The organism is Marinobacterium sp. xm-g-59, assembly GCF_013283315.1.
In the GTDB taxonomy this organism is placed as follows: Bacteria; Pseudomonadota; Gammaproteobacteria; order Pseudomonadales; family Balneatricaceae; genus Marinobacterium_E.
In genome coordinates, this window is sequence record NZ_WBYR01000008.1 from 1 (window position 1) to 57,671 (window position 57,671).

The 57,671-nt window shown below is 47.7% G+C and carries 56 protein-coding genes and 1 pseudogene (1 of these 57 running past the window's edge); 13 read left to right on the forward strand and 44 right to left on the reverse strand.

Annotated features, from left to right (window positions below; translation table 11 throughout):
• Window positions 1-358: 358 nt before the first annotated feature.
• From XMG59_RS09030 to XMG59_RS09040, 3 genes and pseudogenes are all read right to left on the reverse strand, one after another.
• A pseudogene (locus XMG59_RS09030) lies at window positions 359-1,279 on the reverse strand (GAF domain-containing protein); the annotation flags it as partial.
• Window positions 1,251-2,864 (reverse strand): ATP-binding protein, encoded by a 1,614-nt coding sequence (locus XMG59_RS09035; protein WP_173484027.1) that lies wholly within the window; start codon window positions 2,862-2,864, stop codon window positions 1,251-1,253. The gene XMG59_RS09035 and the pseudogene XMG59_RS09030, both read right to left, overlap by 29 nt.
• A complete protein-coding gene (locus tag XMG59_RS09040; RefSeq protein WP_173484028.1) occupies window positions 2,857-3,465 on the reverse strand; it encodes a biliverdin-producing heme oxygenase in 609 nt (202 codons plus the stop codon). The genes XMG59_RS09035 and XMG59_RS09040 overlap by 8 nt, the downstream gene beginning before the upstream one ends.
• 202 nt (window positions 3,466-3,667) lie before the next feature.
• On the opposite strand from XMG59_RS09040, the gene XMG59_RS09045 reads away from it, so the two are divergent.
• Entirely contained in the window at window positions 3,668-4,480 is an 813-nt protein-coding gene (locus XMG59_RS09045; RefSeq protein WP_173498570.1) for an amidohydrolase family protein, read from the forward strand.
• Window positions 4,461-6,155 carry a ShlB/FhaC/HecB family hemolysin secretion/activation protein gene (locus tag XMG59_RS09050; RefSeq protein ID WP_173494484.1) on the forward strand — a complete coding sequence of 565 codons (1,695 nt, stop codon included), beginning with the start codon at window positions 4,461-4,463 and terminating at the stop codon, window positions 6,153-6,155. The genes XMG59_RS09045 and XMG59_RS09050 overlap by 20 nt, the downstream gene beginning before the upstream one ends.
• A gap of 4 nt (window positions 6,156-6,159) precedes the next feature.
• On the opposite strand, the gene XMG59_RS09055 is transcribed toward XMG59_RS09050, so the two are convergent.
• Window positions 6,160-7,071: an MBL fold metallo-hydrolase gene (locus tag XMG59_RS09055; RefSeq protein WP_173484031.1), complete on the reverse strand. Its 912-nt coding sequence runs from the start codon at window positions 7,069-7,071 to the stop codon at window positions 6,160-6,162.
• 106 nt (window positions 7,072-7,177) lie between these two features.
• Window positions 7,178-7,933 (reverse strand): triose-phosphate isomerase, encoded by a 756-nt coding sequence (gene tpiA / locus XMG59_RS09060; RefSeq protein ID WP_173481066.1) that lies wholly within the window; start codon window positions 7,931-7,933, stop codon window positions 7,178-7,180.
• A gap of 198 nt (window positions 7,934-8,131) precedes the next feature.
• On the opposite strand from tpiA, the gene XMG59_RS09065 reads away from it, so the two are divergent.
• Window positions 8,132-9,112: a glutathione S-transferase family protein gene (locus XMG59_RS09065; RefSeq protein ID WP_173481067.1), complete on the forward strand. Its 981-nt coding sequence runs from the start codon at window positions 8,132-8,134 to the stop codon at window positions 9,110-9,112.
• Window positions 9,113-9,276: 164 nt separating this feature from the next.
• Here XMG59_RS09065 and pgl read toward each other — a convergent pair whose 3' ends face one another.
• Window positions 9,277-9,963, reverse strand: coding sequence for a 6-phosphogluconolactonase (gene pgl, locus XMG59_RS09070; RefSeq protein WP_217363723.1), 687 nt, complete (start codon window positions 9,961-9,963; stop codon window positions 9,277-9,279).
• Between the two features lie 18 nt (window positions 9,964-9,981).
• Window positions 9,982-11,451, reverse strand: coding sequence for a glucose-6-phosphate dehydrogenase (gene zwf / locus XMG59_RS09075; RefSeq protein WP_173489200.1), 1,470 nt, complete (start codon window positions 11,449-11,451; stop codon window positions 9,982-9,984).
• Window positions 11,452-11,675: 224 nt separating this feature from the next.
• On the opposite strand from zwf, the gene XMG59_RS09080 reads away from it, so the two are divergent.
• Window positions 11,676-12,521: a D-hexose-6-phosphate mutarotase gene (locus tag XMG59_RS09080; RefSeq protein WP_173498572.1), complete on the forward strand. Its 846-nt coding sequence runs from the start codon at window positions 11,676-11,678 to the stop codon at window positions 12,519-12,521.
• Between the two features lie 358 nt (window positions 12,522-12,879).
• Here XMG59_RS09080 and XMG59_RS09085 read toward each other — a convergent pair whose 3' ends face one another.
• The 11 genes from XMG59_RS09085 to XMG59_RS09135 all read right to left on the reverse strand — a co-directional run bounded on the left by XMG59_RS09085 (window position 12,880) and on the right by XMG59_RS09135 (window position 26,247).
• Complete coding sequence (locus XMG59_RS09085; RefSeq protein WP_173481071.1) at window positions 12,880-13,515, reverse strand: bifunctional 4-hydroxy-2-oxoglutarate aldolase/2-dehydro-3-deoxy-phosphogluconate aldolase; 636 nt, start codon at window positions 13,513-13,515, stop codon at window positions 12,880-12,882.
• A 14-nt stretch (window positions 13,516-13,529) separates the two neighbouring features.
• Entirely contained in the window at window positions 13,530-15,353 is a 1,824-nt protein-coding gene (edd, locus tag XMG59_RS09090) for a phosphogluconate dehydratase (protein WP_173481072.1), read from the reverse strand.
• A 150-nt stretch (window positions 15,354-15,503) separates the two neighbouring features.
• The gene (locus XMG59_RS09095) at window positions 15,504-16,907 is read right to left on the reverse strand and encodes a TRAP transporter large permease (protein ID WP_173489197.1); all 1,404 of its coding nucleotides are present in this window, start codon (window positions 16,905-16,907) and stop codon (window positions 15,504-15,506) included.
• 1 nt (window position 16,908) lies between these two features.
• The gene (locus XMG59_RS09100; RefSeq protein WP_173489196.1) at window positions 16,909-17,544 is read right to left on the reverse strand and encodes a TRAP transporter small permease subunit; all 636 of its coding nucleotides are present in this window, start codon (window positions 17,542-17,544) and stop codon (window positions 16,909-16,911) included.
• 51 nt (window positions 17,545-17,595) lie between these two features.
• Window positions 17,596-18,600 carry a TRAP transporter substrate-binding protein DctP gene (gene dctP, locus XMG59_RS09105; protein WP_173489195.1) on the reverse strand — a complete coding sequence of 335 codons (1,005 nt, stop codon included), beginning with the start codon at window positions 18,598-18,600 and terminating at the stop codon, window positions 17,596-17,598.
• A gap of 93 nt (window positions 18,601-18,693) precedes the next feature.
• Window positions 18,694-20,043 carry a sigma-54 dependent transcriptional regulator gene (locus XMG59_RS09110; RefSeq protein ID WP_173498573.1) on the reverse strand — a complete coding sequence of 450 codons (1,350 nt, stop codon included), beginning with the start codon at window positions 20,041-20,043 and terminating at the stop codon, window positions 18,694-18,696.
• An 11-nt stretch (window positions 20,044-20,054) separates the two neighbouring features.
• Window positions 20,055-21,788 (reverse strand): ATP-binding protein, encoded by a 1,734-nt coding sequence (locus XMG59_RS12300; protein WP_173498574.1) that lies wholly within the window; start codon window positions 21,786-21,788, stop codon window positions 20,055-20,057.
• 23 nt (window positions 21,789-21,811) lie between these two features.
• Window positions 21,812-22,102, reverse strand: a complete 291-nt coding sequence (locus XMG59_RS09120; protein ID WP_173498575.1) for a hypothetical protein — start codon at window positions 22,100-22,102, stop codon at window positions 21,812-21,814.
• Between the two features lie 8 nt (window positions 22,103-22,110).
• Window positions 22,111-22,725, reverse strand: a complete 615-nt coding sequence (locus XMG59_RS09125) for a YitT family protein (protein ID WP_254443755.1) — start codon at window positions 22,723-22,725, stop codon at window positions 22,111-22,113.
• 84 nt (window positions 22,726-22,809) lie between these two features.
• Window positions 22,810-23,985: a response regulator gene (locus XMG59_RS09130; RefSeq protein ID WP_173498576.1), complete on the reverse strand. Its 1,176-nt coding sequence runs from the start codon at window positions 23,983-23,985 to the stop codon at window positions 22,810-22,812.
• Window positions 23,986-24,000: 15 nt separating this feature from the next.
• Window positions 24,001-26,247, reverse strand: a complete 2,247-nt coding sequence (locus XMG59_RS09135) for an ATP-binding protein (protein WP_173498577.1) — start codon at window positions 26,245-26,247, stop codon at window positions 24,001-24,003.
• Between the two features lie 130 nt (window positions 26,248-26,377).
• Between XMG59_RS09135 and XMG59_RS09140 the strand changes: the two genes are divergently transcribed.
• Window positions 26,378-28,039, forward strand: coding sequence for a VRR-NUC domain-containing protein (locus XMG59_RS09140; protein WP_173498578.1), 1,662 nt, complete (start codon window positions 26,378-26,380; stop codon window positions 28,037-28,039).
• Window positions 28,036-30,273: an ATP-dependent DNA helicase gene (locus XMG59_RS09145; RefSeq protein WP_173483656.1), complete on the forward strand. Its 2,238-nt coding sequence runs from the start codon at window positions 28,036-28,038 to the stop codon at window positions 30,271-30,273. Before XMG59_RS09140 ends, XMG59_RS09145 begins: the two co-directional genes overlap by 4 nt.
• 104 nt (window positions 30,274-30,377) lie before the next feature.
• Here XMG59_RS09145 and ureG read toward each other — a convergent pair whose 3' ends face one another.
• From ureG to urtA, 13 genes are all read right to left on the reverse strand, one after another.
• Window positions 30,378-30,995: an urease accessory protein UreG gene (ureG, locus tag XMG59_RS09150; RefSeq protein ID WP_173483655.1), complete on the reverse strand. Its 618-nt coding sequence runs from the start codon at window positions 30,993-30,995 to the stop codon at window positions 30,378-30,380.
• A gap of 8 nt (window positions 30,996-31,003) precedes the next feature.
• Window positions 31,004-31,663, reverse strand: a complete 660-nt coding sequence (locus tag XMG59_RS09155) for an urease accessory UreF family protein (RefSeq protein ID WP_173489191.1) — start codon at window positions 31,661-31,663, stop codon at window positions 31,004-31,006.
• A complete protein-coding gene (locus XMG59_RS09160) occupies window positions 31,653-31,865 on the reverse strand; it encodes a hypothetical protein (protein ID WP_173498579.1) in 213 nt (70 codons plus the stop codon). Before XMG59_RS09160 ends, XMG59_RS09155 begins: the two co-directional genes overlap by 11 nt.
• Window positions 31,866-31,903: 38 nt before the next feature.
• Window positions 31,904-32,392: an urease accessory protein UreE gene (ureE, locus tag XMG59_RS09165; protein WP_173484039.1), complete on the reverse strand. Its 489-nt coding sequence runs from the start codon at window positions 32,390-32,392 to the stop codon at window positions 31,904-31,906.
• 16 nt (window positions 32,393-32,408) lie between these two features.
• Window positions 32,409-34,112 (reverse strand): urease subunit alpha, encoded by a 1,704-nt coding sequence (gene ureC, locus XMG59_RS09170; RefSeq protein ID WP_173483651.1) that lies wholly within the window; start codon window positions 34,110-34,112, stop codon window positions 32,409-32,411.
• A gap of 9 nt (window positions 34,113-34,121) precedes the next feature.
• Window positions 34,122-34,430 carry an urease subunit beta gene (locus tag XMG59_RS09175; RefSeq protein ID WP_173484040.1) on the reverse strand — a complete coding sequence of 103 codons (309 nt, stop codon included), beginning with the start codon at window positions 34,428-34,430 and terminating at the stop codon, window positions 34,122-34,124.
• A gap of 11 nt (window positions 34,431-34,441) precedes the next feature.
• Window positions 34,442-34,744 carry an urease subunit gamma gene (ureA, locus tag XMG59_RS09180; protein WP_173483649.1) on the reverse strand — a complete coding sequence of 101 codons (303 nt, stop codon included), beginning with the start codon at window positions 34,742-34,744 and terminating at the stop codon, window positions 34,442-34,444.
• 213 nt (window positions 34,745-34,957) lie between these two features.
• The gene (locus XMG59_RS09185) at window positions 34,958-35,782 is read right to left on the reverse strand and encodes an urease accessory protein UreD (protein WP_173498580.1); all 825 of its coding nucleotides are present in this window, start codon (window positions 35,780-35,782) and stop codon (window positions 34,958-34,960) included.
• 8 nt (window positions 35,783-35,790) lie between these two features.
• Window positions 35,791-36,486 (reverse strand): urea ABC transporter ATP-binding subunit UrtE, encoded by a 696-nt coding sequence (gene urtE / locus XMG59_RS09190; RefSeq protein WP_173483647.1) that lies wholly within the window; start codon window positions 36,484-36,486, stop codon window positions 35,791-35,793.
• A 4-nt stretch (window positions 36,487-36,490) separates the two neighbouring features.
• The gene (gene urtD, locus XMG59_RS09195) at window positions 36,491-37,327 is read right to left on the reverse strand and encodes an urea ABC transporter ATP-binding protein UrtD (RefSeq protein WP_173483646.1); all 837 of its coding nucleotides are present in this window, start codon (window positions 37,325-37,327) and stop codon (window positions 36,491-36,493) included.
• Window positions 37,327-38,409 (reverse strand): urea ABC transporter permease subunit UrtC, encoded by a 1,083-nt coding sequence (urtC, locus tag XMG59_RS09200; RefSeq protein WP_173498581.1) that lies wholly within the window; start codon window positions 38,407-38,409, stop codon window positions 37,327-37,329. The genes urtD and urtC overlap by 1 nt, the downstream gene beginning before the upstream one ends.
• A gap of 4 nt (window positions 38,410-38,413) precedes the next feature.
• A complete protein-coding gene (urtB, locus tag XMG59_RS09205) occupies window positions 38,414-40,027 on the reverse strand; it encodes an urea ABC transporter permease subunit UrtB (protein WP_254447099.1) in 1,614 nt (537 codons plus the stop codon).
• Between the two features lie 69 nt (window positions 40,028-40,096).
• Window positions 40,097-41,380, reverse strand: a complete 1,284-nt coding sequence (urtA, locus tag XMG59_RS09210; RefSeq protein ID WP_173483644.1) for an urea ABC transporter substrate-binding protein — start codon at window positions 41,378-41,380, stop codon at window positions 40,097-40,099.
• A gap of 304 nt (window positions 41,381-41,684) precedes the next feature.
• On the opposite strand from urtA, the gene XMG59_RS09215 reads away from it, so the two are divergent.
• Window positions 41,685-42,035 (forward strand): hypothetical protein, encoded by a 351-nt coding sequence (locus XMG59_RS09215; RefSeq protein WP_173498582.1) that lies wholly within the window; start codon window positions 41,685-41,687, stop codon window positions 42,033-42,035.
• A 36-nt stretch (window positions 42,036-42,071) separates the two neighbouring features.
• Here XMG59_RS09215 and XMG59_RS09220 read toward each other — a convergent pair whose 3' ends face one another.
• From XMG59_RS09220 to uraH, 3 genes are all read right to left on the reverse strand, one after another.
• Complete coding sequence (locus XMG59_RS09220; RefSeq protein WP_217363724.1) at window positions 42,072-43,370, reverse strand: uracil-xanthine permease family protein; 1,299 nt, start codon at window positions 43,368-43,370, stop codon at window positions 42,072-42,074.
• Between the two features lie 221 nt (window positions 43,371-43,591).
• Entirely contained in the window at window positions 43,592-44,314 is a 723-nt protein-coding gene (locus tag XMG59_RS12115) for a GntR family transcriptional regulator (protein ID WP_173483643.1), read from the reverse strand.
• 15 nt (window positions 44,315-44,329) lie between these two features.
• Window positions 44,330-44,686: a hydroxyisourate hydrolase gene (uraH, locus tag XMG59_RS09230; RefSeq protein WP_173481079.1), complete on the reverse strand. Its 357-nt coding sequence runs from the start codon at window positions 44,684-44,686 to the stop codon at window positions 44,330-44,332.
• Between the two features lie 194 nt (window positions 44,687-44,880).
• Here uraH and puuE point away from each other — a divergent pair, with 194 nt between their 5' ends.
• The 6 genes from puuE (at window position 44,881) to XMG59_RS09260 (ending at window position 50,183) form a co-directional block, all read left to right on the forward strand.
• Window positions 44,881-45,789, forward strand: coding sequence for an allantoinase PuuE (puuE, locus tag XMG59_RS09235; protein WP_173483641.1), 909 nt, complete (start codon window positions 44,881-44,883; stop codon window positions 45,787-45,789).
• Entirely contained in the window at window positions 45,789-46,310 is a 522-nt protein-coding gene (uraD, locus tag XMG59_RS09240) for a 2-oxo-4-hydroxy-4-carboxy-5-ureidoimidazoline decarboxylase (RefSeq protein ID WP_217363725.1), read from the forward strand. The genes puuE and uraD overlap by 1 nt, the downstream gene beginning before the upstream one ends.
• 10 nt (window positions 46,311-46,320) lie before the next feature.
• A complete protein-coding gene (alc, locus tag XMG59_RS09245; protein WP_173483640.1) occupies window positions 46,321-47,307 on the forward strand; it encodes an allantoicase in 987 nt (328 codons plus the stop codon).
• A gap of 12 nt (window positions 47,308-47,319) precedes the next feature.
• Entirely contained in the window at window positions 47,320-47,838 is a 519-nt protein-coding gene (locus XMG59_RS09250) for an ureidoglycolate lyase (protein ID WP_173498583.1), read from the forward strand.
• 8 nt (window positions 47,839-47,846) lie between these two features.
• Complete coding sequence (locus tag XMG59_RS09255) at window positions 47,847-49,025, forward strand: urate hydroxylase PuuD (RefSeq protein ID WP_173498584.1); 1,179 nt, start codon at window positions 47,847-47,849, stop codon at window positions 49,023-49,025.
• 261 nt (window positions 49,026-49,286) lie between these two features.
• Window positions 49,287-50,183, forward strand: coding sequence for a prenyltransferase (locus XMG59_RS09260; RefSeq protein ID WP_173483513.1), 897 nt, complete (start codon window positions 49,287-49,289; stop codon window positions 50,181-50,183).
• Between the two features lie 208 nt (window positions 50,184-50,391).
• Here XMG59_RS09260 and XMG59_RS09265 read toward each other — a convergent pair whose 3' ends face one another.
• From XMG59_RS09265 to XMG59_RS09310, 10 genes are all read right to left on the reverse strand, one after another.
• Window positions 50,392-50,823, reverse strand: coding sequence for a hypothetical protein (locus tag XMG59_RS09265; RefSeq protein ID WP_173481085.1), 432 nt, complete (start codon window positions 50,821-50,823; stop codon window positions 50,392-50,394).
• Between the two features lie 11 nt (window positions 50,824-50,834).
• Window positions 50,835-51,695, reverse strand: coding sequence for a sulfur oxidation c-type cytochrome SoxA (gene soxA / locus XMG59_RS09270; RefSeq protein WP_173481086.1), 861 nt, complete (start codon window positions 51,693-51,695; stop codon window positions 50,835-50,837).
• Between the two features lie 24 nt (window positions 51,696-51,719).
• Window positions 51,720-52,031: a thiosulfate oxidation carrier complex protein SoxZ gene (gene soxZ / locus XMG59_RS09275; RefSeq protein WP_173481087.1), complete on the reverse strand. Its 312-nt coding sequence runs from the start codon at window positions 52,029-52,031 to the stop codon at window positions 51,720-51,722.
• A gap of 27 nt (window positions 52,032-52,058) precedes the next feature.
• Window positions 52,059-52,511, reverse strand: a complete 453-nt coding sequence (soxY, locus tag XMG59_RS09280) for a thiosulfate oxidation carrier protein SoxY (protein ID WP_254442920.1) — start codon at window positions 52,509-52,511, stop codon at window positions 52,059-52,061.
• Between the two features lie 31 nt (window positions 52,512-52,542).
• The gene (soxX, locus tag XMG59_RS09285; protein ID WP_173481089.1) at window positions 52,543-52,899 is read right to left on the reverse strand and encodes a sulfur oxidation c-type cytochrome SoxX; all 357 of its coding nucleotides are present in this window, start codon (window positions 52,897-52,899) and stop codon (window positions 52,543-52,545) included.
• Between the two features lie 82 nt (window positions 52,900-52,981).
• A complete protein-coding gene (locus XMG59_RS09290) occupies window positions 52,982-54,010 on the reverse strand; it encodes a c-type cytochrome (RefSeq protein ID WP_173481090.1) in 1,029 nt (342 codons plus the stop codon).
• Window positions 53,994-55,334, reverse strand: coding sequence for a sulfite dehydrogenase (gene soxC / locus XMG59_RS09295; RefSeq protein ID WP_173481091.1), 1,341 nt, complete (start codon window positions 55,332-55,334; stop codon window positions 53,994-53,996). Before soxC ends, XMG59_RS09290 begins: the two co-directional genes overlap by 17 nt.
• A gap of 291 nt (window positions 55,335-55,625) precedes the next feature.
• Window positions 55,626-56,558 carry a tRNA 2-thiocytidine(32) synthetase TtcA gene (ttcA, locus tag XMG59_RS09300; protein WP_173481092.1) on the reverse strand — a complete coding sequence of 311 codons (933 nt, stop codon included), beginning with the start codon at window positions 56,556-56,558 and terminating at the stop codon, window positions 55,626-55,628.
• Window positions 56,559-56,637: 79 nt separating this feature from the next.
• Window positions 56,638-57,426 carry a hypothetical protein gene (locus XMG59_RS09305; RefSeq protein WP_173498585.1) on the reverse strand — a complete coding sequence of 263 codons (789 nt, stop codon included), beginning with the start codon at window positions 57,424-57,426 and terminating at the stop codon, window positions 56,638-56,640.
• Window positions 57,426-57,671 carry the 3' portion of a YqaA family protein gene (locus XMG59_RS09310; protein ID WP_173481094.1) on the reverse strand. 174 nt of this gene lie beyond the right edge of the window, so only the last 246 of its 420 coding nucleotides appear in the window; its start codon lies off the right edge, out of view; its stop codon occupies window positions 57,426-57,428. The genes XMG59_RS09305 and XMG59_RS09310 overlap by 1 nt, the downstream gene beginning before the upstream one ends.

The following is a 57,671-nucleotide window of genomic DNA, read 5'->3' on the forward strand; positions in this document are numbered from 1 at the left end:
CGGATAAGAGGATTTAATCTGCTGACCTTGGTGGTCAACAACGTACCGTTCAAGGACGGTGAGCAAGTACAGGATCAATCAGACAGGAATGCCGCCTGATGCCGTACACCAGATTTGACAATATCTCGATATCTTCAGAACTAATCGGATCTCCGGCCACTTGGTATTCACCTCCGACCACCAGCACCATGGAATCGGAGGGAATGAGTTTATGAATAAAATTGACATGCGATTTAAGGTTATCAAAGAGTGACAGATCATTGTTTAAGCTTGTCACCAATTTCATATGCAGCTGTCGGGAGAGCTCAGTATCACTGTGACTTTGGCTGTTAAGCTTTACTCTTAGCTCCAATGCCAAGGACTCAACATAGAGCTCTGCAATTGTTCTATCACACAGCGATACGTATTTATTTGAATAGTGGTGACACGCGAATAACCCCCAAAGTTCACCGTCAACAAGAATGCTAATAGACATAGACGCTGCAACACCCATGTTTTTTAGATACTCAAGGTGAACAGGCGATACAGAACGAGTTGAACTGATCGAAAGATCAATGGTGGCGTGTTGCGGATGGATCGGCACGCCCGTGTCATGTACATCAGCAATCAAACGGGTGAGGTTTCTTTTGTAAAGCGCTCTGGCTTGTCGTGGTATGTCCGATGCTGGGTATCTAAGACCCATAAAGGAATCGACGGATGCATTGCGATGCTCAGCGACAACCTCTCCGCTACCATCTCCATGGAATCGGTAGACCATGACTCTATCAAAGCCCGTTAACGTTGAGACGTGTTCGGCCGAAATTGAGAGCAAATCCTCTAAATTATCAGTGTCTGTTACTTTTCTGATCATCTGCTTGAGGACCTGAAGTTGATCTGAAGAACTATCAACACTCTTTTCAAGCTCAACCACTATGGTGCTGCCCGATAAATGGATCGCCAGATCGTATAGCTGACCTGTTTTAAACAGATCAATGTTTGTGAGTCTCTCAGAATGATCAGAGCCATTTATGCCGAGGAATGTGGCTTTAATCCTATTCACTTCAGTCTTATCGAATAGAGTCTCTAAATTTCGACCCAGCATCTTATCCACGGGTACCTTAAACAGCTCTGTGACATTTTCGGAAGCGGCAATGATGCCCCAATCTGAGTTGAACGCGATAAAATAACCAAAGCTCTGTACGCGTCCCAACAGGTGAATGGGTTCTTTTTCACAGGTACTCAAATCGTATTGTGTATTCAGTTTGACGACGTTAGACATAATGTTTTTGCTCGTTTTCATTAATCACGGGTTGGTATTGATTCAGGCGAACCTTATTAAGAACGGCTTCAATGGCAGTCATTCCCGCGGGTTTATTGAGTATCTCGTTAAATAGATGCGCCGTATTGGTGAGCTCAATAGATGAAGAATCCAGTGCCGTTAGACCAATAATGGGAAGGTCATACCCCTTATCCCTAAGTTGTTTAGTGGCTTCAGGTCCATCTAATATCGGCATATTGAAATCCATAAACACTAGGTGAAAGTCTTTCTCTGATTCCACTTTATCAACAGCCTCAGCACCATTTTTGGCCAAAACCACATCGACCTTTCCGATCTTTAATAACTGTGATTTAAGAAGGATTAGATTGGTCATGCTGTCGTCTACAACAAGCACCTTCAACATCAACTCTTGAGGGGGGCTCTCTGCTTTTAATTTAACCTGTTGAGCAACTGAATCACTTAAACCACTTTTTGCAAAAAAGTCGTGTAACAGGCTTGGCAAAATAGGCTCAAAAATTTCATCCGTTCGATCGACCAAGCCTGGTGGAAAAGCACTATTCTCAGATCGAATGATCGCTATTCGTCCCTCAAGGATTTTTAACGTCCAATCCCTACAGAGATGATTCTCTTGAATCGCAATTTTCTCTGAGACGACCAACGCATCAATGTTTGTCTTGGTTAGCTGTTTGAAAGACTGGACTCTGATGACCGAGGCACCCCAATCCCTTAAGAAGGTCTCAATGATTTCAAACTTAACTGATTTATCAGCAACAACCGCCACGATCGGGTCTGATCTAAATTTAAGGGGCGCTGAACCAGCTATTGACTGAGAGACAGGTAGCCTCAATTGAAAAGAGGCCTTAGTCCCCTTTCCTAAATCAGATCTCAGAACCAGGCTTCCACCCATTTTTTGGACTATGTCTAAACATATGCCCAAACCCAACCCTGAACCTAACGGCCTCCCCTTTTGAACATCAACCACTTGACCAAAGGGCGAAAGAATTTTTTGTATATCTTTTTGATCAATACCAATTCCGGTATCAATGACCGAGAAATGGATCTCTACTTCTGATCCAATCTGCCCCTTTAGTGCAGCCCAAAACTCAATCGAACCGCTATCGGTAAATTTGATCGCATTACCGATCAAATTGTTTAAAACTTGCTGAAGGTGAACACCATCGACCTCAACATTTTGTCTGAATAATTTCGGATCAATCATCAAACCGAGTTCAATTCCCTTACCCTCAGCAGCAATTGAGAAAGTCTTAACGGTCCTTTCAATAAGGTCCGTTATATCGGTTGTGACGGGATTGATGACAACAGCACCCGATTCACTTTTTGCCGCTTCGATCGCCTTGTTCAGTGAGTCAAGAAGCCCGTTCGACGCCACACTTATTTTATCAACATGCCGTTTCGCCATTGGAGACATCTGTTCCGATTGCAAGAGTTCAGCTAGGCCCATGATGGCATGCAGCGGCGTCCGTAGTTCATGACTTAATGTTGCTATGACTTTTAACTGTTCAGTACGTGATTGGCTTAGCTCTGATTCATTCAATTCTGTAGCAATTTCAGGCTCGACTTTAACGGTCTTTTTTTGACTAGCCATTTGCCACCTCATCCAATTTAAAATATGAGTGACTGACAATATCTAGAGAGTCACTCATGCTTAAAAATAGTTTTTTAGCTGATTCAACTGCCGTCTCAATTTGCTGGGGTTCAATGAGCTGAGAATCGAGTTCATATTGCGTCGCTTTCCAAAGCGCGAAGGTGTTATCTCTGTACCCGTTATAAAAGTGGGTCACATCATGTCTATTCATACTCCGCTCTATGAGCGGTGCTAACACCCTCCCCCCTAATGAAGCGCCTTCAAAGACATAAATCGCGCCTAGCACCTCAGATAGAGAGTTGTGATGAGTTTCAAAAGGTTCAGATTCAATAATGCAATCCAACGCATTCAGAGACTTAAGATCTTGAATTAACCAAGAGTAACGCTCAGAAACACGCTGTTTTAACGCTTCATTGGAATGATTCAAAAAGAGAGGTAGATGTTTTTTAATCCAATGTTCCAGTGCAACTAGAGCGAGAGTATATTCTCGCTCATTCAGAGTAGGTCGCACTAAAGATCTAAGGATAGGGTGAGCATCTAAGGATCTGTGAGATGCATTCGTAGACTGTTTCAAACATTCTGACGCATTAACATGGAGCATTGCTAAAGTCCTTCTGTTTTATATGTTACTTAAAGTTCCTGTACTGCTCGAAACTATTTTTATTGTCTGACTTAACCATAGATCAAAAATTTGCAAAGCCAGGTTTTTGTTGTTTATAAGCAAATTCGATGCCAAGTTTTCACATGCGGATTGATTTTTTAATAGAACAATCTGGCTAACAACTATCGACGTAAATGCTGAAATGAAATCTCTCTTTGCACCCTTACTGATGACTTTAAGCCTAACTAGCTGGGCTTCTAATATTCCTATTTTCGATACGCACGTTCACCACAACGATAAAACACAGGATGAATTTGATGATCGGAGAGTCGTCTCTCTTCTTCGTCAGTACGATATCCAGAAGGCCCTTGTTTCAAGCAGCGGTGATGACAACACTCAACGATTAAAGAGCTTGGCGCCTGATCTTGTGCTGCCAGCACTTCGCCCCTTTCGAAAAAGTGGTGAATTAAGAACCTGGATGCATGATGAGTCGGTCACTGAATATTTAGAGACACAGCTCAAACAGAACCATTACTTCGCCATTGGTGAGTTTCATGCGTTTGGCGATGAGATGCAGACACCCGTGTCAAAACGGTTAGTGGCTTTAGCCAAAGAGTACAACTTAGTGTTGCACCTGCATGGCGATCGTCAGGCGATGCAACAGATCTTTCTGCAGTGGCCCGAGGCTAAGGTACTCTGGGCACACGCTGGGTTTGAAGCCCCTAGTGATCTGGCTGGACTATTTGATCAATACCCAAACCTCTGGGCTGATCTATCCTTTAGACCAGAGATTGTTACCTGGGGAGGCTTCAACCCTGAGTGGGAAAAGGCTCTACTGGCTAACCCTAATCGATTCACCTTAGGAGCTGATACATTCAACCTGGATCAGTGGCAGAAGATGCCGCTTTACACTCTGGATACACGAGATTGGTTAAGTACACTGCCTTCAGAGGTGGCTAAAAAAATTGCTTACGAAAATGCGGAGAGGCTATTTGATGTTTCCATTTCAGATTAGACAACCGCGTTATCACTCACTGATACCTCTTATCACACTGGGACTAAGTTGCTCTTTATCTTCGCAAGCATTATTCGCCGATGTCACCACCGGTGTCATGTTGAATCAATTTCAGAGTCAATTTCCAACCATCTACCTACCCTCTGTCGGTGAGGTAGATCGTCGTCGTTTTAAGTTGCCAGATGCTACCTCAGGTGATCCCAGCTTGTACGTCAAAGGGTTTGAGTTTACCGGCGTAAGCAGCATCGATATCAAGTATCTGCATCAAGCATTCTCGCCCTTTGAGGAGAGAGCGTTCACCCCTAAGCAACTGCTTGAGCTGACGGATCTGATCACCGACACCTATCGTCAACATGACATTGCGGCTATGGCGCGCATCCCTCCACAGGATGCTAAAAACGGAACGATTGTTTTTGAGATACACGAGTCAAATTTTGTCGGGGCAATACTAGATCATGGTTTTGAAGATCATTTTAATGTCTCACTTGAGCGTGTCGAAGCAGTCGCCTCTCTTCCAGGGTCTGAAGGGGCACCGCTGATACTCTCTGAACGAGAGCGTCAGCAGTTACTGACCATAGATATGCATGGCATCAGCGTATCAGGCGGACTGCAAGCAAACGATGACGGGGATCAGGAGCTAGAACTCTGGATAGAAAACAGTGACAGATTCTCTGGATCCATTGATCTAAACAACCAGGGTCTGAATGGAACGGGTGAAGAGCAAGCCGTTTTAACATCGATGCTATCTAGCCCATTTCAACGGGGTGGTGCTGGCTACCTGAACGCCATTAATAGTACCCAGTCTCAATTTCTTAGTATGGCTTATAGAGGGCCCATTGGGCTTCGAGGAACGACGTTAGACCTGCAAGCAGGAAGGCTTTCGGCCGATACAGACAGCAAACGACATCAATCAATCTCCTACTCTTTAGGCGTTCGTCACCCACTGATTAGAACCCTTGGCAGCAATCTATTCCTATCAGGCATCGCAGAACAACGCTTGCTTGAGGAGAGCTCAATAATCAACAACTCTTCACTGACAGACAGCGATTACGAAGTAAACACATTGAGACTGACGCTCGATGGAAACCGCGCCTTACACAAAGATAGGCTCACGTATCGACTTCAAACCACCTTGGGTAACACTGACCTTGAGGGCTCACCCAACCGCGGTCATGACCTAGCAAATGCTAATACTGCGGGTGCATTCAAAACATTCAGTGGATTCTTAACCTATCGAAAACGGTTAGCCGATAACTGGCAAGTATTGACCCATTTACAAGGCCAAATGAGCCCTAACAACTTAGATGACAGTCAACGATTAATTGCAGGCGGGTCTCAGGGACTTCGGGGTTTCAGTGCTGACGAGTTGATTGTCGATCAAGGCGCGCTGGTTCGTGTAGATATTATTAAACGGCTGAACGATCAATGGCGATTTGGTGGTTTTATCGACTGGGCAAAACTGGAGAGACGCAGCAACAATACCGACATCAATGGTAGCCCATTGGAGTCCCATAACCGAATATCTGCTTATGATTGGGGCGTCGCCTCCAGCTATAGAGTCCATGAGTCACTTCAATTCGACTTATCTGTCGCTCAAGCACTATCGAATACTCAAGGGGTGAACACCGAACAGGGCGATTTAACCACACTACTGAATTTGAAATGGGAGTTTTAAAGCGTCACTCCCACTCCATCTCTTCAAAGACACGCTGTGCATTGCGCCCGTGGATCTCTTCGTAGACGTTCAAATAACTGAATGCACTCTGGTCAATGGATGACACACTCTGCATATCACCACCCTCTTCAATCAACTCACCCACTTGTTCACGCAGAAACCTGAGGTAATCAAGGGTATCAGCCTTAGCTTTTTCCAAGGTTGTTGGTGCTCCATGGCCCGGAACAATCACCTTAGGATTTAACAACTCAATCACCTCAAACGCCTCTATCCAGGTTAGATGTTGTGATTGGGAGGCCACACCAAGCATCCGATCAACAAACACCGTATCGCCTGTATAGAGAGCGGATACTTCAGGTAACCAGACAAAGTTTTCACCCGGAGTATGAGTATGACCGACCGGAATAAACTGAACCGATCGATCACCCAGTGTGAGGGTACTCTCTGAGTCTAAAAGCGTATTGGCGTAGACAGGTTTTGTGCCTTGATAGGCGTCACCAATCAAGTTAGTAATTCGCATGACCTGCTGAGCTTCACGAGCCCTCTGATCGGTTTGGGTCGCAGTGCTACTGATCAATTCAGCGCCCTGTTGCGCAAAATAGTCGTTGCCAAACCAGCGGTGATCTTGGCCACCGGTATTAATCACTTTAATGACCGGTTGATCGGTGACTGTTTTGATCGTAGCTTCGATTTTCTCAGCCCCTCTCCAGCTACCACCTGAGTCAATCAACAGAACCCCCTGGTCAGAGACTACAAAACCAAAGGTGGCATTGTTTCCGAAATTTTCGGGAGATCGATCGGTCAGCGGCCCCACAATAGAATAGGTATTTGGAGCCACCTCTATGACCTGTAACTCATCAGCTTGAACCAGAGATGTTATTGCTAAGGTTAAAATAGCGAGGAGTGGTTTAATCATTTAGGAACCCATTGGATTGAGTGGTTGGGGCCTTATCGTAGATGAGGCGATTTCCCATGGAGTGAGGGTCAGGCTGAAGGCCAGACCCTGATAAGGGTTTATGTGATCAGTTTGCAGCGGCTCGACAGATCGTCGCGAAGCTGTCAGCTTTAAGGGATGCACCACCGACCAATCCACCGTCAACGTCAGCCATAGCAAGTAGCTCTGCAGCATTTTTGTCGTTCATGCTACCACCGTAAAGAATGGTCACGCGATCAGCGATATCAGTGTTGTGTTTGGCTATCAAACTGCGAACAAAGGCATGAGCATCCTGAGCTTGTTGTGGTGTCGCAGTTTCGCCGGTACCAATCGCCCAGACTGGCTCATAGGCAATCACAATTTGTGCAAAAGTGTCTGCACCACATAGATCGACAACCGCATTGACCTGCTCTTCTAATACAGCATTCATTTGACCCGATTGACGCTCTTCCAGTGTTTCACCGATACAGAGAACCGGTACAAGGCCGAGCTCTAGTGCTTTAAGCGTTTTTTCTGCCACCAATTGACTGGTTTCACCATAGAGAGAGCGACGCTCAGAGTGCCCCGTCAGTACATAAGCACAGCCAAGATCACGGATCATTTCACCACTCACTTCACCGGTGAAAGCGCCTTTCTCTTGATCACTTAGGTTTTGCGCACCCACTTTTATGGCGGTGTCGGCGGTTAACTCCAGTGCTTGAGGAATATAAATGAAGGATGGACAGACCGCGATATCAACACCTTTTAGAGAAGCGACCTGATCGGCCAAACCAGTCAATAGAGATTCGTTGGTCATCAACGATCCATTCATTTTCCAGTTACCCATAATTAGGGGGCGTCTCATCACGTAACTCCTTAGATCCAAACAAAAAAGACAGCTTAATAAGCCTAGAGAGCCGGATCAACCATTAGTTGCCTAGAAGAGCATTTTATATCAATCTATCTTTCTTATAATTAAGAGTTTCTTTGCGGACCATTAAACAGGTTGGAGCTCTTTGTCGTAGTGCTTAATAAGATTAATGATTAAACAGGCAATCACTCAATGGGACTTCTAATCGACGGTCAGTGGTATGATCAGTGGTATGACACTAAATCATCCAATGGAAAATTTATTCGAACAGAGGCGCAATATCGAAACTGGGTTACCCCTGATGGTGCCGAAGGCCCAACGGGTGATGCAGGTTTTAAAGCTGAACCGGGTCGATACCACCTCTATGTCTCATTAGCCTGCCCCTGGGCACACCGAACTCTAATCGTCAGAGCACTCAAGGGTCTACAAGACCAGATCTCATTTGATGTGGTGCACCCCTTGATGCTTGAGCAAGGCTGGACTTTTGATTCAGACTTTCCAGCTGCAACCAGTGATCGTGTCAATCAGAAGCAGTTTATGCACCAGATCTATACCCAGTGCGATCCAGAGTACACCGGTCGGGTAACAGTTCCAGTACTTTGGGATAAACAGAATCAGACCATTGTTAGCAATGAGTCCTCAGAAATTATTCGTATGCTCAACTCAGGTTTTAACGAGATTGGCGCAAATGATCTGGATCTCTACCCTGAATCGCTCCAAGCGGAGATTGATCAGTGGAATGAGTTCATCTACGAACCCGTTAACAATGGTGTCTATAAAGCAGGCTTTGCAACGACTCAAGAAGCTTACGATGAAGCGGTGGTGAATCTCTTTAAGCATCTGGACAGACTGGAAGAGAGGCTAACCACTCGTCGTTACTTAGTGGGTCATCAGTTAACCGAGGCTGATATCAGACTCTTCACGACTTTGATTCGCTTTGACCCAGTATATGTTCAACACTTTAAGTGTGACCGTAAACGAATCGCAGAGTACCCGGCACTATCGAACTATATGCGTGACATCTACCAGCAGCTCGGAGTAGCAGAGACCTGTGACCTTGATCATATCAGACACCACTACTACCGCAGCCACCCGACTATAAATCCGCATGGCATCATCTCCTACGGTCCAGAGTTTGATCTGATGGCGCCACACGGACGCGAGTTTTTGTAGTTGTTGGAGCCTTATCTTAGATGAGGCGATTGGTTTGAAGTGCATCGCGGCCTTTTCAAGACCGCTCCAACAGCAAGCAGCTAACCATGTTGGAGCCTTATCGCAGATGAGGCGATTTTAAAGAGCATCGCGGCCTTTCAAGACCGCTCCAACATGCTGTCGGGTTAGGGAGCCCAGTAGATATCGACAGGGGTTTTGCTTTGGCGTAGAACAGCGCGCACAGGCATCTCTTCGGTGTCGCCCTCACCCATCGCTTGCTCAAGTACCGGCAGTTTTGAATCGCCACAAAGGTGAATAAAGATACGTTTAGCGTGCAACAACCTTTGCAAGGTCAATGTCATACGCAAATGGGGAGCGACGGGCGGAGTCACACCCATACAGGCTTTAAAACCATAAGGGTTTAACGCTGCCGTTAGCTCTGGTGCATTGGGAAAGAATGATGCGGTATGACCATCCTCGCCCATGCCTAAAATCACGGCATCAAACTCTTTTGGAAGTTCACTCAGAACCTCTTCTAGCTTGGTTTGACCAGAACAGGGATACTCAGCGTCATTAAAGTGAGGAATAAAATGCGCAGCCGCCGCTCGATTCTGTAGCAAGTGTGTTTTTACAGATAGAGCATTGCTGTCTTCATGGGTATCGGGAACCCAACGCTCATCAGCCAGAGTAATCCAAACCTTAGACCAATCTAGCTCTTGGACAGAGAGCGATTGGAATAGTGCCGCCGGTGTCCGACCACCCGATAGGACCAGTGTCGCACGGCCACGCTCTTCAATTCCGGCTTTTAATAGCGCGACTATCTCTTCCGTTAAACGACATTCAAGTGACTCTCGTGTATCAAATTGAAACATATTGGACATCATTAAACCTCACTCGTGCCAAGAACGACCATCACGCTCGATCAGAGCGATTGAACCAATAGGTCCCCAGGTACCGGCGTTGTAAGGTTTCACTTCGTCACCGACATCTTTCCATGCCTGAATCAACTCGTCACACCAAGTCCAAGAGGCTTCAATCTCATCACGACGAACGAACAGTGACTGATCACCGACCATCGATTCTAGAAGCAGACGCTCGTAAGCATCCGGAGTTCGTTGGTTAGGATCACTTTCGCTGAAGTCCAGGTTGAGCGCACGGTTTTGTAGATCCATGCCTTGGTGCATGCCCAGCTGTTTAGTGACCACGTGAAGACGAATCCCCTCATCTGGCTGAAGACGAATAACCAGACGATTGTTGACGATGTCACGCTGCTTAGGATCAAAAATAAAGTGTGGGTTATTTTTATAAACCACCACGATCTCGGTCATCTTTTGCGGCATACGTTTACCGGTACGCAGGTAGAAGGGTACGCCGGCCCAACGCCAGTTATCGACATTGACTCGTAGAGAGACAAAGGTTTCAGTGTTGGACTTAGTCGCAGCACTGCCCTCCTCTTCACCATAGCCAACCACCGCTTGACCACCGATAGACCCGGCTGTGTACTGACCACGAACGGCACGTTTATTGACATTGGAAGAGTTAATTGGGTGAAGGGCTTTCAGAATTCTGACTTTCTCATCGCGAATCGAGTCTGCATCCAGTTTGCTCGGCGGGTTCATTGCGACCATACAGAGAAGTTGCAACAGGTGGTTTTGAACCATATCACGCATCTGCCCCACTTTGTCGTAGTAACTCCAACGCCCTTCAAGACCAACGGTTTCAGAAACCGTAATCTGAACGTGATCGATTGCCGAGTTGTTCCACTGTGAACCAAACAGGTTGTTGGCAAAGCGCAGGGCAATAAGGTTTTGAACCGTATCTTTACCTAGGTAGTGGTCAATGCGGTAGATACGGTTCTCATTAAAGTATTGAGCAACCGTATCGTTGATCACCTTAGAGCTCGCCAAATCGTGACCAATCGGCTTTTCCAATACGATACGCGTCGTCTCATTGATTAACTCTGCACTGCTGAGGTTTTTACAGATGTCACCAAACACAGCAGGCGGTGTTGCAAGGTAGTTAACCATGATTCGACTGTCATCAAGTTTAGCTTTGATCTTCTTGAAATCATCGGCGGAGGTCATATCGACCTGAACGTAATCAAGACGCGCTGAGAAACGTTGCCACTCTTCAGAGCTCATCTCACCAGGCGCTAAAAATCGAACCAGTGTCGCTTCCACCGCTTCAACAAAGGCAGCCTGGTCCCAATCCGCACGTGCAACGCCGATGATCTTAGACTCAGGGTTCAGTAGCTTCGCTTTGTCGAGCTGGAATAGCGCAGGAAATAGCTTACGCATTGCCAGGTCACCCTTGGCACCGAACAGAACAAAATCACAGGCTTGATGCATTGCATCGTTCATGAGCTACACTCCTTTGGAGGTGGAAAGAGTAAATGTAAAAAATTTATGTAATTTTAGTACATTTTGTAGCAAATGATCTACAAAAGTGATGAGCTAATTTTATATTTAAATGCACTATACCCCTTTCATTTTGGTGATTAGAGCAGTAAAACCTACTATTTTCCTTGAAACTGATACACTTAACAGACTGTTAACTTTTTTGTAATTTTTATACGTAATCCAATATGAGCATCGATATTACCCGTTTCAAAGAGCAGCTAGACGCTGTTCAACTGACTTTCAAGAGTGACGTTGCCATCATCTCCCTTTCAGGAGGGCACATACTAAGCTATCAATCCAATGGCGAGGAGCGGCTCTGGATGAGCCCTAAAGCCAACTTAGAGGCGGGCAAGTCGATACGCGGTGGCATCCCAGTCTGTTGGCCTTGGTTTGGTGCACACCCAAGCGATGAGAGTAGATCTGCACACGGCTTTGCGCGCACGTCAACTTGGACTCTGGTTGATGCTCAAGATCACGAGGAGTTTGCCTCTGTCATGCTCGGACTTGAGAACAGCGTTGCCAATCCCCTATTCCCATACGACTGCAGCCTAGCGATAAAGGTCACTCTGACCGATAAACTCAGCGTTGAACTGATTACTACCAATCTTGGCAATCAACCGATAGAGATCACACAGGCACTGCATACCTACCTCCCTATCTCTGATCTAGACAATGCCAGCATTGCGGGTCTGAAGGGAGTGGACTATGCCGATAAGCTAAAAGATTTCGTACGTGCAACGGAAGATCGAGATTCAGTCGATCTAACAGAGCCAACGGATAGAGTCTATTTTGACGATTCAAATTGCCTGATCTTGAATGACAAGAACCTAGAAACACGAATCTACAAACAGAACAGCGGTACCACAGTGGTTTGGAACCCAGGAAAAGAGACGGCTAACAATATGGCGGATATAGGCGCCGAGCACTACCGTGGCTTTTTATGTATTGAAGCGGCCAATGCGATGGAAGATAAGGTCCGCATCGAACCGGGTGAAAGTTTTACCCTAAGGCAAGGGATTTACGCAGCGTAGGAGCGGTATTGCAAAGGCCGCGATGCTCTTCATAAGATAGTTGCTAACGGAACTGGTGTCTGGCTTTAGCCTGACATCCACTCTTTCCGCGTTTTCCAGATAGACTATAAAGTTGACCCGCGGATGACAGGCTGAAGGCCTGTCACCTTAGATCGCCTCATCTTCGATAAGGCTCCAACGCCTGCTCCTTTCCATCCGTGGAACCGCAGGATACCGTCCGTCCTGGACATGCCCTGCTCCTGCGCGTCCTGCGCTCGCAGGATACCGTCCGTCCTGGACATAAAAAAGCCGCCCGGGATGGGGCGGCGAAAGGAGTGCAGATGCACTCAGTTTCCACGACCTTTAGGAAACAGGAGGTCTACAGTGCAGAGGCCTTAGCCACTGCGTCTGAAGCTAGTTTGGTAATACCGTCCCAATCTTTTGCATCGATCAGATCGGTTGGTACTACCCATGAACCGCCAACCACGTTAACGCTGGGCAGGCTCAAGTAATCGGTAAAGTTGTTTTCATTAATGCCACCCGTTGGGCAGAAACGAACCTGTGGGAATGGACCCGAAATCGCTTTAAGCATCTTAGGCCCACCCGCAGCTTCCGCTGGGAAGAACTTGAACGCCTCAAAACCAAATTCCATACCACGCATCATCTCGGCAACCGAGCTGATTGCTGGTAGGTAGGGCATATCAGATTCCAAGCCCGCCTTAAACAGAGCATCAGTTGCACCAGGGCTAATGGCAAACATGCCGCCAGCCTCTTGAACCTGTTGAAACTCTTCCGGTTTAGTCACCGTGCCCGCACCGACAATGACATCGTCGACTTTGTCAGCAATCTCTTTGATCACTTCAATCGCTGAATCGGTGCGCAAAGTCACTTCAAGAACCTTTAAACCACCCGCTTTTAATGCTTCTGCCAAGGGCACAGCATCTTCCACGCGTTCAATGACAAGAACGGGCATGACCGGAGAGGTGGTTAACAACGCATCAACATTAATGCTCATTATTCGAAATCCTTTTACTGTTTAGTTCCGAAGAAGATAGAGGCACCCTCTTCCGCACCTGATACTAGAGAACGCATGCCTGCAAACATCTCACGCCCCATACCGAACTGGTGGGCCGATAGATCCTGAGTCGCGCATTCACGTGCCGCCAACTCAGCCTCATCAACCAGCAGCGTCAGCTCACCGGTATGCGCATCAAGACGAATCAGGTCACCGTCTTGGATCTTAGCAATAGCACCACCGTGCAGAGCTTCTGGTGTTAGGTGAATCGCCGCTGGAATCTTGCCAGATGCACCTGACATGCGGCCATCTGTCACCAGAGCAACCTTGTACCCCTTGTCTTGCAGAGATCCTAAGAAGGGCGTCAGCTTGTGCAGTTCAGGCATACCGATAGCCGCAGGCCCCTGGAAGCGAACAACCACTACACAATCTTTATTGAGCTCACCCGCTTCATAGAGGGCTTTAAGATCATCCTGCTCGTGAAGCACCACAGCAGGCGCTTCCACGACGTAATTCTCTGTCGGTACTGCCGAAACCTTAATCACTGAGCGACCAAGGTTACCGCGCATCACTTTAACCCCACCGTTATTGGAGAACGGCGCTTTTGCAGTTGAGATAACCTCTGCATCCAAAGAGGCTTCAGGGCCTGATCGCCAAACCAATTTACCCTCTTCTAGGAAAGGCTCTTGGGTGTAGTCTTTTAGGCCATTACCCGTCACTGTCAGAACATCCTCGTGCAACAGACCTGCACTAAGCAGCTCACGGAATAGAAGAGACATGCCACCGGCCGCTTGGAAGTGGTTGATATCAGCAGAGCCGTTGGGATAGATACGGGTTAATAGAGGCACTACATCAGATAGATCAGACATATCGTCCCAGTTCACAATGACACCGGCTGCACGAGCCATCGCAATGATGTGCATGGTGTGGTTGGTAGATCCACCGGTAGCCAGTAGTGCCACAATACCGTTTACAATCGCCTTCTCATCGATCACCTGATAGAGCGGACGGTAATCAGAACCCAAAGAGGTAATACGACAGACCTGTTCAGCAGCGGCTTTCGTCAACTCGTCACGGAGCGGTGTGTAAGGGTTGATGAATGATGAACCCGGCAGATGAAGACCCATCGCCTCCATCAATAGCTGGTTTGAGTTCGCTGTACCATAGAATGTACAGGTGCCCGCACTGTGGTAAGAGTCTGATTCACACTGCAACAACGCATCTCGACCTACCTTACCCTCTGCATACTCCTGACGAATACGCGCTTTCTCTTTGTTAGGCAAACCACTCGGCATAGGACCTGCCGGTACAAAAATAACAGGAAGATGCCCAAAGCTAAGCGCACCAATCAACAGACCCGGTACAATCTTGTCACACACCCCTAAGCAAAGGGCAGCATCAAACATGTTGTGCGATAGACCAACCGCGGTAGCCATGGCGATGGTATCGCGACTGAATAGACTCAACTCCATGCCATCTTGACCCTGAGTCACACCATCACACATTGCAGGCACAGCACCCGCCACCTGTGCAACGCCACCCATGCCATTGACCGCTTGTTTAATCAGTTCAGGAAAGTGCTGGAAAGGCTGATGCGCCGAAACCATGTCGTTGTAAGCAGAGATAATGCCGACGTTGGCACTCTCCATCATCTTTAGGGTGTTTTTATCTTGCTCACCACAGGCGGCAAAGCCATGAGCAAGGTTGCCACAAGCGAGTGTAGAGCGAGTTACTTTAGAGCTTTTTGCGGCTTCCATACGAGCGACGTAGTCAGCACGTGAAGCACGGCTTCTTTCAACTATACGTTCAGTAACTTCAGCTAACTTAGGATGTACCACTTCCCACTCCTCTGCACCTAAAGGCGTTCTTATATGTAATTTAATTACATTTTAGAGTGGAACCATCTATCTAACAAGAAAAAATTAAATAAATTACGTAATAAAAATAAAAAGAGCCGCGGATGCGGCTCTTATAATGGGGCACTTTGCTTAACCGGCTGCCAAAGAAGGTAACCAAAGTACAATGGATGGAAACATAAACAGAACGGCAATCGTAAAGGCGTCCGCTATGAAGAAAGGTGTTACCCCTCTGAAGACATCCTGTACGCTCAAGTCATCCCTAACTCCGGCAACGACAAAGCAGTTGAGGCCTATTGGTGGTGTAATCAAACAGAACTCCGCCATCTTAACCACCAATATGCCAAACCAGATCGCGCACATTGGCCCTGACATACCAAACACACTGTCTGCTGCTGATACGGCCTCACCACCGTTCAGTGCCATGACAGTTGGATAGACGATAGGCAACGTTAGCAACATCATGCCAATCGCGTCCATAAACATACCCAATACCGCATAAGCCAACAGAATCAGCGCCAAGGTTAGGAAAGGTGACTGATCGAGTGAATTAATCCAATCAGAGAACGCCGAAGGGAGGTCAGCAAAACCTAGGAATCGAACGTAGATCAACACACCCCAGATAATGGTGAACATCATGACCGAGAGTTTGGCTGTATCTAAGATCGCTTTGGTCAATTGTTTAAAGGTCATGCCATTAGCAATCGCCATCACCAACACAATAAAAGCACCAATCGCACCGCCCTCAGTCGGGGTACCCAAAGATTCACCAAATGGGTTGTAGGTGAAAAGAATAATCACCGCAACGACTGCAACAATCGGCAGTGCAGGTGGTAGCGATTTAAGTTTCTCCTTCCAACTGTAACCTTTAATCGGTGGACCGAGTTTAGGAATCAAAAGAGCCATACCAACAATCAGAGCCACATAGATCAGTGCAGAGACCGCGCCCGGCAAAAAGCCGGCTAACAGCAGCTGTCCAACATCCTGCTCAACAATGATGGCATAGATAACCAAAATCGCACTGGGCGGAATTAACGAAGCCAAAGTACCGCCGGCTGCAACGACACCTGCAGCAAAGCGCTTGTCATAACCCAGCTTTAACATCTCGGGGATGGCTATACGGGAAAAGACAGCTGAGGTTGCCACACTGGCTCCCGATACCGCAGAGAAACCCGCCGTTGAAAACACCGTTGCAACGGCCATACCACCAGGCATCCAACCTACCCAACGCTTTGCAGCTTCAAACAACGACTTTGTCAAACCCGCGTAATAGGCTAAATAACCTATCAAAATAAAGGTCGGTATAAGGGAAAGCGCCTGACTGGAGATTTTAGAGTGAGGCACCTGCCCTGCTGTCTTAGCGGCCACACCTAACGCCCAAGTGAAGTCCTCTGGGTCAAACGACTTTTTCGCCCAAAAGATCCAAATCAAACCAATCATACCTGCAACGGCTGAAGCAAAGGCAACACGCATGCCAAAAACGACAGCGAGCAACAAACCTCCGGTAACGACGATACCAATCTCAATACTGGTCATCTCATTGACCTCCCATCTCTTCTAGCTGATCCGCCTCTTTGCGAGCCTGTGTTTCAATATCTTCAGTCAAAGGCACAGCGACGGGAGAGGTTTGATTTAAAACGAAGGCTCTAGCAAAACCCCATATTTGCAGTACCAAACGAATAGAGAGCACAGAGAGCGCAATGGGGGCTAGTAACTTAGCGGGCCAAAGAGGCAAGCCTATATCGATCGTAGAATCCCTAGACCAAAGAGGCGCAGAGAAATCGAAACTGCGTTCAAAATGGGACCATGAACCCCAAATCAATAAAATAACTAACAGAAGGATAATGAGAGTCGTTAAGGCTTCTACGAACCACAAAACCCGACCTTTCAACTGATTAACCAGCATATCCATGCGTATATGGCCGCCATCACGTTGAGTGTATGCAATACCCATAAAGGCAATCAGAGGCATGAACTGTTCAATCCAGTCAATGTAACCCGGTATGGGCTGGCTAAACAGGTTACGCCCTGCAACGGACACAACCGCTAGAATGATCAGACCCAACACGGTAAAACCGCCCAAAAGAGCCAACCCCGTCTCTAGTTTGTAAAGACGCTGGTCGATTCGACTGAGCAGTGAGTTATCTGTTAAAACGGAAGCGCTACCAGACATACTCTCTCCAACAATAAAAAAAGGGGGCAAAAGCCCCCTGCGAACCGCTAATTACTTAGCTAATTCAGATTCAACAAGATCAAGCAACGCTTGACCATCAACACCTTTGGCTTGCATGTCAGCTAACCAAGCTTTTGCAGCAGGCGCCGCTACGCGCTCACGGAAGGCAGCAAGAGCATCATCTGAGAAGCTAACTTGCTTGATGCCACGCTCTTCAAGCGTTGGCCACCAACGTGCCATCGTTTTATTCTCATAGAAGCTGATGTAGTGATCCAGTGACTCGTCAACAGAGCTGAGAAGCGCTTCACGGTGTTCTTCAGACAGATCCGCAAGTGCGTCTGAATTGACAACAACAGGACAGTTTACTGATCCTGGGTTTAGGTTGGTCGTCCACCACTCACCCACTTCCACTGTACCGAATGACATGTGAGCGTGAGGAGCAAAAGAGGCTGCAGAGATGACACCGCTATCCAATGCCTGACGAACTTCAGAAGCCGACATAGAACTTGGAACCGCACCTACTTCACGCATCGCAGCACCGATACCACCTGTTGCACGCACGGCTAGGCCCTCAAAGTCTTTAAGCGTACTTGGCGCTTCGCCTTTACCAAGGATATTGTACTGCGGCAGTGGAGATGGCATTAGAAGCGTAGCATTCCAGCGATCTAGATCTTTCTTGGCGGCTGGATGGTTGTAGACAGCCATAGAGATGTCAGCCTCTTGGCGAAGCGAACTGACACCTAGGAATGGAAGTTCCATTACTGTAATTGATGGGTTTTTGTCTGGGTGGTAACCGGCACAGAACTGCGCCATTTCGAAAGCACCAATAGAGATACCATCAAGGTTCTCTTTGTTCTTGGATAGACCACCATAGGAAAGATTCAGTTTGAACTGACCATCGGTTTTCTGTTCAACCAACTCCGCCAGTTTTTCGACATGCTCAGTGAAGGCGCGGCGCTTACCCCAAAGACTGACATTCCATTCAGTCGCAAAGGCTTCAAGTGATAGCGTTGCACCCATTGTCAGGGCAATTGCAGTAACCAGTTTCTTTTGCATTGTTTTCTCCGGTTTTGATTAAAAAATAACACGAAGAAGACATTAACCTAGTCACAAAAACAGCACTATGAAGAAAATTGCCAATGAAATGGATTAAGCCTGCGGATTTCCGCCAGCACCAAGCACTTGGTCTTTGTCCAACCCCAACTTCACGATTTTTTCATTGAGTGTACGACGGCCGATCCCTAGCACCTCAGCCACCTCATCCATTCGACCCTCACAATCGCGCAACACTCTCTCGATCAACGCCCTTTCAAAATTGGCCAGTGCAGGCCTTAACTTGGTATTACTTTTCAAAGCGGGATCTTTGATATTTGCCGCATCGGCCACTGACTTCGTATTCTCACGAGAGATCAACACCCTTCGTTCAGCAAGATGCATCAACTCTCTGACATTTCCAGGCCAAGAGTGGCTCATTAACCAGCTAATATCAGAACTGCTCAGGGGCTCCAGTTGCGAGTTATAGGCATCTGAAAACTTGGACGTAAAATATTGAAAAAGCATCGGAACATCTTCTAGATGTTCAGTCAGGGCTGGTAGATTAATGGTCAAACCATTTAAACGGTAAAGCAGATCTGACCTAAGGTTCGACTCAAGCTCGGTGTGGTGCAGATTTGTCGCAGAGAGTATTCGAATGTCGGCTGCTTCTGTTTTAGTACTGCCAAACTTTTGATAACCATTGTGCTCTATAAGATGGAGTAACTGAGCCTGATGCAGCTGCGAGAGTTCCACAACCTCATCTAAGAAGAGAGTCCCCCCTTCAGCCAGTTCCACATAGCCCGGCTGATCACCATCACCAAACATAAGCGCCGAAAACCTATCACTATCAATGACAGCACAATTGACTGAGATGAATGGCCCATCGGAACGATCAGAAAGTGAGTGAATAGCACGAGCAGCTAGCTCTTTACCGGTGCCTGTTTGACCCAACAACATGATTGGATTATCAGCCAAAGCATATTCATGTATCTGCTGTCGCAAATGAATCATCTGATCGCTTTGTCCAAGTAAAATATTTTCGATTTTAGAGAGTTGTTCGACTTTGTCTTTGAGCTGTTTATTTTGCAGGGACAATTTAAATTGCTGTCCGGCATGGCGAGCTGCTAGCAATAGGCGCTTAGGGTCATAAGGCTTTTCAAGGAAGGTATAGGCGCCAGCTGACATAGCTTCAACAGCCATATCGATATCACCATGGGCAGAGACAAAAATAAAAGGTGGATTACTCTCCTCCCTGTCCAGTGCTAGGAAGGCATCCAAACCACTAACACCTGGCATTCTGACATCACTAATGACCAGATTAGGCTCAATCTGTTTAATGTCATGAAGAAGGTTTTGGGCATTACTGAGTTGTGTAACATGCCACCCAGAGCTCTTAAGCAGAAGTGCCAACGAGGCCCTTACATCCTCTTCATCATCGATAATCAACACTCTCATATCAGACATTCGACAGATTCCTATGCTTTTTGTGGCAATTCGACAAAAAATTCCGCACCACCCGATTTCGACTCATTAGCCCAAATCTTGCCATGGTGTTCGGAAACAATGGCTGCACTAATTGCCAACCCCAATCCCAGTCCATTACCTTTTGTAGCCGTAGTATAGAATGCTTCGAACAGTACTTTAGGGTCTTTACCGCCAAATCCCAAGCCATTATCCGACACTCTTAACTGCCAATTCTCACCCATCATCACCAGTTCTATTTCGATAGTAGGCTGATCGACACTCGACATTGCACGGCAGGCATTTGTGATTAAATTTATAACGACCTGTTCAAGACGCTGGCTGCGCCCCTCTTCTATCACCGCCCTCTGCGGTAACTTCAGCTCAACTCTAGCCTCTAATTTATTAATCACATTTTGGGTGAGTTGTAGAGCACTGGAAATGACCTTAACCAGATCAACCTCTACTGCTGGTGTAGTATCTGGACGTGAGAAGTTACGTAGCTCATCTGTCGTCGATTGCATACGATCCGATACGGCGTGTAATTGAGAAATTAACACCTTATCGGTATCACTCCTAGCATTGATTTCAGCTGCAACCAGGTAGTTTTTTAGCATAGAGAGCGGTTGACCGAGTTCATGTATTACAGATGCTGAAAGCTGACCCAACGCAGCCATTCGTCCCGTCTGAATCAATCGAGATTGAGCTCTAGCTAATGCAGTTTGCGCTTGTTTACGCTCATTGATTTCTGACTCTAAAAGATTATTCACACTAACCAACTCGTTTCGTGTCTGCTCACTGAGGAATAACTGTTGTCGAACACGCTTGGTTCGAAATGCTAGGAAGAGCGATATTAGACTCAAAGCAACACTGGTCACGATAAAAGCAGCAAGCGTTGCTTGTGATTGAGCCAAAGCCGTTGGCCTGAGTGTATGCAAAGTCCAACCCGTTTGCTCTAGTGGATAAGAGAGATGTATCCACTCTCTTTCATTGATCTGAGCAAAGCCGTCAGAGAACAGAGCCGGTAGTGAAGTAATCTCTCGGTCAGCAAACTGACGTTTCATTTTAATCAACTGCAATTGTGAACTTGATAATGAAGAGACCGATTTATAGAGCCAGCTAGTATCACTGGTCAAAATAACAACATCATCCTCGGTGGTAATAAACCCTTCCAAAAACTCTCCGTTCCAAAGCGTTTCAAAATCAGAAACACCCACCTTAGCAGTCACTACACCAACGACGTGACCACCCTCCTCTATTGGTAGGGATAAGAAGTATCCTGGGTTACCTGTCGTGACTCCGATAGCAAAAAAAGTACCCATATTGCCTGCAATCGCTTCGGAAAAGTAAGGGCGAAAACCATAGTTTTGCCCTACAAAGCTTCCCACCTTATCAAAGTTTGAAGCTGCTACTGTTTGACCATTAACATCCATTAAATAGAGTGTTTCTAGCTCAGCTTTTTCGGCTAACTGCTTGAGCCATCGACTGACCGATTCAGTGTCACTGCTTTTCATGGCATCACGTGAGCGCTGATCTATAGAGACCGCAAACACCAGTGGGGAGTGCTGGCCTAGAATGTGCTCAAGATTTGAAGCACTCTGTTGACCCGCCGCTATCGCTCTCTCTGTTTCAATGTCTAAGTAAAATCTATAGGCAAGTTCAAAACTGATCAGTGCAGACATCAACGCACTAAACAGCACAACAGCCACCTTAGTTCTTGAAGAACGATTTCGAATTTCTCGTGTCACTATCTTATACCAACCCAAGCACTTCAGGCTTTCACGTAACGAAATCGAACAACAACGCCAATCACTCCAATCAGAGTCAAAAGACCTGAGCCGGTCATTAGGGTTTCTGCTAAGCGTGTCTCTTCTATCTGCTCTGACAATAAAGAGATTGGCAGAACTTGAAAGGCTAACAACACCCATAAGTAAACATCATTGGCCAGCTTCAATGGGGTTTCGCAGGATGGACAGTCGAACGCCGTTAGGTAGGATTGGCGCTTTCGTGAGTATTCTGGTCCTCTTAGGGACGTTTGGCAGACAGGACAACGGCGATTCATTATGACTCCTAGAAACCTGTGTAGCGGCCCGGTTTATGATTGGTGGTCAGGACGAAATTCAATACGATGGCGCCGAGTACAGATACGACCAAAAGCCATGGGGTGACTAACCACAAACCAGCAATCACGATCAGTGAATCCAGCACCATCTGTAATTTGCCAGCACGAATACCGTAGCGTTCTTGAATGAAGAGCACGAGAACATTCAATCCACCCAAACTCGCTTGATGTCTGAAGACAATTAGAAGACCAATCCCAATTAGGAGGCCGCCACCGATACTGGCAAACAGAGGATCGATTCCCTCTATCACCAACCAGTTTGGAATCAGTTCTGTCAGTAAAGAGACCAGTGCAACAGAGAGCATGGTTTTTAAGGTGAAAGCCCACCCCATCTGAGCGATGGCCAGCAGGTAAAATGGCAAGTTGGTTAGGAACAGGGTCAACCCAAAATTAAAACCGGTTGAGTAGTGAATTAAGATTGCTAACCCCGTGGTTCCCCCTGTTAATAAACCCGCCTCTTTAAGAAAAAGAACACCCATGGCTACAGCAAGGGTACCCGTCACTATGGCTTGCAGATCTTCAAACAGTGTGTGCTTGGTCGGTTCTAATTTGAGTTTTTCCAAGATTTCATCCCTGTAACTAAGGCACAATCGCCACCGGATCGTTTAATTCGTAGCGACGATTGTACCTTAGGAATGGGTTGAGAGTTACTGGGTATACTGATCAATGAAACGCCAAGTTTCATCGAGTATCGTCTTAAGTTCGTCGATTAATAGATCAACATCTCCAAGACTTGGTGAGTTGTAGACATCCATCAACGCTTTAGCCTTGTGACTGATTGCTGGTAAACCCAACACCGCTGACGCCCCTTTTAACTTGTGTGCTAACTGTTCAGCTGCAACAGGGTCCAGTGTTTTAAGCTGTTCATCAACCGATTGATATTCCGATTTAAACCTAACCAAATAGCTCTTCAGTTTGGACTCTGTTTTCCAGTATGAGAGTGCCTGCTCTCGATTGAAAAATTCGGAATCAAACTCTTCAGCATTGTTTGATTGTTCTGTAGAGATGTTTGCAGCCTCTATTGAAAGCTCATCGACCTTGGTTACAGTTGATACCCATTTATTGATGACTTCGATCGACCTATCAATATCAAAAGGTTTGGCGATAAAGTCGTTCATTCCGGACTCCAGAGCTGCCTGCTTATGCTGTTCAAAAGCGACCGCAGTCAAAGCCACTATTGGAATATCCAGTTTCAACTCTTTGCGTATCGTCTCTGTTGCTTGATAACCATCCATGATGGGCATCTGCACATCCATTAAAATAAGATCGACCTCAGAAGCATGATTTTTCAGCCAATTTACCGCCTCTTGCCCATCATTAAGGGTAATAACACTTGCCCCTTCTGATTCAAACGAGAGAACCGCCACCTCACGGTTAAACTCATTATCATCTACCACCAACAGTCGGATGTCCTGCAATGAGTGGGCCGCATGATCTTTGTATTGAATTGCGTTCGGTTGAATTGTTTTTTGATAGGCATCGTACAGATCTGATGCTGTGATCGGTTTTTCGAGAATAAGATCCACGTATTGACTGTCAGATGAGCTTTTAACTTGATCCATTCCGTAAGCAGTCACCATGACGATGATCGGCGTTTTATCGCTAGGCAAATGAGTTTTCAACTGCTTCGCAACCGTTAATCCATCCACATCAGGCATATCCCAATCTAACAGGATAATGTCTTTAATTTCTGAACCCTTGATCACTTTATCAATGACCATAGCGCCACCATTGACCACTTCAGAGTGCCAACCAATCGAGTCGACAATGGATCGAATCGCTTCACGCGCCACCTCATGATCGTCTGCAATTAATACATCCAATGAGCTGCTCTGGTGTCAAACGGACGCATCACCCAAAGGCATGGTTAGCATAAATGAGAAAGTACTGCCCTTACCCTGCTGACTCTCAACTTTCAGTGTAGATCCCATCAAGTTAAGGAGTGATTGACTGATTGAGAGCCCTAAACCACTCCCCCCAAATTTTGAATGGGTGCTTGCTTCGCCCTGTTCGAAGGCTTCGAATATCAGATTTAAATTCTCTTCGGCGATGCCAATACCGCTGTCTTTGACCGAGAAAAGCAGCTCAACAGAATCGGCCGTTTTACTGAGCGTAATGATCTCTAATTTGACGTAGCCCGACTCAGTAAACTTAATCGCATTGCCGATAAGATTCACTAAGACCTGTTGAATGCGCACTTCATCACCTACTACCAGATTTTCCAGATGGGTGGCATTGTTGATCACCAACTCAACCTGCGGTTTATTCAGTGCAGCGCTGTGCATGATCGCTGATAGGTTGTTGACCAATTTTTCTAAATCAAAAGTACTGGGCGATAAATCCAGCTTATGAACGCCCAGTTTTGAGTAGTCCAAAATGTCATTAATCACCGCAAGTAGGGATTGTCCTGCGGCCATTAATCGAGCACCAATATGTTCAGCATCTAACTCACTGCCTTTGCGCTGCAGCATCTGTGACATGGCAATGATTGAGTTTAGAGGTGTGCGAATTTCGTGACTCATATTGGTTAAAAATTCACTTTTAACCGCGGGGAGCCTTTCCGCCTCTTGCGAACGACTGATCAGCTCTTCGTTCGTTGCAGCCAATTCCATTGTGCGCTGTTCTACCGCTTGCTCTAGCTCTTCTCGATAGACTTGAGCTTGGCTTTCCAGTTCATACTCTGTCGTCAAATCACGCAGGTTACCGACAAAATAGGGTTTCTCACCAATCCAGATCTGAGTCACGGCAATTTCGACTGGGAAGGTCTGACCCTCTTTCGTCAGTGCAAAACTTTTTCGAGAGCTTTCGACTACATGTTTAACGCCGGTTCTTTTATAGCTGTCTAAATAGCCATCGTGATGTGACCTCATTGGATCCGGCATCAGCATTTTGACATTTTGATTGAGCACCTCTGAGTGTGTATAGCCAAAGAGTTTTTCGGCCGCCTGGTTAAACTCAACAATCAGTCCTTTATCAGTGATCAAAATGGTCGGGATCAGTGAGTTACTAATGATCTTTTCACGTATCGCAGACTCTTCTTTTAAAGTATTTTCTGCAATCAACTCTTTAACGGCCGCACGGCTCCATAACAGGCTCAATAACGCTAAGGTTAGTCCAACGCCAATGGGAATGGGTTGAAGCAACTCCATTTGTACCAGCTTCGGAAGGTTGAGGGGCTCAAACTCGGAGATAAGATAAAGTGATCGAGGCGATTCAACGACAAGACTTCCGATAGAACGAGGGTATTGAAGCCTTACCACTGAGGCTTCCTCTATTTTATTGACCTGGTTATCGTTAGTGGCTTTGAGTGAGTACCAGATCGCCTGGTGAGTATCGGCAAAACTGCTTTGCCCGCCGAGTTGGCGACTCCAATTAAATTGACCTGTCTCATCAAAGATCCAGTAGCCCTCATCATCAACCAACTCAATAATCCCTGGGAGCGTTGCTGCAACATCCATCTCATGCAGAATGTTCTCTGCTAGATAGTTCAGTATTAGCACACCTACCAGATCGCCAGCATCGTTTATCAGTTTATGACTTAAACGAATCATCGGTTTATGAGGCTGTTCTATCTGACCATTCTCAACATTCAGGTCAAGCTGTGATGCATAACTCTCATTCGGACCTAGGTTTAACACTTCGGAAAAATAGTAACGGTTTGATTTGTCTTGCAGAAATTCAGTGGGAGTGATGACAGCCTCGCCTGAAGAGTAGTTCACTCGAACGGTTTCATACCCAAGATTGGAGAGGATTCGAACCTGATCGTAACGTCGACTGACCGTTGAAAGAAGCGCGAAGTAATTTTCAACACCTTGCCTGGCCTCTTCGCTGGGGTTATTGGTGTACTCTATGATCTCTTCGGAGTTGATCAAGGTCTCTAAATCTTGTGATAGAAAATCAAGATCCTCTTGAAGGACGACCCCAACGGATTCAAGCAGGTCATCAGTGACTTGACGCTCACTGTCATAACGCGCTGTCTCGGTCTCAATAATCGTGTAACTGTATAGCCCTATTGGGACTAACAGCACGATTAATAATCGTAAAAAGGCATTGATGAATAAATTGCTACCAAGAGAGAACTGCATTTATAACTTCCGATAGAAAAGGGATTTATCCTCATTTAAGAGTAGTCCATTTCTGGCATAATGAAACCAATGTTTTGGTTTTTTTCTTTCTACTTTGTAGCCTTTTCGGTTTAGAGATAAGTTCATTAAGATGACCCATTCAATCACTACAGCCGAGTTAACCAACCCTCTCTATTACCTGCAAAATGCACAGACACTGATCGACTGGGTCGTGAAGGTTTATCAGGATCTTCTGACAGATGAAGAGTTAGATCGACTGTCTCAGTTTCAGTCATTGTGTGAGCCAGCGCAGGCCCTGTTAATTAGAATGGTGATGCGCAGCCAATCTAATTTTTTGATGCGCCACATCGATCACTACCAAGAGATCACGGAGTCAACTGAAGCGTTAATTGATTCATTAGTAACTACCAAACTGATAGCACTCAACCAACCGCTATCCGTTCAAGAGTGTTTCAAACTGCTTAATCGGCAAGAGCTGTTGATGCTTCACAACCAACTGAGCTCAAAACCATTGAGTAAAAGCAGTTCAAAACAGACCCTGTATGACTCACTGCAAAGGAGTAGCACTGCCCCCCTTCCCCTTCACCAGCATCTACCTGTGCTTGGTGATACTCTCCATCTTTTGTGTGATCCGCTGTTTGAGCGTCTCAAATTGATGTTTTTTGGCAACCTTCATCAAAGCTGGAGTGAATTTGTCGTAACGGAGCTAGGTTACTTCAACTATGAGCCCGTTGAACTTAGCCTAGAGAGTCGAGCGTTTCACCGCAGAGAGGACCTTGATCAATACATCGAGCTAGAGCATCTGTTGACCGACGATAGTATTTTATCGATTGAAGAGAGAATCCTAGCTACACAAAGAGTCGAACCTATTAGCACTTGGCTTGATGGTCGCAAAGATCGTGTGCTCTATCTATTGGCGAGAGAGTTGGAGCGCGAGGAACAAACACAGGCCCTAAGGGTCTATCAGCAACTGAGCATTCAAGATGCTCACATACGCGAACTCCGCCTATTAGAGCGCTTAGGGAAATTGGAGGAGTGTCATAAGCGGACACGGCTATTACAACAGGAAAACCCTACTCCGCTAACTCAACTTGCCTACCAGCGTCTTTTAAAACGTAGCAGTAAAAAACTGGGCGTTGAGTACAGTGCGTCTACACTCCTAGCCCCGCCTCAACAAAGATTAACCCTGGAGCAAATAGAGGGGGTATCCGTGGAACGACAGGTTGCAGAGCACTTAACGAGCGAAAACTCGCACGGCCATTACGTCGAAAACCACTTAATCAATGGACTCTTTGGCTTGCTCTTCTGGGATGTGATCTATGCCCCGGTTCCAGGCGCTTTTTTTAACCCCTTCCAATCCCGCCCGGCCGACCTCTACCGAAGTAACTTCAAAGAGAGACGCTACCCTCTCATCACTGAGGCGATGATTCAAATCGAAACGGGCCAGTATCGTGAAACCATTCGGCAACGATTTAGAGAGAAACAGGGTATAACAAACAGCTTCATTCATTGGTCTGTACTGACAGAGGAGCTTGTTGAGCGGGCATTAAATTTTATCCCTGCTGATCATTTAAAAAGGATTTTTGAACGACTTTTGATGGATATTAGAACGCATCGTAGCGGTCTTCCTGATCTGATTCGATTTAACAGTGACGACGAGAGTTATGAACTGATCGAAGTGAAGGGACCAGGCGATCGCCTTCAAGACAACCAAAAACTCTGGCTCGATTTTTTTGTCCGTCATGACATCCCCTGCTCCGTCTACTGGATTGATTGGAGTCACCCCGAATGAGAGCCCTCTCCGTTCGCACTTTATGTGAGTTTTGTGATCGATCTGGTGATATCGATCTAAGATATACGCCGGCCCCTACAGCGCTGGAGGGAATACAGGGGCATAAACGACTGCAAATGCGTCGTCCCAAGAGCTATATCCCAGAGTTCCCCCTGGCAGTGGATATCGAAGATTTCCAGCTAAAAGGCAGAGCCGATGGTTGGGACCCTAACCAGAATCGTGTTGAAGAGATAAAGACACACCGAGGGGATCTTGAACGCCAGTCAACGGGACAGCGACAGCTTCATCTGGCACAACTTCGTAGCTATGGTGCCATGCTATGCATGAGTGAATCACTGCATGAGATCCATCTAAGATTGAGCTACTTGGAGATCGCTTCCGACGAAGTTACACACTTCGACTTTACTGTGAATGCTGCAGAGCTGATCGAAGAGCTCAAACAACGAGTGACTCACTATCAAACCTGGCAGAGCACTCTCGATCAACACCGAGCGGCTCGGCAAAGCCATATTGCGTCGCTCGTTTTCCCTTTTCCCCATTTCAGAAAAGGGCAACGGGAGCTGGCTGAAGCCGTCTACAAAGCGAACAACAGAGCTAAACAACTACTTATAGAGGCACCCACTGGCTCAGGAAAAACCTTGGGCACCCTGTTTCCAGCGATTAAGGCGCTTCAGACCGAGTCGTTGGACAGCCTCTACTATCTGACAACCCGAAATACAGCCCGTAGAGTGGCACTGGATGCCTTTGAGTTAATTCAAAGCGACTCACCCATTCCACTCACGCTCATTGAGATGACCTCAAAAGAGGCGGGCTGCATCGAACCTGACAAACTCTGCCAGGGCGATAGCTGCCCACTGGCAAAAGGCTTTTTTGATCGCCTACCGGCTGCTCGTGATGAAGCGTTTACAAAACAACTACAGACCTTTGATCAGACCGCTCTGCAAAGGCTCGCCAAGCAGCACTCTCTCTGCCCCTACTTTTTAGGGCAAGAACTGGCGCGCTGGGCGGATATTGTGGTGGCTGATATCAATCAATTTCTGGCATCTAGTGCTATTTTGTATGGCTACCTTGTTCAAGATGAACGAAAGGTCTCAGCACTGGTGGATGAGTCTCACAATTTGATCAGCCGCTGTCGCGACCTCTACTCGCTTGATCTTCACCAGAGTGATTATCGTTTTGATACTAACAATCAGGATTTACAACGCGCCTTGGATTCTGTGCAACGTGCCTGGCAACAGCTATTTAGTGATCGAACAGGTGAACAAGAGTTTATTAACTACCTACCAGACAAACTAGAGAATGCACTGCAGAAACTCTGCTCAGTCATCGGTGAAGAGCTGGCCATGGACCCATCAAGCATGGAGCTGCAAAATCTACTCTTTGCCTCTTCGGCCTATTTAAAGTTGGCTGAACAGTTTGGCGAGCACTCCATTGCCCGAGTAGAGAAACGCCTTAGAGGCAGAGGCGAGTTAGCCATACTCAATATGGATCCATCGCTATTCCTTGTTGAGCGCTGGCAATCTCTTCACAGCTTGACGCTCTTCTCTGCCACGCTAAAGCCGTTTGGCTACTACCAACAACTGCTTGGCCTAAATGAACCCGTATCAGGGTCACTGCCCTCTCCCTTTGAACCTGACCAGATCCGATTAACCCTTCGCAGAGATATCGATACTCGTTATCAATTCAGAGAGCGTTCGATACAACCTATCGCAGAGTTACTGGTGGAGCTGTATCACCAAAATCCTGGCAACCACCTCTTCTTTGCCTCCAGCTTTAGCTATCTAAACGAGATTGAAAAGGCTATTGCTGAGATGGATCCAGAGATTGATCTGCATCCGCAAAGGCAGGCCATGTCCAATGCCGAGCGACAGGACTTTTTAGATGCTTTTTCACCAACGAGTCGAAAACTGGGTTTAGCAGTACTGGGTGGTCTTTTTTCGGAAGGGGTCGATCTTCCAGGAGATCGACTGATTGGCGTAACGGTTGCCACCTTGGGCCTACCGCCCTTTGATGAGTTTCATGATCTGATGCGAAACAGTTTTGATGAGCGTTTCGGAAAGGGATATGAGTACACCTACCTTTACCCAGGTTTGCAAAAGGTAATTCAAGCTTGTGGGCGTTTAATACGCACGGCTGAGGATCGAGGAACGCTGACGCTGATTGATCCTCGATTTGCATCGCCTGAGATACAGGCGATGCTACCGAGCTGGTGGCCATCGCCTCATCTTCGATAAGGCGCCAACACCAACTCGGCGAACGAACCGTTGGAGCGGTCTTATAAAGGCCGCGATGCACTGGTTAGGGTGACTGGCCTTCAGCCTGTCATCCGCTGCTTCAATTAACTATCCAACATCCCCTGATGCACGATGAAGTCGATGATATCTTGCAGCCCTTTTCCCTCTTTTAGATTGGTAAAGACCCAAGGTTTCTCGGGGCGCATTCGATTGGTATCCGACTCCATTACCGATAGATCTGCACCGACGTAAGGTGCCAAATCGATTTTGTTGATCACCAACAGATCCGATTTAGTGATTCCCGGTCCACCTTTACGAGGAATCTTTTCGCCCTCTGCCACATCGATGACGTAGATCGTAAGATCCGCCAACTCTGGACTGAAGGTTGCACTGAGGTTATCACCACCAGACTCAACAAAGACAAGATCCAGCGTTTTATGTCGTTTAGCCAGCTCTTCAACTGCCGCTAGATTCATTGAGGCATCTTCACGAATAGCGGTATGCGGGCAACCACCCGTTTCCACACCAATGATGCGATCAGGCTCTAGCGCTTCAGCGCGAGTCAAAATCTTTGCATCCTCTTGGGTGTAGATATCGTTGGTCACAACGGCAAGGTTGTAGTGATCTCGCATCGCTTTACACAACGCCTCGAGTAGTGCTGTTTTACCTGAACCTACTGGACCACCTACACCAATTCGAAGTGGGGATTTATAGTCACTCATGACTGCTCCTAAGATCTAAATAATCGTGTGTATTGTGTTTCGTGTCGACTGCTTGCAATCGCTAATGCTGGCGTCACGCTACTGGGGTTTAATACCCCTTTGGAATGTTCAACTGACTGCTCTATTGAATAGGCCATTCGTTGTAGCGTCTGCTGGCCTTGTGTCTGACCGAGTGGAATCAGCTTAACGCCAGCCATAACGGCATTCTCTAGCCAGCTCCAAAGGTAACCAGCAAACAGTTTATCCCGAGGGATTTGCCATTGATGCGCGGCAATCGCGATACCTGCTAATTGTGTTCGCTGGCAGGCCTCCAACAAGAGACCTTCTAGGTTTACATCCAACTGAGGAAGCAGGCGCGCTAACGCCGCCCCACGCTGTCTCTCTTCAAGACGAAGCTCTTTAGTTTCGCGCCAAGCGATCAACTCTTTTGTCAGTTGGTTAAATGCCTGTGCATCGGCTTCATCTAAGGCGTTAAGCATTCGATCCAGCATCGGTAGCTCAAGTGTCGTTAGGGAGTGATTTAACTGTTCTGTTAACCAGGCTTCAAATCGCTCTTGAGAGTCTACCCAGCCCGCTTCAACCGCCAACTCCAACCCTTGCGAGTAGGTGAATGCACCGACCGGCAGTGACGGACTGATCAGCTGAAAAAGACGAAGATCACTTAGCACGTTGCGCCTGTGCTTTGGTTTTAATACGGGTCGCTAGGGCCAGTGTTGCTGCGATGGAGCCAACAACGGCCAAAGAGAGTGCAGCATGCTCAACTGAGGAGAAGGCATGCCCTAGAACTGAAGCCAAATTAGAGTGATCACCCGTATGAGCAAAGGCCGCAGTTGGGGCGATCATAAGAAGCGACAATAATTTAATGTTCATTGTTTTATATTCCTGTTAAATACTTAATCTATAAAGAATTAATGTGAATGTTCATGATCATCTGAATGACTGTGTGAATGGCTGTGCGAGTGTCCGTGACTAGAACCACCATAGGCGCCAGCCTCAGGTTCAAACGGCAGTGACTCACAGGTCACTACACCACCCAATCCAACCACCATGTCGTCCAACACATGGTCATGTTGGTAGCTAACATACTCATCATTGATCTCAAGTGGCACGTGTCGGTTACCTAGGTGATAACAGATACGTGATTTTAGAAGTGGGTCACTTGTTCTAACCACTGACAGAGGTTCAGCCGCGGCCTGCACTGTCACAACCACCCCGTCATCATTCGTTAACTGTTCGCCCCCACGAAGTATCTCCCCGCGTGGTAGATCCAAACCGGCCTCTGTACCATTAGAGAGCGTTACTCTCAGACGGCTGCGTATGCGCTGATCAATGGTCAACTCAAGCGTCAGATCGGTTTCAACTGAATGGGACTCCAGCTTTTTATTCAGTTTAATCATCTCGTTACTGTCTTACTTAAAATAGGAAATAGCGCTGCGCCATCGGCAATATTTCGGCCGGTTCACAGGTTAACGTCATGCCATCTGCAGTGACCTCATAGGTTTGAGGATCCACCTGAATATCGGGCTGCCAATCGTTATGAACCATCTGATCTTTGGTGGCGGTTCTACACCCTTTTACCACGCCGATCATCGACTGCAGACCAAGCTCTTCAGCCACTCCAGCAGCGACAGCTGCTTGAGATAGGAAGGTCATTGACGTGCTTTGAGCCGCTTTACCAATGCTGGCAAACATTGGACGATAGTGAACAGGCTGAGGCGTTGGAATGGATGCATTAGGATCGCCCATAGGGGCCGTCGCGATCATACCCGCCTTCAACACCAGACTGGGTTTAGTGCCAAAGAAAGCCGGTTTCCATAACACCAGATCGGCCAGTTTGCCGACCTCAATTGACCCCACTACGTGTGAAATCCCGTGGGCGATGGCCGGGTTAATGGTGTATTTAGCAATGTAGCGTTTCAAACGATGGTTATCGTTGCGCTCAGAGTCCGCTTCTAAAGGGCCTCTCTGCACTTTCATCTTATGCGCAGTCTGCCAGGTACGAATGACAACTTCCCCAACTCGACCCATCGCTTGTGAATCTGATGAGATCATCGAAAAAGCGCCCAGATCGTGAAGGATATCCTCTGCAGCAATGGTTTCACGACGAATACGTGACTCTGCAAAGGCGACATCTTCAGCAATACTGGGATCTAAATGGTGACAAACCATTAGCATGTCGAGGTGCTCATCCACCGTATTAATGGTGTATGGACGTGTTGGATTGGTCGACGAAGGCAGCACATTTTTAAGCCCTGCAGCCTTGATGATATCTGGTGCGTGACCACCACCCGCTCCCTCTGTGTGGTAGGTGTGAATGACTCGGTCACCGATCGCATCCAGTGTCGCTTCGACAAAGCCTGATTCATTTAATGTGTCAGTATGAATCGCAACCTGAACATCGTATTTCTCTGCAACGCTCAGGCAGTTATCGATTGAAGCGGGCGTAGTGCCCCAATCTTCATGCAATTTAAGCCCGATAGCACCCGCTTCAACCTGCTCGATTAACGGCTCGGGAAGACTGGCGTTACCCTTACCTAAGAACCCGAAGTTCATTGGTAAAGAGTCTACTGCTTCCAGCATTCGAGCAATGTTCCATGCACCCGGTGTACAGGTGGTTGCATTAGTACCGGTGGCTGGACCTGTACCCCCACCGATCATCGTGGTGACACCTGAGCAGAGCGCTTCATCGACCTGCTGCGGACAGATAAAGTGAATGTGAGCATCAATCCCGCCAGCCGTTAGAATACTGCCTTCACCGGCAATCACTTCTGTGCTGGGACCAACGACAATATCAACATTAGGTTGGATATCAGGATTACCGGCTTTACCAATCGCAAAGATACGACCATCGCGAACAGCAACATCGGCTTTTACTATCCCCCAGTGATCAAGAATCAATGCATTGGTAATGACCAGATCCGGTGTATCAACACGGCAGGCTTGGCTCTGGCCCATACCATCACGGATAACCTTGCCGCCACCAAACTTAACCTCCTCACCGTAGGTCGTGTAATCCTTCTCGACCTCTAACCAGAGCTCGGTATCCGCTAAGCGAACACGGTCTCCTGTGGTTGGACCAAACATTTCTGCATACGCGGTGCGATCAATAACAGACATTCTGATCTCCTAATCCAATTGGCCACTGACTTTGGCTTGAAATCCATAAACAACGCGGTCACCAGTCAGTGCCACCAACTCGACCTCGCGCGATTGACCTGGTTCAAAACGGACCGCTGTTCCCGCGGCGATGTTTAGTCTAAAACCCCGTGCTTTTTCACGGTCAAAAATGAGGGCTTCATTGACCTCATAGAAGTGGTAGTGAGAGCCAATCTGAACCGGACGATCACCGGTGTTCGCGACGCTGACTTTGATGGTCTCTCGACCCTCATTAAGATTGATACTGCCCGCATCAACTTTGTATTCACCTGGAATCATTAAGCCACCTCTTAAACAATCGGTTCATGGACGGTGACCAATTTGGTTCCGTCAGGGAAGGTCGCTTCAACCTGAACGTCATGGATCATCTCAGGCACCCCCTCCATAACCTCTTCACGAGTCAGCAAGGTGCGGCCATAGTCCATCAATTCAGCAACCGTGCGACCATCGCGTGCCCCTTCCATCACTGCTGCACTGATGAGCGCAACCGCTTCGGGATAGTTCAATTTCAAACCACGATCTTTACGACGTTCAGCGAGCAGCGCTGCGGTGAATATCAGTAGTTTGTCTTTCTCTCTGGGTGTCAGTTCCATGATAGTTCCCTTAAGCGGTGTTCATGAGAGTTAATAAACTAGACTTAGCAAAATAGAGACCAGTTTTTATAAAAAGCCTAAAAATCGAATAAAATCGAACAAATAGCAGACATCATCTTGAAAAATTCAAAAAATCGACAACAAACAGAATAACCCAGCTGAATTTTTGGCAAAAAAACGCACTCTTTGAGTGCGTTTTAGAATTAACTTGGCTCAGGTTGCCCAAATACGAGGCACTTCAGCCACTTTTCCAAGAGATAGAGGCCGAATGAGACGCCAAACGCTAGAAAAGAGGGAAATAACCTCTTGGCTCTGCTCTGAAATGGTGCGAACGACCAGTAGACCATCCATCAAGGTCGCGCCTGAAAGCGGATCATCTGACAGCAGCTGTTGAACCTGCTCTAGCAGATCCTGATCATCAACGGTCGCGACCATCGACGCATAACCTGACACCCCTTTTAAACCGATCGAACTGTCGATAAGGGAAGTCCCATCGGTTGCAAATCGATCGAACAGCACAGGTTCGCCGTCACGATAGATTCGCATCTCTGAACTTAGCTGCCCGGTTTCAAATCGCTCTTCGTTTGAGGGGCGACCAAAGCAGTTGATCTCCCAGCCGATGAAATGAGCGCCCGCCTCTAAATGCACTTCAGTGACAATATGGGATTGGGTACCGGGGAAGAAGATATTCTCCAGTGGCATCCACTCTAAAGAGCCGCCACCAGCGACCGTTAAGCGCTGAGAGACCTCTGCGACTGGACCGATAGAGCGATAAAACTTAGTCGCCCCTGGTGTTGTCAGTAGAACCTTAGCATCCTTGGAGACCTTCAAATCGATATTGAGGTCATCACCGGCCACCACACCTCCGGGGGGATGTAGCAGGTAGGTGTGGCATACCTCGCCTTCAGGATAAAAGGCGCGCTGTACCGCCAATGGTCCCTCACGTTTGGAGTCCACCAAGCGCGTCTTATCACCGCGCAGTTGATAACCAAGCGTCAGTTCAGCATGCCACCCTTGGCGGCCAGTCAGTGCGTTCACAATATCCCTTAAACCGTTAGATACTTTGAAACCAATGTATCATCAAGTTGATCCATTGAGCCAGCAGCAACATTGCGTCCACGATCTAGCAGTGTGAAGACATCTCCGACTTTGCGAGCAAAAGGGAGCTTCTGCTCAACGAGCAGAACGGTCAGCCCAAGCTCTTGGTTCAATTGTCGAATAATATCCCCGATCTGCTGGACAATATTGGGCTGAATACCCTCAGTAGGCTCATCCAGGATCAACAATTTAGGATTGACCACGAGTGCTCGAGCAATGGCTAACTGTTGCTGTTGTCCACCACTCAAATCCCCACCACGACGAGCCAACATCTCTTTTAAAACGGGGAATAGATCAAAAATATAGTCCGGTATTTTGCGTGCACCGCGTGGCAATACAGGCAATCCGATCTGAAGATTCTCTTCAACGGTCATCAACGGAAAAATTTGACGACCCTGTGGTACATAACCAATACCAATGTTGGGGCGCTTTTCAACGCTAAGCTTGGAGATATCCTCGCCCATGAAACGAATCTCACCCTGTTTGATCTTGTTATGCCCCATTACACAGTCCAACAGAGTCGTTTTGCCGACACCATTGCGCCCCATTAAGACACTGCACTCACCCTCTTTAACAGCAAGATCAAGATCCCAAAGGGTGTGGCTTTCACCGTAAAACTGATTCACTTTGTTAAGTTCAAGCATCCCACTACTCTCCAAGGTAGACCTGCTTCACGCGGTCGTCATTCTGAACTTGATCCATGGTACCTTCGGCTAACACCGAACCCTGATGCAGTACACTCACGGTGCGACCACCCTCGGCTAGGTTTCGAACGAACTCCATATCGTGTTCAACCACCACCACTGAGTGTTTACCGGCCAACGAGATCAGCAGCTCTGCGGTCTTGTCCATCTCTTGGTGAGTCATACCGGCGACGGGTTCGTCCACCAGAAGAAGTCGTGGCCTCTGCATTAACAGCATGCCGATCTCTAACCACTGCTTCTGTCCGTGCGACAGAGCGCCTGCCAGTTTAAAACTCTGCTCCGCCAAACCGATAAGCTGCTGCACATCGGCTATTCGATCAGACTGTTCAGAGCTTAGCTTGGCTGTGTAAAGCGAGATGAAATCTCGATTTTGTGCCATCGCCAACTCCAGGTTGGCAAACACCGATAAGTTCTCAAACACCGTCGGTTTCTGGAACTTGCGCCCTATTCCCGCCTCAGCAATGGCCGGTTCATCCATGTTGAGCAGGTCAATCGTTTGACCAAAATAGGCGGTACCTGTATCGGGTTTAGTTTTACCGGTAATGATATCCATCATGGTCGTTTTGCCAGCACCATTTGGCCCGATGATGCAGCGTAACTCCCCATCTCGTATGTAGAGATTGAGATCATTAATCGCCTTAAAGCCATCAAAGCTAACCGATAACCCTTCCAAATAGAGAAGAATCTGTTTGTCGACATTGAGTCGTTCGCTCTGTGCGGCATTCACAATATCGAACACCTGATCACGACGCATAAACTCTTGCAGTGAGAATCCAGACATTAGACGCTCTCCTTTTTACGAATCAGTCCCACTACCCCTTTGGGTAAAAAGAGCGTGACTAGTACAAACAGACCACCCAGAGCGAATAGCCAAACATCGGGTAGCTCGACGGTAAAGTAAGATTTTGCATAGTTAATCAATAGCGCACCGATCACCGCGCCATAGAGCGAGGCACGACCACCCACCGCAACCCAGACCACGACCTCAATGGAGTTCAGAGGCGAATATTCATTCGGGTTGATGATGCCTACTTGAGGCACGTAGAGTGCACCGGCGACACCGGCAATCATGGCCGAGATCGTGAATACCCAGAGTTTTATGTTCTCCACACGGTAACCCATAAAGCGAGCACGCGATTCAGCATCTCGCACTGCAACACAGGCTCTGCCCGCACGGCTTTCAGTTAACGCACGACTGATCAGGTATCCGACCATTAAAGCCACAGCACTGGCGATAAAGAGTCCGATCTTGGTCGCATCATCAGACAGACTGAATCCGATAATGTCTTTAAAGTCGGTCAGGCCGTTGTTACCACCAAACCCCATCTCGTTACGATAAAACGCCAACATTAATGCGTAGGTTAACGCTTGAGTGATGATCGACAGGTAGACCCCTGAAACGCGAGAACGAAAAGCCAGAGCACCAAAGACATAAGCCAGCAACCCTGGTACCAACAAGACCATTAAGGCTGCGAACCAGAACTGATCAAAACCGCTCCAGAACCAGGGAAGCTCCTGCCAGTTTAAGAAGACCATAAAGTCCGGCAGATCGGGATTCCCATAGACACCGCGATCACCAATTTGACGCATTAGGTACATACCCATTGCGTAGCCGCCCAGCGCAAAGAATGCAGCATGCCCTAGAGTAAGGATGCCCAAATAGCCCCAAACCAGATCGACAGCCACCGCTAGAAGCGCCAGCGTCAGGTATTTACCCAGTAGAGAGATGGTATAAGTCGGCACATGAAGAGCTGAATCCGCTGGCAGACTGTTCAGCACTGGAACCGCAACAATCAGAGCGATCAAGAGACCAATAAGCCAACGTCCGCCCTTATCATTTTTAAGAATCTGTAATAGAAACATCGAATTAACCCTCCGCAGCTCGACCGCGTTGTGGGAACAAGCCACGTGGACGTTTTTGGATAAAGAAGATGATGAACACAAGCACGAGAATTTTCGCTAACACGGCACCCGCCCAAGGCTCCATGACCTTGTTTGCCAGTCCTAAACTCAAGCCTGCAACCAGGGTTCCCCAGAGGTTCCCTACACCACCAAAGACCACCACCATAAAGGAGTCGATGATGTAGGCCTGGCCTAAATTGGGCCCCACATTGGTCAGCTGTGAAAGTGCTACACCAGCCACACCGGCAACACCCGACCCCAAACCGAAGGTCATCGCATCAACCCACTCAGAGCGAACGCCCATAGCACGAGCCATCGCACGATTCTGTGATACCGCTCGCACCTGAAGACCCAAGCGGGTTCGCTTCATGACTAGCGACAGAGCAACAAAGACAAACAGACAGAAGAAGATGATGTAAAGACGACTCTCAGTCAGCGAGAGAAGTGGATTGATCTCAATAGAACCGGCCATCCATGAGGGTGTTTCAACACTTCGGTTCAGTGGTGAGAAGATCGAGCGCACAGCTTGTTGTAATACCAGTGAGATACCGAAGGTCGCCAACAGCGTTTCCAGCGGTCGACCGTATAAGAAGCGAATCACACCTCGTTCAATCGCAATACCTACCAGACCAGAGACAACAAACGCTGCTGGAATGGCGACAAATAGGGAGTACTCAATCGAGTTAGGCATCAATAGTTGCACGACATAGGTCGTGTAGGCGCCGATCATGATCAGCTCACCATGGGCCATATTAATAACCCCCATCACACCAAAGGTGATGGCCAAGCCAATTCCAGCAAGTACCAATACCGACCCCAAACTGAGTCCAAAGTAGACAGTCTCAACACCCGAGTAGAAAGAGGCCTGATCTTGGTGAGTCTGTATAGCCTTATTAGCAGCCGCAACAAGCACCTCATCACTGGAGCGCTCAACAAACTGTGTCAGTGCCGCCAGAGCCGCGGGCTCAAGGGTATCCGCAAGTGTTGTAATGGCTTTCGCTGCTCGTGTTGTGTTATCACCGTTTAGGTCCGCCACAGCTAGAACGATATTAAAGGCCTCTAGAACAGAGGGATCGGATTCAGACTTGATTAGCTCACGCAATTGACCCACCACCTCTGGGGTTGCGGTTCCAATCAAATCCAGGGCAGCACTGCGTCGATCCGCCGGACTTTCTGCAAGCAGAGCCGCGGTTGAAAGCAGCGCACCAAATTCAGAACGCAAAGTGTTATTGATACTGACACGTTTAAAGTGGCGCTTATTGTCGATCACAACCAAACTGCCATCACGCAGCCTGATTGCCTCAGCCCCCTTTTCAGCCTTCTCAACTCGATAGAGCTGCTTCTCTTTTTTGTGGTAGTAGAGTTGGCTGTCGAGCATCAGTTGAACTAAGGATAGGGCCTCGCCTGAATCGGTAGCCATCCAGTCGCTAATAATGCGTGATTTTTCAGTAAACTTTGCTTTTGTCAGCTTCTCTTCGTACTGATTAAACTCAGCCTCGCCTGCTAGAACTGGCAGAGCAAGCAGCGAGATGATCAGCATCAGAGAGCTTAGAAGCGATTTTCTAACAGATCGCATCATAATGAGATTCCTTACAGGTGGAAAAAAGGCGGCAGTATCTGCCGCCTGGTCTTTTCTTGTTAAGAAAGATTAGAAGTTCTGACCAGAACAGGTTGCGGTTTTCACGTTGTAGTTCCCGCAAGAGAGTGGCTGGCGCCAGTCTGAGATAAGGTCTTTAGAACCCTCTAGGAAATCAGACCATGCATCACCAACCACCAAACCTGAAGTTGAAGAGACCACTTCAAATTGACCATCATCTTGGATCTCACCGATCAGAACCGGTTTAGAGATGTGGTGGTTTGGCATCATAGTGGATAGGCCACCTGTAAGGTTTGGTACAGAGACACCGATGAGAGCATCTTGGACAGCCGATGGATCCGTTGTACCAGCTTTTTCAACCGCTTTAGCCCACATGTTGAAGCCGATGTAGTGCGCTTCCATTGGGTCATTGGTTACACGATCTTCGTTACCAATGAATGAGTGCCAGTTCTCGATAAACTCATCGTTCACTTCACTATCAACGCTCATGAAGTAGTTCCAAGCAGCTAGGTGACCTACAAGCGGTCCAGTATCCATACCAGATAGCTCCTCTTCACCGACAGAGAAAGCAACCACTGGAATATCTTCAGAGCTGATGCCCTGTGAACCTAGCTCTTTGTAGAAAGGTACGTTGGCATCGCCGTTAATGGTAGAGACAACCGCAGTCTTCTTACCCGCTGAACCGAACTTTTTAATGTCCGATACAATTGACTGCCAATCAGAGTGACCGAATGGCGTGTAGTTCACCATGATGTCCTCTTCAGCAACACCCGCCGCTTTTAGGTAAGCATCCAAGATTTTGTTAGTTGTACGTGGGTAGACATAGTCAGTACCGGCTAGCACCCAACGCTCAACACCCAACTCGTTCATTAGGTAATCAACCGCTGGAATCGCCTGCTGGTTTGGCGCAGCACCTGTGTAGAATACGTTTTTAGACGACTCTTCACCTTCGTACTGAACTGGGTAGAACATGAGGCTGTCTAGCTCTTCAATAACCGGAAGAACCGATTTACGCGACACTGATGTCCAACAACCGAAGATCGCGTCCACCTTCTCTTTCTCAACTAGCTCACGTGCTTTCTCAGCAAAAAGTGGCCAGTTAGACGCTGGGTCGACAACCACAGGCTCAAGTTGTTTACCTAGCAAACCGCCCTTCTTGTTCTGCTCTTCGATCAGCATCAGCATGGTGTCTTTCAGTGTTGTCTCACTGATCGCCATTGTGCCCGACAGTGAGTGAAGCACGCCCACTTTGATCGTATCAGCCGCCATTGCAAGATTCGTTGCAGAAACAGCTAAGGCTAGCGCAGCAGATTTAAACATAGTTGATTTAGACATCAGGGTCTTCTCCTTTGATTAGTAACCTAGATGTTTTTCTTATTGCAGAGTGCGTGCCAGTTTTTGAAATAGTCCGTAAATTAATTTTATTTATGTTTAAAAACAATAAGATAAACAATTAATATTATTCTATTTGACGCATATGAAGAGATTTTGCAGTGCACCATTAAGTGACATTTGCGACAGGAATGCGCACCAAAAGATCGCAAAAGTAAATTTTTAAGGGTATTTTGGTGCACTTGTTTGGGGTTGTGGGATTAGCCATATAGCGGCTGACAGGCGAGAACTCAACTACGGAGCTGCCGTGACTGGCTTCAGCCTGTCATCCGCAGTCAGAAACGATCGCCTCATCTTCGATAAGGCTCCAACATCAATTCAGCGCGCGAGCCGTTGGAGCGGTCTTGAAAAGGCCGCGATTTTTACCGATATAAATCGCCTCATCTTCGATAAGGCTCCAACATCAATTCAGCGTGCGAACCGTTGGAGCGGTCTTAAAAAGGCCGCGATTTTTACCGATATAAATCGCCTCATCTTCGATAAGGCTCCAACATCAATTCAGCGTGCGAACCGTTGGAGCGGTCTTGAAAAGGCCGCGATGCGTGCTGATAAAAATCGCCTCATCTGTGATAAGGCTCCAACTGAAAAGGCCCCATAAGGGGCCTTTGATCGATTAGAAAGGTAAGTTAAAAACTTACTCCTCTTCCTTCTTAGGATGAGGCATAAACAGGTTGAGTACGATGGCGCAGACTGCTGCTGGTAGAAGACCTGTTGTTAGCAGTGCTTTTACCGTACCGTCTAGGTGCTGAAGCGCTTCTGGAACCTGCATTAGACCCAAGCCAAGCGATAGCGATACCGCAAAGATCACCATGTTACGGCTGTTCCAGTCTACATCAGCCAGCATCTTCATACCTGAAGAGGCCACCATGCCGAACATCACGATAACACCACCACCCAATACTTCGATTGGCACAGTAGAGATGAGAGCACCCACTTTAGGGATCAGACCACAGACGATCAGGAAAATCGCACCAATGGTTGCCACGTGACGACTCATCATACGCGTCATTGCGATCAGACCGACGTTTTGCGAGAAGGATGTATTTGGCAGTGCACCAGCTAGAGCAGATAGCGCTGTACCTAGACCGTCGGCATAAGTTGCGCCTTTGATCTCAGTATCAGTTGCTTCACGATCCGCACCACCTCTGGTGATACCCGATACGTCACCCACTGTCTCAATCGCAGAGATGAATGACATGAGTGCGATACCGATGATGGCACCTGCGCCGAACTCGATTCCGAATGGGAAGAGCTGTGGCAGCGCAAAGCTTGCAGCACGGCCAACGTTACCGAAGTTAACCATACCCATAAAGTAGGCCAGAACGTAACCTGCAATCAGACCGATCAAGACAGCCGCTGAGCTGATCATGCCTTTGCCGTAGAATTTCAGACCTAGGGTTACAACCACAACAGTACCGGCAACAGTCCAGTTATCTAAAGAACCAAACTCAGGCTTACCAATCGCTGGAACACCACCTGCCGCGTACTGAATACCCACTTTAAGAAGTGACAAACCGATCATCAGAACGATCAGACCTGTTACCAATGGAGGTAGAGCAAAACGAAGACGACCAATAAATGGCGCTAGCGCTGCTTGGAATAGACCACCGACTAGGACACCACCGGTCACCATAGCCATCGCTTCTACACCCTTACCCGCTACCAGTGGGATAAGAATAGGAATGAATGCGAAACTGGTACCTTGTACGATCGGAAGACGTGCACCCACAGGGCCTGCACCAATTGTCTGAAGCAGCGTTGTAACACCCGCAAGGAACATACACATCTGCATCATGTAGATCATATTAGGGAAGTCAGGTGAATTTGAACCAAAGCCAAATCCCGCTGCACCCGCAACGATGATCGCTGGGGTTACGTTTGCGATAAACATCGCCAATACGTGTTGAATGCCTAGCGGAATTGCTAGATGCATCGGTGGGGTCTAATTCGGATCGCGCATCTGCGCTGCCGAAATCTTTTCATTGCTCATTATTGCCTCCAAACAACTGCTCAATGCAGCCTTCTTATTTTTGTTAGCGCATCAAATGCCAACTTCACTAACCCATTGATATAAATGAATAAATCATTAACCAACAGGTCAGAAACTCAAGCTGTTGCACCTTTAGTGTGCATCCAATTTAACTTGACGCACCATTATGCGCCAGCTTTTTCAGTTCGGCGCCCAAACACCTTAGCCAAATTTCGGTTACCCGGTGACTCATCCAGAGCCAAACGCTCTTCAATATGATCTAGATGCTCACCCATTAAACGCTTCGCCTCCTCGGCATCACCCAGCTTCAGCGCATCCAGCAGACGACTGTGCTCATCAATGGCACAACGACTCCCCTCTTTGGCCTGATAGAGGGCGATGATTAACGAGGTTTGCGGTACCAGGGAGTGAAGAAACCCCTCCAGGGGTTTATTGCCAGAGAGGCGTGCTAACTCTAGGTGGAATTCACCCGACAAACGAATAGCCGTGCCTTTGTCGGCAGCCGCACTGCTTTTATGCTCCTGCTCGATCAGATCATAGAGTTTCTTAAACTCGTCTTTGATCGAAGAGGCACGTTCTGCCACCCTCTCAACAATGGCTAACTCCATAAGACGACGAGCATCAAGAATCTGACGAGCATCCGAGACATCGGGCTCAGCAACAAAGGCACCGCGGTTGGGTTCAAAAACCGCAACACGCTCGTGCGCTAATCGACTGAGCGTGCGTCGTATAATGGTTCTAGATACACCAAAGATTTCACCCAAGGACTCCTCTTTCAAGCGAGTACCGGGCCAGAGCCGCTGCTCTAAAATAGCGTCAAAAATCTCCTCGTAGATGTGCTGATCTTGAGTCTTAGATTTTTGACGTGTGGATTTAGGCTCAACCACTGTGAAAACTCTTACTTAGCTACCGCGGTAAGTTGAGTAGCTGTAGGGCGAGATCAGAAGCGGTACATGGTAGTGCGCTTCTTCGTCAGCAATACCGAAACGGATAACAACCTGATCCAAAAAAGCAGGCTCAGCGAGCTCAGTGCCGCGACGTCTAAAGTAATCACCCGCCATGAAGTGCAACTCATAGACCCCTTTGACACACTCCCCCTTAGGAAGAATTGGAGAATCAACACGACCGTCGTCATTCGTCACTGCAGAAACCACTTCGATTAATTGCCCCTCTTCAACCTTAAAAAGGGTTAGCTCAATCCCTTCACCAGGACAACCGTTGGCAGTGTCTAAAACATGAGTTGTTAGATAACCGTTCATATGAAATCCTCAATATTGATTAATTATGTATACCGATTTGTATACATAAAATCTAACAAATAGAGCAATAGTCGACTAAAGTCTATCGGATAATTGGCATTATCTGCATGATTAGAGCCTGTTTAATGCTTTTACGCTATTTACCTGACTGACAAATTGTATACAATCTGCTCATCAATATTGGAGTTTTAGGTATGAACAACTACCCTCGCGATCTGGTCGGTTACGGAAAGAATCCACCGCACGCAGCTTGGCCGAATGAATCACGCATTGCTCTCTCATTTGTACTCAACTACGAAGAGGGAGGCGAGCGCTGCATTCTTCATGGCGACTCAGAGTCTGAAGCCTTTCTTTCGGAAATGCCTTCCGCTGTCCCCTTCCCAGGTCAACGCCATATGAGTATGGAGTCGATCTATGAGTACGGAAGTCGCGCCGGTGTATGGCGCTTATTAGATACCTTCCAAAAACGGGATATCCCTCTGACCATTTTTGGTGTTGCGACTGCATTGGAACGCCACCCTGATGTCACCCAAGCGTTCGTTGATGCTGGATATGAGATCTGTTCACACGCTCTAAAATGGATTACCTACCAAGAGATGCCGATGGAGCAAGAGCGTCAAGAGATGCAGGAAGCCATTGAGATCATCGAGCGAGTAACCGGACAACGCCCACTGGGTTGGTACACCGGTCGAGATAGCCCCAACACTCGTCAGTTAGTCATGGAGGAAGGTGGATTCCTTTACGACTCTGACTCCTACGCTGATGACCTGCCCTACTGGGTCGATGGACCGAAAGGCAAACATCTCGTTGTCCCCTACACACTGGATACCAACGATATGCGTTTTGCGCAGGTGCAAGGCTTTAATACCGGAGAACACTTTTTCCAATACTTAAAAGACGCCTTTGATGTCCTCTACGCAGAGGGTGAGACATCCCCTAAAATGCTATCGATCGGCATGCACTGTCGTCTACTGGGTCGCCCTGGACGCATTGCTGCACTGCAACGTTTCTTGGATTACGTACAAAGTCATGACAAGGTCTGGTACGCACGTCGCATCGATATTGCCCGCCACTGGCATCAACACCACAAACCTGAGGCTTAATGATGAGTGTCACCTTTGCATTTGGCTCACCTAGCGAGCTAACAAAACAGGAATTCGTTACCAAATTTGGTGGCATCTATGAGCACTCCGCTTGGATTGCTGAACAAGTATTTGATCAAGGGATCACAGCAGAGCACGATATCATTGATGAGCTTCACCGCTTAATGTCCGACTGTTTCTTGAGTGCTAGCCATGAGGAGCAGCTCGGTGTCATTATTGCCCACCCAGACTTAGCCGGAAAAGCGGCGCGAGCAGGCAATCTAACGGCAGAATCGACGTCAGAACAGGCCAGCGCGGGTATCGATACGCTGACCGACGAGGAGTTTGCTCGATTTACCGAGCTCAATGATGCCTACAAAGCCAAATTCCAATTTCCATTTATCATGGCCGTTAAAGGGAGCAACAAACATGCAATCCTCTCTGGCTTTGAGGAGCGTATCAATAACACGCCAGAGCAAGAGTTTGCTCGAGCTTTAGCTGAAATTAATAAAATTGCCGCATTCCGTCTGGCTGATTTGTGAGGTTGTATAGATGAACGAACAGAAACTGAAACGCCTAGTTAACCTTGCAGATGCTCGCTTAGGAGCCAAAGCGACCTTTGTTACTGACGACTGGTTTGCTGAAGTGAATCGCATGCTAAATCCTGAACCCCCTGTCTGGAAAGAGGGTGTTTACGATGATGCTGGTAAGTGGATGGATGGCTGGGAATCACGCCGCAAGCGTTTTGAAGGCTATGACTACGCCGTTATTCGTCTTGGTGCACCGGGCATGATTCAAGCCCTAGAGATCAACACAAACTTCTTTACCGGAAACTTTCCTCCGTCAGCTTCTGTCGATGTCTGTTACTCGCCAGATCAGGATCCAGATGATAAAACTAAGTGGTACACACTGCTTCCATCGGTCGATCTTCAGGGCGATAGCGAACACCTATTTGAAGTGAACAACGATCAGCCTTGGTCTCACGTTCGCCTAAACATCTACCCAGACGGTGGCATTGCGCGTTTCCGAGTCTATGGACGTCCGTTTATCGACTGGGATTCGGTCGACAACTCACAAAGCATCGATCTAGTCTCGGCACTGAATGGCGGTTGTGCCCTATCCTGTAGTGATGAGCATTTCGGGAAAATGGGCAACCTAACCAATCCTGGCCGTGGCGTTAATATGGGTGATGGCTGGGAGACAGCACGCCGCCGCTCACCAGGCTATGACTGGGTCATTCTGGCATTAGGTAGTCCAGGGGTTGCAGAGGAGATCGAGATCGATACTGCTCACTTTAAAGGCAACTTCCCTGACAGCTGTGACATTCAAGCGGCCTATGTTCGTGGCGGTTCACCTGAACAGATCGCCACTCAGAGCCTATTTTGGAAAACACTCTTACCTAACCAGAAGCTAAGCGCCGACTCGATTCACAAATTTTCTGTAGATCCTGAGTTTGGACCGATTACTCACGTTAAGCTCAACATCCACCCAGATGGTGGTGTGTCGCGCTTAAGAGTCTTTGGTAAACCAACCCTTTAATAGGAGTGAATGATGAGATCTCTGACCATTGAACCGTTAACAAAAGAGGCTTTTGAACCTTTTGGCCAAGTAATCGAGACGGAAGGCTCTGATCACTTTCCTATTAACAATGGCTCAACTCAGCGGTTTCATCAATTGGCAACGGTTGAACTGAATCGCCAAGAGGACCAAGCCATTATCAGTATCTTCAAGGCAGATACCTTAAGTTACCCGCTCGAAATCAAGATGCTTGAGCGCCACCCTCAGGGGAGTCAAGCCTTCATCCCGATGGAGCGCCAACGCTTTCTGATCGTCGTCGCGCCACCTGCAGATCAGCCTAACCCAAACGAGATTCGTGCTTTTATTAGCAACGGGCGTCAGGGTCTGAACTACGGTAAAGGGGTGTGGCATCACCCTATCCTAGCGCTAGAGAACGGCAGTGATTTTCTGATCGTTGACCGCAAAGGCGAAGGTAATAACTGCGACGAACACTTTTTTGCTGACGGAGAGATCACTCTTCTTGATGCAGATATCAATCATTTAAACGCTTAGAGGTCGATATGGATCCGCACTACACAGAATGGCTCAACCTACTGGTCCGCTGGATACACATGATCGTTGGTATCGCGTGGATTGGTGCCTCTTTCTACTTTGTCTGGTTGGAGAACAACCTAAACCGTAAGAGTCCTAGAGAGGGTCTATCGGGCGATCTATGGGCCATCCACGGTGGTGGTATCTACCATCTAGAGAAGTACAAACTTGCCCCGCCACAGATGCCGGAAAACCTACACTGGTTTAAATGGGAAGCGTACACCACCTTCCTCTCTGGTTTTACCTTGTTGGCAGTTGTCTACTACCTAAATGCCGAACTCTACCTACTCGCCCCTGGCTCAGGCCTAACTGCATGGGAAGGCATTGCGATCAGTATCGCGTCACTGATCGCAGGTTGGTTTATTTATGATTTCTTGTGTGAATCACCCTTAGGTAAACAACCGGCACTGCTTGGATTGGTTCTACTGATGCTGCTGATTATTACGGCCTGGGCCTTTACTCAGGTGTTCAGTGGTCGTGCTGCCTACATTCACATCGGCGCCATTACCGGCACCATGATGGTGGGTAACGTATTCCGCGTCATCATGCCGGGACAGCGTGATCTGGTTGCAGCAATTAAAGAGGGTCGCGAACCTGATCCAAAACAGCCCGCTCGTGCCCTGCTTCGCTCTCGCCACAACAACTACCTGACGCTGCCAGTGCTGTTCATTATGATCAGCAACCACTACCCAAGCACCTATGGCCATGAGTGGAACTGGGCCATTCTATTTGCGATTGCGTTGTTGAGTGTCGGTGTTCGCCACTACTTCAATACCCGCCACGAGAGTCAAAAATTTGCATGGACACTCCCCTTCGCGGCTCTGGGTATGATCTGCCTTGCTTATGTGACACATCCTAATCGCGGTATGGAAGATGTAGCAGCAAGCAATAGCGTCACCCTTGCTCAAGCGACTCAGATCGTGAACGATCGTTGCACTAGTTGCCACGCAAAGAACCCTTCAAGCGAGATGTTCACTGCTCCCCCTGCCGGTGTCATTCTGGAGACAGAAGAGGATGTTCTAATGAGCGCTGCACGCATTCATGCACAGTCTGTCGCGACTCAGGCGATGCCTTTAGGCAACCTAACGGGCATGCTACCGGAAGAGCGCGTCATGCTCGGGCAGTGGTTTAACGCTTTAGATAAATAGTCGAACAATGGGGTCAGACCGAAGGTCAGACCCCAATCGCCTCATCTTGGATAAGGCTCCAACAAAAGCATCCAGTTGGAGCGGTCTTGCAAAGGCCGCGATTCTCTAAAAAAAATCGCTTCATCTTCGATAAGGCTCCAACAAAAGCATACTGTTGGAGCGGTCTTGCAAAGGCCGCGATCTATGCTCAATCCATCACATTCGCTTCGGCTTCGCCTAGATTCTACAATAGGGACACCAACCTTATAGAGGCTCCCAGCTGTGAACCGTCGAATTGCCACTCTGATTGCGACTGCACGACCCAATTTCTTAATCCTTACCCTAGTCTGTGTCTTTCTAGGCATCGCAACGGCGAGCCAAGTCACATCCATTAATCTTGGATTAGCAACGTTAATTCTTATCACTGCACTATTGGCTCACATAAGCGTCAACATGCTCAATGAGTACCATGACTACTGCTCAGGCTTAGACTTAACCACTGATCGAACCCCCTTCAGTGGCGGCAGTGGTGCGCTTCCCCGCCGACCTGAGTCTGCTAAAGAGGTTAAAAGTGTCGCATTAACACTGCTTTCACTGTGCACGCTGTCTGGGCTCTATTTAATGCAACAGAACCTTGCTCTGTTAATGCCTTTGGGGATTTTGGGTCTCTTTATTGTTTTAACCTACACCCCGGTACTGAACAGACACCCAATCGCTTGCCTAATCTCTGCGGGAATTGGCTTTGGGCCGATCATGGTTTTGGGTACCCACATTAGCCTGACCGGCGGTCTGGCAGAGCAGGCTGTGCTGGCGTCCATCATTCCATTCTGTCTAGTGAACAATTTACTGCTATTGAATCAATACCCGGATATCGATGCAGACAGAGCCTCAGGCCGATACCACCTGCTCATCGCTTATGGACGCCATACCGGCGCCAAGGTATACACCCTATTTAACTCGGTTATGATCGCTGGGATGGTACTGCTTATTCAGACAATGGGAACAGATCTATTTGGGCTACTAGTTGGTGTGGTTGTTTCAACCGCCGCGATCAGGCTCTCTATTTTGGTTTTAAACAATGCCGCTAATCAGACGAAATTCAATCAATTGATGGGCCCTAATGTTGCGCTCACACTGGCTACACCCACGATCTTATCGATTCTTATAATGTGGAATTAAGGCAAAAAAAATGGGGCCAAAGGCCCCAAAGATCACTGCGAAAACGGTTAAATCATCCACAAGAAGAGAGTGATAAATCACGCTCTGGAAAGATGTAAGTATCATAGCACCATTATTACCAAAAACAATAACCTAATCACAAAATGTCATATAAAATTTTGGCACAAAAAAACCCGGCACAATAACCGGGTTTTTGTAAGGAATATGATTAGTTCAACGGAGGAACTGCATCAATCCAATGTTTTTCAGCGTAGTCACGCTGCTCTACACCCTTACGTGCTTGGTAGTGAGCACGAGCAGCAAGATCCATTGCTTTCTGGAATTCACCAGCAGCAATCGCCTCTTTAGACTCTTTCAAGTACTTTTTAGTATCACGCCAAGCAAAGCCTGCTTCTTGTGACTCTTTGTACTTAGCCTTAGCAGCATCGAATAGTGCTTGAGCATTTTCAGCGTTAGCTGGTTTCGATGCCAAAGCTTCTTCGATTGTCTGTGTGCTGTACTTCTTGCCGTTCCATTCAAACGTGCCGTTAGCACCTTGAAGGGCACGAGCTGCATCAAATGCTTCACTGAAGCTTTGAGCAGAAGCCATAGAGCTCAGTGTAAGTGCAGCAACAGCTGCGATCGAAATGATCTTTTTCATCTGTTTGCCCCTTACTTACGTGCGCCAGGACCGTTAACGATGAGACCGTTAGACATGTAAGTCTGGAAGTACTCAAGGTTACGGAAAGTTTCGCTTTGTGGCTTCAAGTACTCTGAACGAGAGTCACGGTGACAGCCTTCGTAACGACGGTGTAGTGTACCGATGTTACCCCATTTAGAACGTACTACAGGGAAGTGTGTAGTGTGACCTAGCGCTGGGCTTGGAAGGTCGGCACGAACCAAACGGTTAGTACCAGTCAAATGACAGTCAGCACATGATAGGTTCAACTGACCACGCTTAGAGTAGAAGAACTTTTTACCATCTAGGTAAGCCGCTTTCGCCTCATCGTTTGGAATCTCAATTGCAAACTCGTTACCGCGTGAAGTGTAGGCCATGTATGCAGAGATCTCTGCAATAGCGCCCTTCTTCCAGCCTAGTGGTTTCTCACCGTTTGTCATACGACACTCGTTGATCGCCATCTCTAGAGTTACAACTGTTTTACGCTCGTCGTTCCAGTATGGGAAGTTTTGACGAATGCCAATACCACCGTTCTCGAAACAGTCAGCGTAACCTTTACCGTTTGCGAAAGGCGTATTGAATAGCTCTTCACCCTTTTCGAGGTCTAGCTCGTAAGGAGGGAACTCTTCAATCTCTTCCCACTGCGCACGAGACGCAGCGTCAACAGCATAGATACCGTTTACGTACTCACTCATTGGAGTGTCTGGGAAACGGTTTTTCATATATTCTTGCAGTGCAATGCGGTCAGCTTCTGGATCGACAGTTGCGACAGTAGCTCCCGTAGTTGCTGCCATTGCCATTTGGCTAGCAGCTGCAACACTCAAACCAAGTAGTGTGCTTTTTATTATATTCATGCGTCCTCCGTAAGCAGAGATCAATTACTTGATCTTTGCAGATTCGGTGCCAGTTGCGCCTGTGTTTTCAGACCAAGCAACAGATAGTTCTTCACCCTTAGCGCCACCTTCGAAAGTGAATGCTAGGTATGGGTTTTTAGAGATAGCTGTGTTTAGGTTCGCTTCAAACACGACTTTGCCGCCGTGAGAAACAGACACAGTATCCAGGAATTTAGCTGGGATAAGATTGCCATCTTTACCCTTCTGAAGACCTGTATCCATGTTGTGTTTAGCCATCATTTTAACGGTAGTTTTACCGCCACGTGCGCTAGCTTTAACTCGAAAAATCTTAGCCATTATACTTCTCCTAATCTAAACCGCTTATTAACCGCCACAGCCACCGATAGTGACTTTAACTTCTTTGGTAGCGCTGTAAGTCTTGCCACCAGCCTTAACAACTGCAGTTACGTTAGTTGTTTTACCCATGCGTACACGAGTAGACACGTCTGCAGCAGTACCAGCAGGGATACCGAACTCAGCCGCTAGAGGCGTTGGGTTCTGCTCTACAAAGATAGCCATTGATTCAACGTTAGCCAGCTTAGATTCAACTGATACAGGTACAACTGCACCGTTCTCAGCGATATCTGGAGCTTTCAACATTACGTCAGCACTTGCTTCTGCAGCGCTTCCGTATAGTGCGTTTAGCGCATCAGCTTGTGATTTTGCGTTAAATGCATCTTTATTCCATGCAGCAACTGCCACGCGTGGCATCATTGCACCTAGACCGATTAGCGCACCGCTTGCAGCGATCGCTTTTACAACTGTACGACGATTCATGCTCATTTTACTCCACCTAAATCGAGTCTAATTAGTACTGATAAATGTATTCTACGACTGCGTCGATTTCATCTTCTGTCAAAATATTATGCTTACCCATTGGTGGCATGATAGACAGAGGATTCTTCGCAGTAGCATCCCAAATTTGAGCACGAAGCTCAGCTTTATTTGGGTAGCGTGCTTTCATAGCAATAATCATAGGACCCTGGTTACCAGCTTGGTTGGTAATAGGATCTTGAATGTTGTGACAAGCAACACAGTTACCACGTGACTTACCGTGGTAGATTGCTTGGCCTTCTTTGATCATCGCTTCGCTATGTGAACCCGCGACTGCAGAACCGGTGAATGCTACACCTGCAACTGCTAGGGCTGAGATCAACTTTCGCATGGTCACTCCTTCAGTGATCGTGCACTTTCGTGCTTGTTATTATAAAAAACAGGGCGGCGTTGACCGCCCCGCCATCCGTCAATTATTGACTAGATTCTGCCATGTAGGCAACCGCATTAGCGACAGCTTCGTCAGATAGGTCCATACGACCACCTTTCGCTGGCATAATGCCGTTATCACCCTGGTAGCCATTGATCGCGTGGTCTACTAGGACATCCATACCTTGTGCGATACGTGCTTCCCATGCAGCCTGATCACCTAGCTTAGGTGCGCCTGCGATACCCATACCGTGACATGCGGCACAAGCACCTTCGTAAGTCGCCTTACCCTCTTTAGCAGCAGCTGATAGCTCAGCAGGCTTAGCAGAGTGAGACTCCTCTTCAACTTCAACACCCAGTGCTTTTAGACGCTCTTTCTCTTTCGCTTGCTCAAGAGCGTGTTGCTCTTCGTGAGAAGCGGCAGGACCGTCAGCACCTTCAACGAAGTGACCGACTGGGGTTACACCACCGATAGTACCGGTGATCATGATCGCATTAGGATCTTTACAGTCAGACATACAACGCGTGTTCTTAACATCAGGACGCGGATCTACGAAGAAATTCTCTTCGTTTGGCATCTTGATGTCAGCAAGGTTTTCATTTGTTAGTACGAAGTCATCTTCTACGATCTCGTTCATGTACAGAATGTACGCAGAGATTGCGTATGTCTCATTCGGAGTCAATGAACGTGGAGCCGTAAATGGCATCGCACGGTAGATGTAATCGTAAAGAGTCGAAGCGAAAGGCCAGTAAGAGCCTACAGTTTTAGTAGGACGGTCCTGAGCAAGAGTACCCTGACCACCTACAAGCACTGGCCAACGGCCTTCACCTTCACCAAATAGACCGTGACACACAGCACATTTAGCTTCGTAAAGACCTTCACCGTCTTCTACCGAACCTTCACCTACTGGAAGACCCATACCGTCAGGACGTACATCGATGTCCCAACCAGCGATCTCTTCAGCAGTCGCGGTACGACCGAAGCCGAATGATTCACCCGCGTTTACAGAACCAGCAACTAGTGAGCCGGCAACTGCAGCAGCAACTAGGGTTGGCTTAAGAGAGTTGAACATTCGAAACCTCCCCAGTGTTAGCAACTTTCCAAGTATGGATAGCGTTCTTGTGGTAGATAGACTCAACACCACGAACTTCACGAAGCTGCTTAAGTGTTGGCTGTACGTAACCTGTCTCATCGATCGCACGCGCTTGTAGCAACCATGGCTGACCATCCCACTTAGTCACAAGACTGAAGCGAGTCAGAGCTTTTTCAAGAACTAGACCTTTCAGGTTAGCTGGCGTCCAAGAGACACCGCCGTCGAACGAGATATCTACCTGTTTGATCTTACCACGACCAGACCATGCAAGACCTTCGATCTCGATCATGCCTGGGCTAAGGATTGGTTTTTCAGGACATGGGCTAGTGATAACCGAGTTAGTTTCCTGAACGAATGTAAAGCGACGCGCACGGCCATCAGCCATGAGGTCTGTGTACTTAGACGTCTCTTCACGGTGGTGCCAAGGCTTATCACCGACTTCAAGACGACGAAGCCATTTAATAGAGGTATTACCTTCCCAACCTGGGTTAAGAAGACGAACTGGGTAACCCTGTTCTGGACGAAGCATCTCACCGTTCTGTGCGTAAACAATCAGAGCATCATCAAGACACTTCTCGATTGGGATAGAACGAGACATGTGCGCACCGTCAGCACCTTCAGCAAGTACCCACTTACCTTCTGGTTTAACGCCCGCTTCTTCAAGAAGAACGCGTAGAGGAACACCTGTCCACTCACAGCAGCTTAGCATGCCGTGTGTAAACTGAAGCGCTTCCATCTGCGCACCACGCCACTCCATACCACCGTTCGCTGGACACTCAAGGAACTTGATGTGCGACTCAGATGGGAAGCGCATTAGATCTTCCATAGTGAAGATCAGTGGGCGCTCAACAAGGCCGTGGATGATTAGACGGTGCTCTTCAGGATTAATTGTTGGAACACCACCGTGGTAGCGCTCGAACACAAGTCCGTTTGGCGTAATGATACCTTTCAGCTCGTGAAGAGGTGTCATTGAGATTGAAGAGATAGACTCAGCTGTCAACCAAGGTACGGTACGACGAACAACATCACTTTCGAATTTCGAAGGGTTGCCGTACGGGTATTCAATAACACCGTGACCTAGCTGCTTACCCCAAGTTGGCTCATTTGGTGGCAAGTTGTTTGAGTTAAGTAGAGCATCAGATGCCGTTGCAGTGCCTGCGACACTAGCAGCAGCAACACCGCCTACAGCAGCGATACCCTTGCGGAGAAAATCACGACGATCGTTAGTAGAGAGTCCTTCTGACTCGCTCGCAAGCTGGGACATTAGCTCACGTGTCGTCGGCCCTTTGATGATTTTGGCCATCAATTGCCTCCCGGCTGTTTGTGAATTATCAAAATTAGTTCTAGCGGAACGAATTCTACGTTCCCAATCACCATATATGCAAATTAATTATAGCTATATAAAGCTTTTAGCTATAACGAATCGATATAAGTCGGTTTAGTGACAATAAAATGACAGCCAAACCCACGGAACTACAAGGATTAACCTACCACACAGGAAACTTATGACCATCAATAAGCTATCGGCATTAGCCTAAAGGACTAGTGCGGTGCAACATAATAAAAATCGGGATTTTAGAAGATTTGCAGCCTTTTACAGGGAGGTGATTTCTATCTTTTCGACCACTTGAACGGCCGACTGTTTGTCAACTGTATCGGCGTGTGATGTAGTCAATTTTAGAATGGTTGACTCATCCTCAATACCGTGAGCATATCCGGTTTTGAGGGATTTAAAATCAAACAGCTGCTCATCGGCCAGATGCGACGGAACGACATTGCACATCGCCCTGAACATAGACTCAATACGACCCGGAAACTGCTTATCCCACTGATTCAACATCTCTTTAATGGATGCACGCTGCAGATTCTCTTGCGAGCCACACAAGTTGCAAGGAATGATCGGGAAGCCCTTTATCTCAGCGTACTCGGCAATATCCTTTTCACGCGAGTAGCTCAGCGGGCGTATCACCATATTTTTTCCATCATCTGAGACCAGCTTGGGCGGCATCCCCTTCAGCTTACCGCCATGGAACATGTTTAAGAACAGCGTCTCAATAATGTCATCACGGTGATGTCCTAGCGCTATCTTGTTGGCACCGATCTCATCTGCAAAGCCATACAGCGTGCCGCGGCGCAGACGCGAGCAGAGACCACAGGTGGTCTTGCCCTCAGGAATAACCGACTTAACCACCGAGTAGGTATCTTTCTCGATGATGTGGTACTCAATATCTAAAGAGTCGAGGTAGGCTGGAAGAATGTGTTCAGGGTATCCCGGCTGTTTCTGATCCATGTTGACGGCAACCAGATCAAAGTGGATCGGCGCACTTTTCTGTAGGTTGATCAGAATATCGAGAAGCGTGTAGGAGTCTTTACCACCGGACAGACAGACCATCACCTTATCGCCCTGCTCGATCATGTTGAAGGCCTCTATCGCCTGTCCCATTTCACGTCTGAGTCGCTTATGCAGCTTATTGAAGCGAAGCTTCTGCTTGCGATTGAGCTCATCTTGCTGGGTGTCGTCTTTCATGGTCTATCCGATCTAAATAATGTTTTGCCTAGTTAAATGGCGGCGCAAGTATAACGAAAAGGCAACAAAGCGACAGCCCTTACTGATCGCCTAACGCATCGAGCCAACCTATTTCACTGGCAGTCGCGAGCCCTATGTGAGCAAAACTCAAATCGGAGGGTAATACAGCCACTCCGGGCACAAGCGGAATCCTACCCCCCATCACCTCAGCTCGAGATTGAGGATAGAGCGGCACTTGAACAGGGTCGGCAAATCCATCCGGCCAAACCGGCTCAGCGGTTTCGGGATCATAACGATCCAAAGCCCCCAAAGTATGCAGCGCCTCATGGACCGCTACAAAGTGATTCAAGCCCTGAAAACGATCTGACGCGAAACCATTTACCAGCCCGATCCTACCCTTTTGCAAACCCAAGGAGTGTTTCATGGTGCTATTAAGCGTTGGTGAATAGTAGTTCATGAAGACACGAATAGTATTGTCATCCGCATCAAACTGATCATTCCCAGCCACCCACAAGCGCATTCGCAAACCCCACCATAGAGAGTCCAAAATACTCGCAGATTCTGGCGCTTCAGGCGGAAGTGACGTGACCACAGGATAGAGCTCGACCGACAGAGGCTTTTCAAGGGGAAGACCGTAGCGCCTAGACTCATCAGAGAAGAACTGCTCGATGTCGTTAAAATCGTCATCAGATAGCGTTGCAAGGTACTCTGCTGTTGCGATCGTTTGATCCGCATTCACAGGATAGATTCGCAGTGAGACCGGCTCTTGCCAATCGGGCGTTATCGACTCACTCTGCAAGCGATTGAGCCACAACACGAGCGCCAGCAACATCAGCGCAATATAGGAGATTGTCCGCCAACTCCACATCAGACAGCGACCTCAAGCGCCAGCCATGCGATGACAAAGTAGCGTATCGACTTTCCGATCAGTATAAACAGAAAACTGCTTAGCGGATTTAGGCGCAACCAACCAGCCATTAGACAGAGCGGATCTCCCACTACAGGTAACCAAGCCAGCAGCAGTATCACAGCACCGTATTTCCCTATCCAGCGTTTCGCTCTTTGATGCTGTGGCTTGTCCAACAGTGTCAGAGGGTATTTCAGAGCGATTAA

Coding starts and splice junctions, on each gene's coding strand:
- XMG59_RS09035 (WP_173484027.1), bottom strand. CDS start 2,864: ATGGCTAGTCAAAAAAAGACCGTTAAAGTCGAGCCTGAAATTGCTACA.
- XMG59_RS09040 (WP_173484028.1), bottom strand. CDS start 3,465: ATGCTCCATGTTAATGCGTCAGAATGTTTGAAACAGTCTACGAATGCA.
- XMG59_RS09045 (WP_173498570.1), top strand. CDS start 3,668: ATGAAATCTCTCTTTGCACCCTTACTGATGACTTTAAGCCTAACTAGC.
- XMG59_RS09050 (WP_173494484.1), top strand. CDS start 4,461: ATGTTTCCATTTCAGATTAGACAACCGCGTTATCACTCACTGATACCT.
- XMG59_RS09055 (WP_173484031.1), bottom strand. CDS start 7,071: ATGATTAAACCACTCCTCGCTATTTTAACCTTAGCAATAACATCTCTG.
- tpiA (WP_173481066.1), bottom strand. CDS start 7,933: ATGAGACGCCCCCTAATTATGGGTAACTGGAAAATGAATGGATCGTTG.
- XMG59_RS09065 (WP_173481067.1), top strand. CDS start 8,132: ATGGGACTTCTAATCGACGGTCAGTGGTATGATCAGTGGTATGACACT.
- pgl (WP_217363723.1), bottom strand. CDS start 9,963: ATGTTTCAATTTGATACACGAGAGTCACTTGAATGTCGTTTAACGGAA.
- zwf (WP_173489200.1), bottom strand. CDS start 11,451: ATGAACGATGCAATGCATCAAGCCTGTGATTTTGTTCTGTTCGGTGCC.
- XMG59_RS09080 (WP_173498572.1), top strand. CDS start 11,676: ATGAGCATCGATATTACCCGTTTCAAAGAGCAGCTAGACGCTGTTCAA.
- XMG59_RS09085 (WP_173481071.1), bottom strand. CDS start 13,515: ATGAGCATTAATGTTGATGCGTTGTTAACCACCTCTCCGGTCATGCCC.
- XMG59_RS09095 (WP_173489197.1), bottom strand. CDS start 16,907: ATGACCAGTATTGAGATTGGTATCGTCGTTACCGGAGGTTTGTTGCTC.
- XMG59_RS09100 (WP_173489196.1), bottom strand. CDS start 17,544: ATGTCTGGTAGCGCTTCCGTTTTAACAGATAACTCACTGCTCAGTCGA.
- dctP (WP_173489195.1), bottom strand. CDS start 18,600: ATGCAAAAGAAACTGGTTACTGCAATTGCCCTGACAATGGGTGCAACG.
- XMG59_RS09110 (WP_173498573.1), bottom strand. CDS start 20,043: ATGTCTGATATGAGAGTGTTGATTATCGATGATGAAGAGGATGTAAGG.
- XMG59_RS09120 (WP_173498575.1), bottom strand. CDS start 22,102: ATGAATCGCCGTTGTCCTGTCTGCCAAACGTCCCTAAGAGGACCAGAA.
- XMG59_RS09135 (WP_173498577.1), bottom strand. CDS start 26,247: ATGCAGTTCTCTCTTGGTAGCAATTTATTCATCAATGCCTTTTTACGA.
- XMG59_RS09140 (WP_173498578.1), top strand. CDS start 26,378: ATGACCCATTCAATCACTACAGCCGAGTTAACCAACCCTCTCTATTAC.
- XMG59_RS09145 (WP_173483656.1), top strand. CDS start 28,036: ATGAGAGCCCTCTCCGTTCGCACTTTATGTGAGTTTTGTGATCGATCT.
- ureG (WP_173483655.1), bottom strand. CDS start 30,995: ATGAGTGACTATAAATCCCCACTTCGAATTGGTGTAGGTGGTCCAGTA.
- XMG59_RS09160 (WP_173498579.1), bottom strand. CDS start 31,865: ATGAACATTAAATTATTGTCGCTTCTTATGATCGCCCCAACTGCGGCC.
- ureE (WP_173484039.1), bottom strand. CDS start 32,392: ATGATTAAACTGAATAAAAAGCTGGAGTCCCATTCAGTTGAAACCGAT.
- ureC (WP_173483651.1), bottom strand. CDS start 34,112: ATGTCTGTTATTGATCGCACCGCGTATGCAGAAATGTTTGGTCCAACC.
- XMG59_RS09175 (WP_173484040.1), bottom strand. CDS start 34,430: ATGATTCCAGGTGAATACAAAGTTGATGCGGGCAGTATCAATCTTAAT.
- ureA (WP_173483649.1), bottom strand. CDS start 34,744: ATGGAACTGACACCCAGAGAGAAAGACAAACTACTGATATTCACCGCA.
- urtE (WP_173483647.1), bottom strand. CDS start 36,486: ATGCTTGAACTTAACAAAGTGAATCAGTTTTACGGTGAAAGCCACACC.
- urtD (WP_173483646.1), bottom strand. CDS start 37,327: ATGTCTGGATTCTCACTGCAAGAGTTTATGCGTCGTGATCAGGTGTTC.
- urtC (WP_173498581.1), bottom strand. CDS start 38,409: ATGTTTCTATTACAGATTCTTAAAAATGATAAGGGCGGACGTTGGCTT.
- urtB (WP_254447099.1), bottom strand. CDS start 40,027: ATGATGCGATCTGTTAGAAAATCGCTTCTAAGCTCTCTGATGCTGATC.
- urtA (WP_173483644.1), bottom strand. CDS start 41,380: ATGTCTAAATCAACTATGTTTAAATCTGCTGCGCTAGCCTTAGCTGTT.
- XMG59_RS09220 (WP_217363724.1), bottom strand. CDS start 43,370: ATGCATCTAGCAATTCCGCTAGGCATTCAACACGTATTGGCGATGTTT.
- uraH (WP_173481079.1), bottom strand. CDS start 44,686: ATGAACGGTTATCTAACAACTCATGTTTTAGACACTGCCAACGGTTGT.
- puuE (WP_173483641.1), top strand. CDS start 44,881: ATGAACAACTACCCTCGCGATCTGGTCGGTTACGGAAAGAATCCACCG.
- uraD (WP_217363725.1), top strand. CDS start 45,789: ATGATGAGTGTCACCTTTGCATTTGGCTCACCTAGCGAGCTAACAAAA.
- alc (WP_173483640.1), top strand. CDS start 46,321: ATGAACGAACAGAAACTGAAACGCCTAGTTAACCTTGCAGATGCTCGC.
- XMG59_RS09250 (WP_173498583.1), top strand. CDS start 47,320: ATGAGATCTCTGACCATTGAACCGTTAACAAAAGAGGCTTTTGAACCT.
- XMG59_RS09255 (WP_173498584.1), top strand. CDS start 47,847: ATGGATCCGCACTACACAGAATGGCTCAACCTACTGGTCCGCTGGATA.
- XMG59_RS09265 (WP_173481085.1), bottom strand. CDS start 50,823: ATGAAAAAGATCATTTCGATCGCAGCTGTTGCTGCACTTACACTGAGC.
- soxA (WP_173481086.1), bottom strand. CDS start 51,695: ATGAATATAATAAAAAGCACACTACTTGGTTTGAGTGTTGCAGCTGCT.
- soxZ (WP_173481087.1), bottom strand. CDS start 52,031: ATGGCTAAGATTTTTCGAGTTAAAGCTAGCGCACGTGGCGGTAAAACT.
- soxY (WP_254442920.1), bottom strand. CDS start 52,511: ATGAATCGTCGTACAGTTGTAAAAGCGATCGCTGCAAGCGGTGCGCTA.
- soxX (WP_173481089.1), bottom strand. CDS start 52,899: ATGCGAAAGTTGATCTCAGCCCTAGCAGTTGCAGGTGTAGCATTCACC.
- XMG59_RS09290 (WP_173481090.1), bottom strand. CDS start 54,010: ATGTTCAACTCTCTTAAGCCAACCCTAGTTGCTGCTGCAGTTGCCGGC.
- soxC (WP_173481091.1), bottom strand. CDS start 55,334: ATGGCCAAAATCATCAAAGGGCCGACGACACGTGAGCTAATGTCCCAG.
- ttcA (WP_173481092.1), bottom strand. CDS start 56,558: ATGAAAGACGACACCCAGCAAGATGAGCTCAATCGCAAGCAGAAGCTT.
- XMG59_RS09305 (WP_173498585.1), bottom strand. CDS start 57,426: ATGTGGAGTTGGCGGACAATCTCCTATATTGCGCTGATGTTGCTGGCG.